The 57,671-nt window shown below is 43.9% G+C and carries 49 protein-coding genes (1 of these 49 only partly in view); 16 read left to right on the forward strand and 33 right to left on the reverse strand.

Going from position 1 to position 57,671, the window contains the following annotated elements; genetic code table 11:
* Positions 1–69: 69 nt before the first annotated feature.
* The 18 genes from R2J37_RS14245 to R2J37_RS14330 all read right to left on the reverse strand — a co-directional run bounded on the left by R2J37_RS14245 (position 70) and on the right by R2J37_RS14330 (position 19,931).
* Positions 70–1,116, reverse strand: a complete 1,047-nt coding sequence (locus R2J37_RS14245; protein ID WP_256192975.1) for a 2,5-dihydroxypyridine 5,6-dioxygenase NicX family protein — start codon at positions 1,114–1,116, stop codon at positions 70–72.
* A 66-nt stretch (positions 1,117–1,182) separates the two neighbouring features.
* Positions 1,183–2,508 carry a cytosine permease gene (locus R2J37_RS14250; RefSeq protein WP_316265692.1) on the reverse strand — a complete coding sequence of 442 codons (1,326 nt, stop codon included), beginning with the start codon at positions 2,506–2,508 and terminating at the stop codon, positions 1,183–1,185.
* Between the two features lie 168 nt (positions 2,509–2,676).
* A complete protein-coding gene (locus R2J37_RS14255; RefSeq protein ID WP_256192973.1) occupies positions 2,677–4,311 on the reverse strand; it encodes a PucR family transcriptional regulator in 1,635 nt (544 codons plus the stop codon).
* Positions 4,312–4,419: 108 nt separating this feature from the next.
* Positions 4,420–4,866 (reverse strand): NifB/NifX family molybdenum-iron cluster-binding protein, encoded by a 447-nt coding sequence (locus R2J37_RS14260; RefSeq protein ID WP_316265694.1) that lies wholly within the window; start codon positions 4,864–4,866, stop codon positions 4,420–4,422.
* Positions 4,778–5,662 carry a radical SAM protein gene (locus R2J37_RS14265; protein WP_256192971.1) on the reverse strand — a complete coding sequence of 295 codons (885 nt, stop codon included), beginning with the start codon at positions 5,660–5,662 and terminating at the stop codon, positions 4,778–4,780. The genes R2J37_RS14260 and R2J37_RS14265 overlap by 89 nt, the downstream gene beginning before the upstream one ends.
* 13 nt (positions 5,663–5,675) lie before the next feature.
* Positions 5,676–6,521 (reverse strand): nitrogenase iron protein, encoded by an 846-nt coding sequence (gene nifH, locus R2J37_RS14270; RefSeq protein ID WP_256192970.1) that lies wholly within the window; start codon positions 6,519–6,521, stop codon positions 5,676–5,678.
* A gap of 19 nt (positions 6,522–6,540) precedes the next feature.
* On the reverse strand, positions 6,541–8,013 hold the full coding sequence (locus tag R2J37_RS14275; protein WP_316265697.1) for a nitrogenase component 1: 1,473 nt from the start codon (positions 8,011–8,013) through the stop codon (positions 6,541–6,543).
* A gap of 12 nt (positions 8,014–8,025) precedes the next feature.
* Positions 8,026–9,372: a nitrogenase component 1 gene (locus R2J37_RS14280; RefSeq protein WP_316265699.1), complete on the reverse strand. Its 1,347-nt coding sequence runs from the start codon at positions 9,370–9,372 to the stop codon at positions 8,026–8,028.
* Positions 9,373–9,396: 24 nt separating this feature from the next.
* Positions 9,397–10,062 carry a methionine ABC transporter permease gene (locus R2J37_RS14285; protein ID WP_316265701.1) on the reverse strand — a complete coding sequence of 222 codons (666 nt, stop codon included), beginning with the start codon at positions 10,060–10,062 and terminating at the stop codon, positions 9,397–9,399.
* A 1-nt stretch (position 10,063) separates the two neighbouring features.
* Positions 10,064–11,029: a methionine ABC transporter ATP-binding protein gene (locus R2J37_RS14290; protein ID WP_316265703.1), complete on the reverse strand. Its 966-nt coding sequence runs from the start codon at positions 11,027–11,029 to the stop codon at positions 10,064–10,066.
* 87 nt (positions 11,030–11,116) lie between these two features.
* Complete coding sequence (locus R2J37_RS14295; RefSeq protein ID WP_316265705.1) at positions 11,117–11,974, reverse strand: MetQ/NlpA family ABC transporter substrate-binding protein; 858 nt, start codon at positions 11,972–11,974, stop codon at positions 11,117–11,119.
* 177 nt (positions 11,975–12,151) lie between these two features.
* A complete protein-coding gene (locus R2J37_RS14300) occupies positions 12,152–12,487 on the reverse strand; it encodes a helix-turn-helix domain-containing protein (RefSeq protein WP_256192963.1) in 336 nt (111 codons plus the stop codon).
* A gap of 312 nt (positions 12,488–12,799) precedes the next feature.
* On the reverse strand, positions 12,800–13,261 hold the full coding sequence (gene tnpA, locus R2J37_RS14305) for an IS200/IS605 family transposase (RefSeq protein ID WP_316265707.1): 462 nt from the start codon (positions 13,259–13,261) through the stop codon (positions 12,800–12,802).
* Positions 13,262–13,677: 416 nt separating this feature from the next.
* The gene (xylB, locus tag R2J37_RS14310) at positions 13,678–15,135 is read right to left on the reverse strand and encodes a xylulokinase (protein ID WP_316265709.1); all 1,458 of its coding nucleotides are present in this window, start codon (positions 15,133–15,135) and stop codon (positions 13,678–13,680) included.
* A 10-nt stretch (positions 15,136–15,145) separates the two neighbouring features.
* Complete coding sequence (locus R2J37_RS14315; protein WP_256192959.1) at positions 15,146–16,192, reverse strand: NAD(P)-dependent alcohol dehydrogenase; 1,047 nt, start codon at positions 16,190–16,192, stop codon at positions 15,146–15,148.
* 108 nt (positions 16,193–16,300) lie between these two features.
* A complete protein-coding gene (locus R2J37_RS14320; protein WP_316265711.1) occupies positions 16,301–17,368 on the reverse strand; it encodes a sugar ABC transporter substrate-binding protein in 1,068 nt (355 codons plus the stop codon).
* A gap of 63 nt (positions 17,369–17,431) precedes the next feature.
* Positions 17,432–18,415: an ABC transporter permease gene (locus R2J37_RS14325; protein ID WP_230105067.1), complete on the reverse strand. Its 984-nt coding sequence runs from the start codon at positions 18,413–18,415 to the stop codon at positions 17,432–17,434.
* Positions 18,416–18,437: 22 nt separating this feature from the next.
* Positions 18,438–19,931, reverse strand: a complete 1,494-nt coding sequence (locus R2J37_RS14330) for a sugar ABC transporter ATP-binding protein (RefSeq protein ID WP_256192957.1) — start codon at positions 19,929–19,931, stop codon at positions 18,438–18,440.
* A gap of 342 nt (positions 19,932–20,273) precedes the next feature.
* Between R2J37_RS14330 and R2J37_RS14335 the strand changes: the two genes are divergently transcribed.
* The 3 genes from R2J37_RS14335 to R2J37_RS14345 all read left to right on the forward strand — a co-directional run bounded on the left by R2J37_RS14335 (position 20,274) and on the right by R2J37_RS14345 (position 23,140).
* The gene (locus R2J37_RS14335; protein WP_230105065.1) at positions 20,274–21,389 is read left to right on the forward strand and encodes an ROK family transcriptional regulator; all 1,116 of its coding nucleotides are present in this window, start codon (positions 20,274–20,276) and stop codon (positions 21,387–21,389) included.
* Between the two features lie 130 nt (positions 21,390–21,519).
* On the forward strand, positions 21,520–22,449 hold the full coding sequence (locus R2J37_RS14340; RefSeq protein WP_230106683.1) for a DDE-type integrase/transposase/recombinase: 930 nt from the start codon (positions 21,520–21,522) through the stop codon (positions 22,447–22,449).
* Between the two features lie 232 nt (positions 22,450–22,681).
* The gene (locus R2J37_RS14345; RefSeq protein WP_316265716.1) at positions 22,682–23,140 is read left to right on the forward strand and encodes a MarR family winged helix-turn-helix transcriptional regulator; all 459 of its coding nucleotides are present in this window, start codon (positions 22,682–22,684) and stop codon (positions 23,138–23,140) included.
* A gap of 36 nt (positions 23,141–23,176) precedes the next feature.
* Here the strand turns inward: R2J37_RS14345 and R2J37_RS14350 are convergent, their stop codons facing one another.
* The 4 genes from R2J37_RS14350 to R2J37_RS14365 all read right to left on the reverse strand — a co-directional run bounded on the left by R2J37_RS14350 (position 23,177) and on the right by R2J37_RS14365 (position 28,450).
* A complete protein-coding gene (locus R2J37_RS14350) occupies positions 23,177–24,031 on the reverse strand; it encodes an AraC family transcriptional regulator (RefSeq protein WP_316265718.1) in 855 nt (284 codons plus the stop codon).
* A gap of 82 nt (positions 24,032–24,113) precedes the next feature.
* Positions 24,114–25,439 carry an MATE family efflux transporter gene (locus R2J37_RS14355; protein WP_316265720.1) on the reverse strand — a complete coding sequence of 442 codons (1,326 nt, stop codon included), beginning with the start codon at positions 25,437–25,439 and terminating at the stop codon, positions 24,114–24,116.
* Positions 25,440–25,656: 217 nt separating this feature from the next.
* Positions 25,657–28,092 carry an ATP-dependent Clp protease ATP-binding subunit gene (locus R2J37_RS14360; RefSeq protein WP_316265722.1) on the reverse strand — a complete coding sequence of 812 codons (2,436 nt, stop codon included), beginning with the start codon at positions 28,090–28,092 and terminating at the stop codon, positions 25,657–25,659.
* Positions 28,082–28,450 (reverse strand): UvrB/UvrC motif-containing protein, encoded by a 369-nt coding sequence (locus R2J37_RS14365; protein ID WP_316265724.1) that lies wholly within the window; start codon positions 28,448–28,450, stop codon positions 28,082–28,084. The genes R2J37_RS14360 and R2J37_RS14365 overlap by 11 nt, the downstream gene beginning before the upstream one ends.
* A 234-nt stretch (positions 28,451–28,684) precedes the next feature.
* Between R2J37_RS14365 and R2J37_RS14370 the strand changes: the two genes are divergently transcribed.
* From R2J37_RS14370 to R2J37_RS14385, 4 genes are all read left to right on the forward strand, one after another.
* Positions 28,685–29,434: an ABC transporter ATP-binding protein gene (locus R2J37_RS14370; protein WP_316265725.1), complete on the forward strand. Its 750-nt coding sequence runs from the start codon at positions 28,685–28,687 to the stop codon at positions 29,432–29,434.
* 11 nt (positions 29,435–29,445) lie between these two features.
* A complete protein-coding gene (locus R2J37_RS14375) occupies positions 29,446–31,467 on the forward strand; it encodes an FtsX-like permease family protein (RefSeq protein WP_316265726.1) in 2,022 nt (673 codons plus the stop codon).
* Between the two features lie 548 nt (positions 31,468–32,015).
* The gene (locus R2J37_RS14380) at positions 32,016–33,062 is read left to right on the forward strand and encodes a sensor histidine kinase (protein WP_316265727.1); all 1,047 of its coding nucleotides are present in this window, start codon (positions 32,016–32,018) and stop codon (positions 33,060–33,062) included.
* Positions 33,034–33,654 carry a response regulator transcription factor gene (locus R2J37_RS14385; RefSeq protein WP_316265728.1) on the forward strand — a complete coding sequence of 207 codons (621 nt, stop codon included), beginning with the start codon at positions 33,034–33,036 and terminating at the stop codon, positions 33,652–33,654. The genes R2J37_RS14380 and R2J37_RS14385 overlap by 29 nt, the downstream gene beginning before the upstream one ends.
* A 34-nt stretch (positions 33,655–33,688) precedes the next feature.
* On the opposite strand, the gene R2J37_RS14390 is transcribed toward R2J37_RS14385, so the two are convergent.
* From R2J37_RS14390 to R2J37_RS14405, 4 genes are all read right to left on the reverse strand, one after another.
* Complete coding sequence (locus R2J37_RS14390; RefSeq protein ID WP_316265730.1) at positions 33,689–34,780, reverse strand: Fic family protein; 1,092 nt, start codon at positions 34,778–34,780, stop codon at positions 33,689–33,691.
* A gap of 155 nt (positions 34,781–34,935) precedes the next feature.
* Entirely contained in the window at positions 34,936–36,315 is a 1,380-nt protein-coding gene (rlmD, locus tag R2J37_RS14395) for a 23S rRNA (uracil(1939)-C(5))-methyltransferase RlmD (protein ID WP_316265732.1), read from the reverse strand.
* 99 nt (positions 36,316–36,414) lie between these two features.
* The gene (locus R2J37_RS14400; protein ID WP_230105056.1) at positions 36,415–37,356 is read right to left on the reverse strand and encodes a 3'-5' exoribonuclease YhaM family protein; all 942 of its coding nucleotides are present in this window, start codon (positions 37,354–37,356) and stop codon (positions 36,415–36,417) included.
* A gap of 29 nt (positions 37,357–37,385) precedes the next feature.
* A complete protein-coding gene (locus R2J37_RS14405; RefSeq protein ID WP_316265735.1) occupies positions 37,386–38,636 on the reverse strand; it encodes a S1C family serine protease in 1,251 nt (416 codons plus the stop codon).
* Between the two features lie 668 nt (positions 38,637–39,304).
* On the opposite strand from R2J37_RS14405, the gene R2J37_RS14410 reads away from it, so the two are divergent.
* From R2J37_RS14410 to R2J37_RS14420, 3 genes are read left to right on the forward strand one after another with little or no spacing between them, the layout of a single operon-like run.
* Positions 39,305–41,683 (forward strand): endonuclease MutS2, encoded by a 2,379-nt coding sequence (locus R2J37_RS14410; RefSeq protein WP_316265737.1) that lies wholly within the window; start codon positions 39,305–39,307, stop codon positions 41,681–41,683.
* A gap of 14 nt (positions 41,684–41,697) precedes the next feature.
* Positions 41,698–42,399: a response regulator gene (locus tag R2J37_RS14415; protein ID WP_230105053.1), complete on the forward strand. Its 702-nt coding sequence runs from the start codon at positions 41,698–41,700 to the stop codon at positions 42,397–42,399.
* Positions 42,400–42,446: 47 nt separating this feature from the next.
* Positions 42,447–43,907, forward strand: coding sequence for a sensor histidine kinase (locus R2J37_RS14420; protein WP_316265739.1), 1,461 nt, complete (start codon positions 42,447–42,449; stop codon positions 43,905–43,907).
* On the opposite strand, the gene R2J37_RS14425 is transcribed toward R2J37_RS14420, so the two are convergent.
* Positions 43,904–45,103, reverse strand: a complete 1,200-nt coding sequence (locus R2J37_RS14425; protein WP_316265741.1) for a substrate-binding domain-containing protein — start codon at positions 45,101–45,103, stop codon at positions 43,904–43,906. The two genes, R2J37_RS14420 and R2J37_RS14425, sit on opposite strands and share 4 nt — an antisense overlap.
* A 252-nt stretch (positions 45,104–45,355) precedes the next feature.
* Between R2J37_RS14425 and pflB the strand changes: the two genes are divergently transcribed.
* The 5 genes from pflB (at position 45,356) to R2J37_RS14450 (ending at position 49,343) form a co-directional block, all read left to right on the forward strand.
* Entirely contained in the window at positions 45,356–47,473 is a 2,118-nt protein-coding gene (gene pflB, locus R2J37_RS14430; RefSeq protein WP_230105050.1) for a formate C-acetyltransferase, read from the forward strand.
* Positions 47,474–47,508: 35 nt separating this feature from the next.
* Entirely contained in the window at positions 47,509–47,751 is a 243-nt protein-coding gene (gene grcA3, locus R2J37_RS14435; protein ID WP_230105049.1) for an autonomous glycyl radical cofactor GrcA3, read from the forward strand.
* Positions 47,752–47,754: 3 nt separating this feature from the next.
* Positions 47,755–48,498 carry a pyruvate formate-lyase-activating protein gene (gene pflA, locus R2J37_RS14440; RefSeq protein WP_230105048.1) on the forward strand — a complete coding sequence of 248 codons (744 nt, stop codon included), beginning with the start codon at positions 47,755–47,757 and terminating at the stop codon, positions 48,496–48,498.
* 127 nt (positions 48,499–48,625) lie between these two features.
* The gene (locus R2J37_RS14445; RefSeq protein ID WP_022319077.1) at positions 48,626–48,796 is read left to right on the forward strand and encodes a 4Fe-4S ferredoxin; all 171 of its coding nucleotides are present in this window, start codon (positions 48,626–48,628) and stop codon (positions 48,794–48,796) included.
* 190 nt (positions 48,797–48,986) lie between these two features.
* Complete coding sequence (locus R2J37_RS14450; protein WP_230105047.1) at positions 48,987–49,343, forward strand: hypothetical protein; 357 nt, start codon at positions 48,987–48,989, stop codon at positions 49,341–49,343.
* On the opposite strand, the gene dnaB is transcribed toward R2J37_RS14450, so the two are convergent.
* The 5 genes from dnaB to R2J37_RS14475 all read right to left on the reverse strand — a co-directional run bounded on the left by dnaB (position 49,326) and on the right by R2J37_RS14475 (position 55,437).
* The gene (gene dnaB / locus R2J37_RS14455) at positions 49,326–50,666 is read right to left on the reverse strand and encodes a replicative DNA helicase (RefSeq protein ID WP_316267053.1); all 1,341 of its coding nucleotides are present in this window, start codon (positions 50,664–50,666) and stop codon (positions 49,326–49,328) included. The two genes, R2J37_RS14450 and dnaB, sit on opposite strands and share 18 nt — an antisense overlap.
* A gap of 13 nt (positions 50,667–50,679) precedes the next feature.
* Positions 50,680–51,129: a 50S ribosomal protein L9 gene (gene rplI / locus R2J37_RS14460; RefSeq protein WP_230105046.1), complete on the reverse strand. Its 450-nt coding sequence runs from the start codon at positions 51,127–51,129 to the stop codon at positions 50,680–50,682.
* A complete protein-coding gene (locus tag R2J37_RS14465) occupies positions 51,130–53,190 on the reverse strand; it encodes a DHH family phosphoesterase (RefSeq protein ID WP_230105045.1) in 2,061 nt (686 codons plus the stop codon).
* A 185-nt stretch (positions 53,191–53,375) separates the two neighbouring features.
* Positions 53,376–54,392: a UDP-glucose 4-epimerase GalE gene (gene galE / locus R2J37_RS14470; RefSeq protein WP_316265745.1), complete on the reverse strand. Its 1,017-nt coding sequence runs from the start codon at positions 54,390–54,392 to the stop codon at positions 53,376–53,378.
* A gap of 118 nt (positions 54,393–54,510) precedes the next feature.
* Positions 54,511–55,437 carry a sugar phosphate nucleotidyltransferase gene (locus tag R2J37_RS14475; protein ID WP_230105043.1) on the reverse strand — a complete coding sequence of 309 codons (927 nt, stop codon included), beginning with the start codon at positions 55,435–55,437 and terminating at the stop codon, positions 54,511–54,513.
* A gap of 390 nt (positions 55,438–55,827) precedes the next feature.
* Here R2J37_RS14475 and R2J37_RS14480 point away from each other — a divergent pair, with 390 nt between their 5' ends.
* Complete coding sequence (locus tag R2J37_RS14480) at positions 55,828–56,742, forward strand: AraC family transcriptional regulator (RefSeq protein WP_256195268.1); 915 nt, start codon at positions 55,828–55,830, stop codon at positions 56,740–56,742.
* Here the strand turns inward: R2J37_RS14480 and murD are convergent.
* Positions 56,739–57,671, reverse strand: the 3' portion of a protein-coding gene (gene murD / locus R2J37_RS14485; RefSeq protein ID WP_316265748.1) for a UDP-N-acetylmuramoyl-L-alanine--D-glutamate ligase. 465 nt of this gene lie beyond the right edge of the window; only the last 933 of its 1,398 coding nucleotides appear in the window; the start codon falls outside the window, past its right edge; the stop codon is at positions 56,739–56,741. The two genes, R2J37_RS14480 and murD, sit on opposite strands and share 4 nt — an antisense overlap.

Genomic DNA, 57,671 nt, shown 5'->3' on the forward strand with positions numbered 1-57,671 from the left:
AGCCAATCAACAGCTGCAGTGCCCAAAGCCAGTGGGGGCTTATGAGCTTTGGGCGCTGCATATACCCTGCTATTTCCCTAACTTTTTCGCTAACTCTGCCAGTTCAGGTTCAATAAATTTGCCATCTTCCAGAATCTTCTTGTCATCCAGATAAATTGTACAGTTCAGACAGATTCCGTCGATATGGCTCTTTGCTTCACGGGGAGCTCCTCCGGAATAGCAGGATCCCTGATGTCCGAATCCCCATTCTGTACTGCCCCATACACGTTCGTCCTCTGTCGTGCATCCTTCCAGTTTTGCATTTGGATTTACTCCGTAACATACATGTGCAGCTATGTACATATTCGGATCGTCCAGTTTCTTATAATAAGCGCGGAGAATATCTGCCTGCTCACCGCCTTTGATTTCCTGGATCCTTCCCTCTTTTACGATATAGGATACCGGCTCTGTAAGGTGGCCAAGCTCTGCATCGCCTCCTCCGGAAATTGTTCCGTCAAATGCGATCACTCCTTCGATCGTCTCTTCCTTCGGAGCCCATCCGATCTGTCCGATGAGGAAATGTCCTCCTGCAAAACTGTAATCGCATTCATTTCCGATCGGGCGGTTCGGATCATTTTCAAACGTTACATCCGTGCCTGCCGCATTGGTAATCCTCATACGTTTTGTCGCTCTTGTCATTTCAGTTAATCTGTTCTGGAATGCCTGCTGTGCCTCAAGATCCACTTCTCCGATACAACGTACAATTCTCTCAATGCTAAGTCCGCCAAGCATAACCTGTCTTGTTCTTCCATTATTTACTGCCTTATCCCATATTGGAGAATACAGAAGCCACTGATCATTCATTTCTACCCAGACATCTGTCTTATCCACACAGGCAATCAAAGGATCCGGAAGATAAGGCATTGTCAATGCGCCATATCCCTTCGGGGTGGAATGCCAGGCAACCATTGTTTTTGCTCCCAGCACTTCAGCAGCCTTTGCCATTTCTTCTACTACCCGGAAATCCGGTTTGGAATCTGCTGTAATCAGTACGCTTTCCCCTTTCTTTACCTGAATCAGATCATGCATCAATTTGTAACATGCATTTGCCAGTTCCAGTTCCATATAACTTGCCATAGTATTGTCCTCCTTATATATAAAATTTTATTTTTTACATTTTGCTTTTATTTTTAATTTCCAATACTATTCTCTAATCTCTTCTTCTTCGATCTCTTCCCCTATGATTCCCTGTCCGCTCTTACTGAATATTTTCATAAGGATCAGGTAAGCCACTACACTGACTACAAGAGAGTTGATAGAAGCAATTCCTGCATTTACGGTAAATCCGACTATCATACCTATGATCATTCCTGCAAAAGCCCAAATATTTACTTTGCAGTACTTTGTTCCCGGCCCATACTCATAATGGCGATGCCGGATCAGATAGTAATCACATATGATAACTCCGGCAACAGGCGGAAGCGCTACTCCCAGGACATTCAGCCATGTTGAAAAGTAATCTGCCAGCCCCAGGGTACCGGTAAGTGTTGCCAGAAGACCTGTCACAATAACAATCTTCTTCTTTGGGAATGGCAGACAGTTGGATAATCCAAGACTTGCTGTATAAAGGTTATTGTCATTTGTCGTCCACTGTGCCAGGATCAGAATCAGAAGAGCTGCTACGCCAAGTCCCATTGCCAGGAACGCAACCGGGAGATCACTTTCTCCTGTTGTCGCTGTAATCAGATATCCTGACATAATAATAAATGTATTGGCAATCAGATATCCGAAAATAGTACCGCCCCAGGAGGCTTTCCAGTCTTTGGCATAACGGGTAATATCCGACTGTGCCGCTGCTCCTCCTGCAAAGGATCCTACAATAGTAACAATTGCCGTTCCTATCGTCATTGGTTCTGTAGGAACCACATTCTGTACAGCTGCCCAGCCGCCTGCTCCTTTGATCGCCAATCCGACACCGACTACAGAAAGAATGAAAATCAATGGAACAGCTATATAACTTAAAATATTTAATCCTTTATATCCGAAATAAGCGGTCAGCATCATCAAAATACCGCCCCAGGCTGCTGCTACATATTGAGATGTAATGAATCCTCCTTCCGGGAAAAGAGCTGACATTGTAGATCCAAAGAACCCTACCTGCACAGCATACCATCCTGCCATAACAACTGCTAATAAGATACCGATCACTTTGGATCCTTCTCTTCCGAAACTGTGGCGGGCCAGAATAGAAGATGACACTCCTTCTCTTGCACCTGCTGCCCCGATCAATCCTCCATAAACACTCAAAATAATATTTCCTACTAAAGTCGCAATGATCGCATCCCGGAAATTCATCCCAAATGCAATGGCTGAACCGGTATATAATCCGGACATACAGATACAAAATCCGGCACAGACAAACGCCACACTCCAAAAGCCTTTCTGTTCGGCTTCCGGCACTCGCTGCGTCGCATTATCATTTGACGAATGTACTGTTTTCTTTTCTGATACGTTGTTCACACTACCCATCTTCATTCCTCCTTACGTTGACTTTCCTTGTTAGTATACGCTGATGCCAGCACCGGTACTCTCTTTTGTTTATATCTTAACAAAACCGTCCGCCCTTTGTCTCCGTGTAGCCATACACAAAAAAAGGGCTGCTGTGTGCAGTCGCACACAACAACCCAATATCCATTTCTATTTTCCCTTCAAAATATCAAAAACGATCAGGAAATTTAAAAGGTGAGGCATCTCAAAAGGTGAGTAGCCCAATAATTCTATAATTTTATTCCTTCGCTGCAGAACTGTATTTTTGTGGACATACATCTGCGAAGCAGCTGTGTGAGTATTTCCATTATTTTCCAAAAGAATACGCAGTGTGTCAACCAGCTCCGTCCCATGTTCCTCATCATAGGACGCCACCGGGCCGATAAAACGCTGACATACCTCGTATGTCTCATCCTGAGCGCCCATTTTTCGCAGCTTCTGAAAGAAATAGACGGCATCATAAAAAATGACCTTATTCTCACCGTAATGCTCTCTTCCGATGACAGCAGCTTCAAAAGCCTGAAAATAAGCATCCGGCATTTTCGTCACCTCTGTGAATGAATTGCTGACACCAACGGAAACCGACAGATTTGGCTTCCCCTGGAAAAGCCCCAGGAGCCTTCCGCAGAATTTTTTCATATCAATCTTGCTGTCCCGGTTATCCATAAACAGAATAATTGTATCGCTCCGAAGGGCGAGCCAGTTATCTGTATTATAAGATTTCATGAACTCTTCAATTTTGCCCAGCAGAACCCGTTTCACATAGTCCTGTATTTCCTGCTGTACTTTAGGGCTTGTCATCTGTTGGATAGAATTAATATTGATCAAAACAATACAATTCTTGTCCAGAATGGTAAGCCCCAACTCATATCCCCGTTCCACCGCTCTTTCATTGGAAGGGAAATTCCATACAAGAAGGTCCGCCGCATATTCCTGCACTGCCTTTTCTCTTAAATCTGCCATCCTGTTCTTTCGTCTGAGAATAAGAGAGCCCGATACCACCAAAGGATGGATCAGCTTTTCCTCCATTTCTTCAGAAAAGGTTTCATCATAATCTGTAATAAAAAGCCCGAACAAATTTTTCTGGGAACGGATCAGAACGATCAGACATTCCTTTCCTTCTATAGACTGCACTGTATAGCCTTTTTTACTGCATGCATAAAGAACATGATTGAAGTTGTATTTCAGGTACTCTTCTTCTTTTTGGATATCAGCATCATCCCTGTCGGAAAAAATAATTTTCCCATAGGTATCATAATAGGAAATGCGTTTTTCCAGGCGTTGATTCATCTGCTGGAAGACCACATTCATATTCTCCTCGTTAATGATCAGGTTAAGAAAATCATTTCTGATTCCCGTCTCATTGTTTGGCTCAAGTGCAGGTGCATTCTCCTTATAGAGAAGATTCTGGATCGGGTTCATGATCTCAATATAGGACACATCCTGGCGAGCCTGAATGAGAGGGAACCCTGCCTCATTACACAGATCGATAATTTCCTGATCTATCTGCTGGACCCATGTCCCCACATAACAGAGCACCAGTCCACAGCCCCCGTAATCGATCAAAGTCTGAATTACAACTTTCTGCTGTTCTACGTTGTCACAAATGGCATAAAATGCGGTAATGTAAAGCTGCTTTTTCAAAACCCAGTGTGAAATATTCCTGTCTGCTATTTCCAGAACACTTACACTCTCAATGGGAATATCCAATCCCTCTTCTCCCGCAACGACAGTTGCCCCGAATAAGCCGCCGAATTTCAGGGCTTCTCTGATCGTCAGAGACATATTGACCTCCTCCTGTTCTTATCTAATCTGTCTCACTTAATCTAGCTCCCCCTTTATTATAATCACTATTTTCGAAGGTCACAAGTTAAGAAATCACCCATTTTTTTCCTATCTTTCTTGTCTGGTCAATAACAGATACTTTCGCAGTTTTTCCAACACAGTTTTAATATCGCCCTGATATTCAATGACACTTACACCATGAACTTCTATGACTCTTTGAAATTTGGTCCCTATCTTTGTGCACACGATATAATCACAGTCTTTTATTTTCTGTACTTTTTCATCTTCTACAAAGTCATGTCTCCCTTGCCTGATACCATTGGAAGATAAGATTCTTTTTTCTAGCAAATCTGTCTCTTTTCTTCTCTCTACTTTATAGATAAGTCCAACATCTGTTTTCCCAAAAGGAAGATTCACATTTTTCATATCACTTGTACATATACAAACCTTCCAAATATCCTTTTTCCTATCCATGTGAAAAATTGCTGTCATCACCTTCCAACAACTCATAAAGTTCTTGTCTATACTCACTGATCCCAGGTATACCAACTGCATCAGCCCGACAATGCTGACAGTGACGGAAAACTTTGATATGCTTTTCCGCCTCTTTTCTCGCATCAGCCAATTGCTCACACCCGGGTGCATCATAATCTTTCAGCTGATACTGTGGAATCAGAGGAATGATATTAATCATATGAGCTCCCCAGCTTTTCACAGCTTCAGCCACTTCTGCAATGTGTTTATCATTAATTCCGGGAATCAATACAATATTTACTTTTATAATCAATCCCAGCAAAGCCGCCTTTTGTATGCCCTCTTTTTGTTTGTTAATTAATATCTGCGCTGCTTCTTCTTCCAAATAACGTCTTCCTTGGTAACGAATCCCTCCACATATTTGTCTTACTATTTCAGGATAAATGCCATTGACTGTAACTGTTAATGTATTAAGTCCAATCTGCGCCAATTCTTCTGCCCGCTCTTCCAATAGTAGTCCATTAGTACTTAAACATAATAATAAATTCGGAAAATCCTTTTTCACCAGTCGGAACGTTTCAATCGCATGATCGGTAGCCAACGTATCACCAGGTCCGGCAATTCCCACCACCCGAAGATTGTCACAAATTTTTACAGCTTTATGTACAATATCCAGCGCCTGTTTCGGAGATAAAATGCGCTTGGCAACGCCTGGTCTTTCGTCATTATCATTAATTGATCTGATACAATATTTACATATTATATTACAGCTTGGACAGACAGGCAGATGTATTCTTGCCAAATTAGGACGCTTATAAAGTGCAAAGCATGGATGATTTTGAGACAAATATTCCAGCTGTCTTTCTCTCTCCTTCATGTCTGTCATCTCCTTATTCCTGCCGATCTATCAATATTTTTCCCCAGTGTTCCGACCACTCCCTCAGTTCTGCCTGTTCAAGTGCCTGCGGTACCTTTGACTCCGTATGTGCCTCTATCCTTTTTGCTAATTCCATATAAATACCTGCTTGTTTCGACTCTGGCAGGGCTTCAATAGTTGTCTTCCCCTGCAGCTCGCTTTTAGTAACCTCAACAGAACGCGGAATATACTGAAGAATTTTGGTATCTGTCCTTTTTGCAAAATCATCCACAATTTCTTTCTGGTATTCCTCATTAATAGAATTTGCAATAATTCCTCCCAGAAGAGCTCCTCCTGTGTTGGCATACTTTTCGATTCCTTTAAACAGATTATTTGCCGCATATACAGACATAAAATCCGCCGATGACACCGTGAAAACATGATCTGCTATGCCTGCACGAATAGGCATAGCAAAGCCGCCGCATACTACATCTCCCAAGACATCATATATTACATAATCAATCTCTAATTCTTCAAAAGTTCTCTGCTGCTTAAATAAATCGACTGCGCTGATAATTCCTCTTCCGGCGCATCCTACTCCTGGCTGCGGTCCTCCAGACTCTACACAATAAATTCCGTTAAACCCTTTATAGACAACATCCATCGCCTTCACCTTGGGCTTTTCCCTCATCATATCCAGAACGGTAGGAATATATTTTCCTCCACGCAATGTATTGGTAGAATCACTTTTCGGATCACAACCAAATTGCATGACTTTATATCCCATCTTTGACAAAGCAGCGCTTAGATTTGATGTCGTTGTAGATTTTCCAATTCCGCCTTTTCCATAAATTGCAATTTGTTTTATCTTATGACTCATCTTTCTGTATTCCTTCCCACTAAATAGTTTCTCCTGATTTTATATAAGAAAACGGCTCTTTCTCATACCAACTTTCCTGATACGGCAACCGAAGATTCTCCCTCAGATTTTTATAGAACTGGATATTTCTTGTCATTCTTGCCAGACCTCTGGCTATTTCAAATACTCCCGTAAATCCAAAATAGTTATTGGGTTTGTAAAACAACGGATATACCGGTATTCCCTGTTTTGCCGGCTGTACACATTGTCCGTTATGCCCTACATAGATATCTGGCTTCATCCGTTCCAGAAGATTTGCTTTTTCGAAAGGCTGTCCTATAGCTACGCTGTAAGTCATTTTTTCGTTGTTTTTTCTTTTTTCCAGCAATTCATTAGAAAATCTGTCGTGATGTCTTGTCTCAATTCCTAAAACTTCTACTCCCAGCCTCTCTAATGTATCTGCTGTCGCTAAAGATCGTGGTTCTCCCCCATGAATAAAAGCTGTTTTTCCTGAAAGTATCTTTCGATACGGTGCAAGGGCTCTTTCCAATTTTCCTACTTCCTGTTCAATGACTTTCTCTGCTTCTTTTTCTTTCCCAAAAAATTTTGCAACCTCTCGCAGCCATAAGCTGGTATTCCCAATACCTACTGGAATATTTTTCATTACATATGGTATTCCATAAACTTCTTCCATATATTGAAATAAATATTCATCATGAGTTGTACAGATACTTACATTTAAAGATGCATCTACCATTTCTGTTAAATACTTTGTAGGTGAATCATATGGAAGTATCCTCACTTCTAATCCCAATAGCTCTAATAGCCTTTTTAACTCATCCTGATCGGCATGACTGGTTGATGATGTATTAAAAAGGTTGACTTTTTTCCCGTTATTTTTTCTTAAATTAGCTTCTACTTCCTCTTCCTTTTCCCGTAAATAAGTTTTTATAATTCCATGATAAAGTGCATCATATGCTGACGCTGGTATCTTGGACTTAAATCCAGCACAGTATACTGGCATAATATTGGCTTTCACTTCACTTTTTACGGAGTCTATTACTGCATCAGCATCATCTCCTGTCAAAGTAGGGACACATGTCATCATTACAAAAATATTTTCTGGATGAAATTTCTCTTCCGCATACAAAATTGCTTCTCTTAATTTATCTTCTCCACCGCTGATAACATCTGTTTCACTTAAATTTGTATTAATTGTTCGTACATATCTCAATTTATCCGGTTCATCAAAAAACAATTCTCTCATGAACATATTCATTCCACCACAGCCCACCGGGGAATGCATAATGACAACCGGATCCGAAACAGTATCTACCCACGACAAACTCAGACTTGACTGACACAACTGAGTCTGATGAAATCTGCGGCAGGCCAAATTCATACATCCTCCCTGTGCACATTCCAATAAATCTTTTACATTTCCCCCATAACTATTACAGGATCCCAGACGATTTTCTCTGACAGCAGGTTCCTTAGAATCATAGTATTCCATAATTTTCCTCCTTTATCTGCAGGCAACTAATTGAGTAAATAAATCTTCCAGCATATTCAGGCCACCTTCCCAGCCTGCATAGCCTTTGTTGATAATCACACGATTTGCAATCGGATAAGATACACTTAAATGTAATGCGCCTATTCTTTCAGCGAACTCTCTGTCCATGGAACTTCCAATCACGAAAGCCGGATCAAAACTGTCATGATACTCGCCATCTTCCTCTTCCACAGGCCATATCTCTCTCAAATGACCCTCCACGTTTCCAGTATCCGTATCAAAAAAAACATGAGGTGCTATTCCGGACTTGTAATTTTCAAACCTTTTTCTTACCTTCTCTTTTTCTCCTTCATCCAACTGGTCTGTTATCACAATCACATCTGGTATCCATCCTATATCGTCTGACAGATATCTGCTGACAGCCGGTGCATAGTTTGCATCGCTTATTACTGCAGCATACCTCTGAAAATCACAGTCTGTATACAGATCAACCACTTTCTCTACATAGCGATAGTACTCTTTGCGATGCTTTTCTATTACTCGGTTAATCGTTTTTTCTGAAATTCCGGCAGCAGTCCCGACTTCATAGAGGAAATCTGCTGTTGCTCCGTCACCTATCGGAAAAGCTGTGGTAATATAGGGAACACGGTGGATATCCTCATAACATTTCGCTGTTTGAATCCCATATGTATCTGATACAACAATATTCAATGCTGCCTTGGAAGAATATTTCAGGTTTTCCAGAGTTTCAAATTCTCCGAAAAATGTGTTAACCTCAAGCCCTATCTCTTGAAGAAGTTCCTTTAAAATTGACAGATCTCTTTTCCAGAAAATATCCATAATAGGAACGACTCCCAATAAGTTGACCATCTTTTTATTCTTTTCCTGTGACGGTTCCACATAATCCTTCACCAACGTTTCCATAAGCAGATCATACCCATCATAGGAATCCCCTCTGAATCCTCCCGTTTCAAGAGCGAATACCGGTTTATCATTTGTAGAGAATCTGGAAACAACACTTTTTACATCATCACCTACGATTTCCACCATACAGGCAGTCATTACAACAAACAAATCCCCATCCATAATCTCCAGCGTACTTTCAATTTGTTCTTCAAGTCTGTCTTCTCCACCGAAAATCAAATCTTTTTCTGTTACACAGGTACTGGACACAGCTTGATTTGAAGCATACCCGCTTCCTGCATAGGCAGCAGATAAAGAAATTGTATATCCCAGATTTCCTCCGCATCCTGGTGCTGCATGAATAATAGGTACTACTTTTCCAGGCAATGCTTTCAATGTTCCAAGCGCCCCACCCAAAGTACATGTAAATCTGGGACGATCAATAATATTACTCATTTTTTTCTCCTTTTCTTGTATTCATTAATGTTTTTTCATCCAGTGATAAATCCGCACACCGCTAACCTGTAAAATTTCCACCAATATGACTAAAATAATGACTGTACCGTACATAATCACTCTGTTAAATCCCTGATAACCGTATGTAATGGCAATAGCACCCAAGCCACCGCCTCCAATCGTTCCGGCCATAGCCGTCATTCCCAAAATATTGATAATTAAAATCGTACTTCCATAAATCATAATAGGCATAGAATCCTTTAATACGATTTTATATATAATCTGCCAATTGGAAGCCCCAAAGGACTGTGCCGCTCTTATCAGACTTTTATCTACCTCATTCAAATTCCCTTCTATCAGTCTTGTGGCGGATGCGGCTCCCGCTATACTAAGAGGAAAAATCGCAGCTACATTTCCTATTGGAGTTCCAACTACCGCTCTCGTCACTGGAATCAATGCAACCACTAAAATGATGAATGGGAAGGAACAAATAACATTAATAATTGTATTGATGACTCCATAAATAATTCTATTCTCCTTCAAGCCATCTTTATTGGTAACAAACAAAATAATAGCGAGAATAAATCCAACTATAATAGAAATAATTGTCGCCCAAAACAGCATGAATGCAGTCTCCGCAACTGCTGATGGAACAATCTGTTTAAATAATTCCCATTGTCTTAAATCCATCCTATACCACCTCCGCCTTGATCGATTTCATATGCAAATATTCGATAACCTTATCTACGTCTTCCACATCTACATTAATATAAACAGACCCCATCAGCTTGTCCCTGTATCTGTCCATAGAACCGTATACCAGAGTATAATTGATACCAAGATCTCTGCTCAGCTGTGAGAAAATCTTCTCCGGATGAGAATCCTTTGTATATACAATCCGAATATTTTTTCCTTCAGTCGGCAAAATTTTTGTCTCATCTTCTCCTGTAAATGCGGCAAACACCTGGGGAGAATGAAGTAAAATGTCCTCTACTGTCCCTTCCACAGCGACCTTTCCTTCATCCAGTACAGCCACTCTGTTACAAATTTGCTTTACAACTGACATCTCATGAGTGACCACTACAATCGTCACTCCCAATGTTTCATTCACTTTTCTTAACAGAGCCAAAATATCCTTCGTGATTTTAGGATCAAGAGCGGAAGTTGCCTCATCGCACAATAAAATTTTAGAATCCAACGCCAGTGCTCTTGCAATAGCTACGCGCTGCTTCTGACCGCCACTGAGATTTTTTGCCTTCTCTTTTATTTTTTCTTCCAACCCAACCAGTCTTACCAGCTCTTTTACCTTTTTATCAATTTCACTCTTCTTATATTTCCAACACTCTAACGGAATTGCTATGTTTTTATAAACTGTTTCTCTGTCTATGATGGCAAACTGCTGAAAAATCATTCCTATGTTTCGTCTAAACTCTCGTATTTCAAAATTTTTTTTAAGGTCTTTCACCTCTATTCCATCAACTTTCAAACTTCCACTTTCATATTTCTGCAGTCCGTTAATGCAGCCTAATAATGTCGACTTTCCAGCTCCGCTTTGTCCTATGATTCCGTATATATCGCCATCATAAATATTTAAATTAATTCCATTTAGTACTTCCAACTCTCCATAGGACAACTGTAAATCTGATATTTCAATCATGCCTTACACCTCACAATAGTTATAAAAATAGGTGCACAAGTCCGAAAACCTGAGCACCTGTTTCTCTAAGACAGTTTTGTTTTAATTCTAAAAAACGATGATAAAGCTTCCGTCATTTGCTTCTTCCAGATTTTTTCTTGCTGTTTCCGAAGTAAACGCCGTCATCAGGTCTTCTACCCATGGTTCATCTTCATTATCTCCATTAATTACCACACCCTGTGCCAATGATGACAGTTCATCAGTATATTCTTCCGTATACAGCAATCCGCTCGTATCATAATCGCCTGCATACATAGTTGGATTATAAGCAACTATCATATCTACATCATTTAACGTAGTTGGAACATTTGGTTCTTCTGCTTCTATAAATTCAATGTTCTTTGAATTATCTACAATATCTTCCGCAACATAATAGTCCCCATACTGTGGTGATTCAGCTAACTTGATCAATCCCATATCTTCCAATAGTTTTAAAGAACGATCTTTATTGGAAGCATCACTACATATAGTCACCTGCGCACCATCTGACAAATCATCAATGCTTTCGTATTTACTAGAATAGCAACAAAATGGTCCGAAAATAATTGGTCCCATAAATTTCAAATTATATCCTTGTTCGTCATTGAATGTCTGCATATATGCCTCATGCTCATTAAATGATGCATCAATCTCACCAGCATCTAATGCAGTATTTGGCTGAACCGGATCCTGGAACATTACAATTTCCATTTCATATCCTTCTTCTTCCAGGGCATCTCTAATCGCTTCTGTTACCTGTTCATTTGTTGCAGTTGTCCCGATTTTTAGGACATCTTTTTCACTTCCTGTCTCTTCTTCTGATGCATCACTTTGAGTTTCCTCTGATTCATTTGTACTTCCGCAGCCTGCCATTAAGGAAACAGCCATAGCAGCGCATAAGAATGCACTTACAACTCTCTTCTTCATTTTTTCCTCCTGTCATCACTATTTTAGTTATTATAGTATATTTACTATAGTAACTATAAATAAAAATTTTCTAAAAGTAAAATTGCTTTTATCTATAATTTCAATCAATATATCGTCTTTTTCTATATATCTAGACAACAAAAAAACTGCATACCTTATGGTATACAGTTTCGCTCCCTATCTTTTCTTTAGTTTCAGAGCCTGCTTAATCAGCTGCAGGATAATCACTTTATCCTCTTCTTCCTGATCACGCAATTGATTTAAAATTTGAATCGTGACCGCATCAACCTTTTGTTCAGGAAGTGTCTCTTCAGCAAAAAATTCCGATAATCCCATTCCCAATGCGTCACAAATTTTTGATATAACCAGTATTGTGGGATTTTTTTCATTTCTTTCTATTTGTCCTAAATATGCTGTAGTAATTTCTGCTGCAAAAGCCAGCTGCTCCTGACTTAGATGATTCTTCTTCCTCAGTTTTCTGACTCGTTCACCTGTACTAAAGTTATTACTCATAATACGCTCCTTTAGTTAATATTACATGAATAAGCCGTCTCACTCAACGTACTATAATTATGCAAACAACATCAACTATAATTTCCATTTTCTGGCATATTTCGACAAACATATTTAATCCCTCAGTCGCCCCCACCCGTAAAACGGGTGGCTCGGGACGCAGGCTCTAAGCCCGCCCTACTTGGCTGCGCCTCAAGGCGCTGGCTTTCTCTTTAAATGCTATGGGAAGTCTGCTGCGCATTCTTCCCACAGCTCCGTTCAAGCCACATTGCTATTGACTCGTCGCTGCCCCTAAAGGGGCGTTGATACTACTCAGCCCTGACCCTTAAAAGGGTCTTCATATTCTTTCACGCTGAGTTTGTCTTGCATCATATCTGCTTTTTCCTGATCTTGTATATACTTCTTTATGGTGGCTTCGTTTAATCCAACTGTGCTTACATAATATCCTTCTGACCAGAAATGACGGTTCCCAAACTTGTACTTTAAATTTGCGTGCCTGTCAAACATCATCAGGGCACTTTTCCCTTTCAGGTATCCCATAAACGAAGATACGCTGATTTTCGGCGGTATGCTTACCAGCATATGCACATGATCCGGCATCAGATGTCCTTCCAATATCTCCACCCCTTTATAGCTGCATAACTGTTTTAATATGTCTCGCAGGTCAGCTTTGTATTGATTATATACAATTTTTCTCCTATACTTAGGGGTGAAGATGATGTGATATTTACACATCCACTTCGTATGTGCGAGCGAATTCGTTTGCTTTGCCATAAAATCACCTTTCCTTTCTTTAATAGTGGCCTGAACAACCCTATTATAACGGAAAGGTGATTTTTTGTATAACAAACGTCGCGCACCCGCATAGCAGGTGGTTTCTATTTCGCACGTTTCCGTTTCTCTGTTGAGAAACTCCAACATACTCAACAGGGTCTATCCGACCCGTAAAAAAATACTCTTTGAATCATAACACCATGACTCAAAGAGTATTTTCTCTTAATTTATGGAATTAAATTTTCACACTGTCTCCTTCCCACATTCCCTGCTCAGAGTGTCTGCAAAACTTCTTCGAAGCTCCTTTCTTTCAGAATAAGAAAATCTCTTCCCACTATCATAATTATAAATAGGATAAATATAAAAGCCTCTGAAAGCGAGTATTTAAACTCTATTTCCAGAGACTTTTATTAATATTAGTAAAGATTTTTCACCGCCGGATAAATCTCTCTGAAACGCCGGTACTGACGTTCATATTTTTCTACTAATTCGGGTTCCGGCTCCACGGTCCGTACCACCTTTACAATCTTTTCTACCGCCGCTTCTACAGTGGGATATTCTCCGCATCCTACTGCAGCCAGCATAGCGCCGCCAAGCGCCGGTCCTTCTTCACTTTCCGTCTCGTCCACTTTCAGATTCATGACATTAGCAATGATCTTCTTCCACAGGGAGCTTCTGGCTCCTCCTCCGCATATTTTCGTCCGGCTGACTGTAATGCCTAAGTTTCTTGCCGCTTCAAGAGAATCTCTCAAACCGAAAGCAACTCCTTCCAGAACAGCCTGGGTCATATCCTGCCGTGTAGTATCCATGGACATTCCGATAAACAAAGCTCTTGCCTTCGGATCATTATGAGGGGATCTTTCTCCCATCAGATAGGGAAGATAAAATACGGAGTTTTCTCCAAGATGCTCAATCTTGCTCTGTTCTGCTTCATAATCTTTTGTATTTAAGATTTCATCCATCCACCATTTATTGCAAGATGCCGCGCTCAGCATACATCCCATCAAATGATAGTAGCCGTCTGCATGTGCAAAGGAATGGATGCTGTTATATTGATCAACTCCGAAATTTTTACTTGATATGAAAACAGTTCCTGATGTTCCAAGGGAAATATTACAGCGTCCCTCTCCTACCGTTCCTGTTCCCACTGCTGCTGCCGCATTATCCCCGGCACCTGCCACAACTTTGACCTTCTCGGTCAGTCCGGCTTTTTCCGCCATTTGAGGGCGGAGCGTGCCTGCTACTTCATAGCTCTCGCAAAGCTTCGGAAGCATCTGTTCTGTGATTTGGCATATCTCGATCATCTCCTGGGACCAGCACCGGTTTTTTACATCCATGAGCAGCATTCCTGATGCATCCGACATATCTGTACAGAACATTCCTGTCAGTTTATAGACCACATAATCTTTCGGCAGCATGATCTTAGCTATACGTTTGAAATTTTCCGGCTCATTCTTTTTCATCCAAAGTATTTTTGGGGCTGTAAAGCCGGCAAATGCAATGTTTGCCGTATATTCTGAGAGTTTCTTTTTTCCCACTTCTTCATTGAGATAGCGGGTCTCCTCTTCCGATCTTCCATCATTCCACAGTATGGCGGGGCGTATCGGACGATCCTGGTCATCCAACGTAACCAGTCCATGCATCTGCCCTCCCACACCTATTCCTGCAATCTGCTGCGAATCGTATCCCCTGGTAAGTTCCTGAAGCCCTTCCAGTGTCTTCTCCAGCCAGTCCTCCGGATTTTGTTCTGACCATCCCGGATGCGGCAAGAACAATGGATATTCTTTTGACACAATATTTCTTATAGTTCCATCCGCCTCCATTAAGAGGAGCTTCACTGCAGATGTTCCTAAATCCACGCCCACATACAACATAATTTTTCTCCTAAATTTTAATAACTGCTTTTACAAGATCTGTCTTATTGTTGACAGCCTCATCAAAGGCCTCCTGTATATTGTCCAGCTCAAATCTGTGTGTAACGATTTTCTTCACATCAATCGCGCCGCTTGCCACTGCTGCGATTGCTTTCGGATAAATATTGCGGTAACGGAATACACTCTTGATCTGTGCTTCCTTATCCATGATCTGTGCAAAATTGAAAGAAATCTCTTCCTGTGAAGAAATACCTACGAGAGTGATGGTACCACCTCTTCTTACAATAAACGGTGTCTGCGCGATGGTTACCGGAGAACCTGCTGTCTCAAATACCACATCTGCTCCTCTGCCATTTGTAAGTTTTTCTATCTCTTTTAAGACGTCTCCATTTCCGCCGTTTACTACATAGTCTGCACCAAGCTCTTTTGCCTTTTCAAGCCGGGCATTTACAACATCAGATACGATAACAGTTCCTGCTCCGTGAGCCTTGCATGCAAGGAGAGTCACTAGGCCGATGCACCCTGCTCCAAGGATAACTACCGTATCTCCCGTCTGAACTTCACCCTGATTTGCTGCATAAAATCCAACGGAAAGAGGCTCGATCAGCGCGCCTTCTTCTGTGCTCATATTATCCGGAAGCTTAAAGCACATATCTTCAGGGAAAGCGATATACTCTTCATAGCATCCCTGTACAGGCGGTGTCGCAAGGAACACTACATCCGGGCAGAGATTATAGTGCCCGGTTTTGCAAAATTCACATTTTCCGCATGTGATTCCCGGTTCCAGAGCAACTTTATCCCCTTCTTTCAGGCTCTTGACATTTGCTCCTACTTTTTCTACAATTCCTGCACATTCATGTCCAAGCATAAAATCTTTTTCCAGATCCACTTTGTAGGCTCCGCAGCTGCCGCTGTGGAAATAATGTACGTCCGACCCGCATATCCCCACATATTCCAAATGGACAAGAACTTCGTTATCCCCGATTTCAGGAACCGGTATCTCTTTGATCACCATTTTGTCAATGCCTCTCATGTAGGCCGCTTTCTGCATCTTCATACTCATTCTCCCTTCGTTCTTTTATAAAATATGCCTGACAAGCCGAGACTTGTCAGGCAACCATTACACATTTTATACGCCTGCTAAAGTCAGGACTTCTTTTCTGTTTTATGACAAAGTTCCGTCTTCTGAAATCTCGCCGTTGTCAATGTAGATCTGGATATATTCTTCTACATTATCTGCATTGATCTCCGGAGCGTCAACGTAATCGTTTACCTCTGTCACTTCCATTTCTCCTGTTACAACCTTATGAGCATAATCCATGTTCATTTCTGCCAGCTCTGCTGCATTCTGGAGTGCTGTGGATGTAAGAAGGCCTTCCTGGATCAGAAGACATCCCTGTGCAGTTCCGTCTACTCCATATGCGAAGAAACTTGTTGTTCCATCTGCATTTACATAGTCTGTATCTTTTCTGATTGCTTCGATAGCGCCGGCTGCCATATTATCATTCATAGAAATGATCGCATCAATATGTGTTCCGGACTGTACCCATGATTCCATGAGTGCCAGTGCTTCATCACTATTCCAGTTTGCATAGTCTTCATAAAGAATTGTTACATCTGGTCTTTCTTTGAAGAAGTATGTATCCCATGCTTCTCTTCTCTTTTCTGCATGGTAGTTTCCGGATGGTCCTCTAAGTACGACTACATTTGCATTCTCCGGTACTTCTTCTACTGCTCTTTCTGCACTTACTTTTGCCTGCTCGATCGGATCAGCGTCTACTGTTCCTGTTCCTTCCATTACGGAATCGTCATCGCTTCCGTCAAGGTCACTCTGATGTGTTGTCGGGTTTGTTGTAATAACCGGGATGCCTGCATCTACCAGCTGTTTTACATACGGAGCCTGTGCTGCATTGTTGTTGGACTGAACAATAACAAGATCATATTCCTGTGTGATACAGTCTTCAAGAAGACCGTTCTCTGTATTGTCATCTCCCTCACCGCTGACACAAGTCAATTCAATATCATCATACTGTTCAGCTGCTGCCTGCATCTCTGTTGTCATCCATGCAGCAAATGTATCGGCGCTTGCCCTTGCTACAAAACATACTCTGTACTTGTCCCCACTGCCCTCGCCGGAATCAGAAGATCCGCTGTCGCTGGAACTGCTGCACGCTCCAAGGGTCACTACCATGGCTGCGCTCAATAATACTGCACTGATTTTTCTCCATTTCATAATAATTCCTCCTCTTTGTTGTTGATTGGTGATTTTAAAATAAAATGTGTAATGTATAATACGTTATTTTGAGGTTTCTTTCTTCTCTTCTTTTACAACGATTACCTTTTGCGTCTTTTTCGATTTGCTCATTACGTCGAAAGCTACTGCCAGAACAATGATAGCTCCCTGTACGATCTGCTGGATGTAGGAGTTGACACCCATCAGGTTCATAACGTTTTCCAGGAATCCGATGATGAATGCACCGGCGATAGTTCCGCTGACTGTTCCGATTCCTCCTGTAAATGAAGTTCCGCCGACGATCGCTGCTGTAAGTCCTGTCATTTCATAACCTACTGCTCCGTTTGGAAGTCCGGCATTATTTCTTGCCATGAAGATCATTCCTGCCAAACCTACCAGAAGTCCGTTTATGATATAGGACTTATAAATGCTTCTCTTGGAATTGATTCCGCTGGCCTCCGCAGCGCTTCTGTTTCCTCCGATCGCGTAGATCCCGCGTCCGTAACGGGTCTGGTTTACTACATACCAGATAACCACCGTTATGACAATAACGAGGATGACAGGTACAGGTATCGGTCCTACCATTCCCTGTCCGATCTCTACAAAATCTCCAAGCTGGAGGATATTCTGTCCGTTCGTATAATAGAGGGCAATACCTCTGGCAGCCTGCTGCATTCCCAATGTTGCGATAAATGCAGGCACGTTGCAGTTTGCTACGAAAAATGCATTTACAATATTACAGGATACCGCTACCACCAGGGCAACCAGCACAGCTGCTGTCATGGACTGTGTCTGCTGATAAGTAGATACAGATAACACTCCTGCAAGAGCAAGAACAGAACCTACTGACAGATCCAGAAAACCACTGATGATCAGGAGCATTTCTCCGTAAGCAATCAAAATACCTACACTTAACTGCCTCGACACATTGATCAGGTTATTGCTGTTCAGGAAGTATGGGCTGAGCATACTACAGACAATGAACAGGGCAACCAGTACAATGTAAATACTGAATTTTTGTGAATAATGTGAAACTTTTGTTTTCATTTCCTTCTTCCTCTCCTTTCTCTCATTCGCCCAGACCTGCCGCATACTTCATGATCGTTTCCTGTGAAAATTCATTTCTTTCCACACATCCCGTGATCCGGCCCTGGCACATGATATAGATGCGGTCACACATTCCAAGAAGTTCCGGAAGTTCTGAAGATACCATGACAACTGCTCTTTGCTCTTTCACGATATCTGTCATGAGCTTATATATTTCAAATTTGGCGCCTACGTCAATTCCGCGGGTAGGCTCATCCAGTATCATTACTTCCGGATCACAGAGCATCCATCTTGTAAGGAGAACCTTCTGCTGATTACCACCGGACAGCTTGGATATTTCCGTGCTCATCGAAGGAGTTTTTACGTTCATCTTCTCAAACATTTCCGTGACAGCTTCCCGCTCCTTTTTCTTGTGGGCAAATCCGCTGAAAAAGAAATTTTTCAAAGAAGCCAGACTTGCATTTTCAAGCACGCTTCTTGGCGGAATGATTCCGTCCTCCCGCCGGTTTTCGGAAAGCATGATCAGTTTCTTCCCGATTGCGTCCTGAGGTGATTTTATCTTCACTTCTTCGCCGTCAATCTTTATCGTACCGGAATCATGGGGATCCAGACCAAATATGGCTCTCATAGTCTCTGTACGTCCGGCGCCTACAAGTCCGGCAAATCCCACGATCTCTCCTTTTTTAACATGAAAACTGATATCCTCGAAAAGTCCGTCCTTCGTCAGGTGCTCTACCTCCAGCGCCATCGATCCCACAGGAATATCTTCTTTTGGATAGACATTCTCGATCTTACGTCCTACCATCCGGGCGATCACGGTATCCATATCGATATCCTCTGCCCGGTCTGTTGATACTACGCTTCCGTCTCTTAAAACTGTGATATCATCTGCGATCTGGAACACCTCATCCATCTTATGAGAAATATAGATGATGGCTACTCCCTTCTTTTTCAGTTCTGCAATTTTTTCAAAAAGCAGCCCGACCTCCCTCTCTGTAATGGATGATGTAGGCTCATCCATGATAATAATCTGGGCGTTATTGGTGATCGCTTTAATGATCTCAAGCATCTGGATATCCGATACTGTCAGCGTTTTCAACTTCTGGTCCGGGGCATAGGAAAGACCCTCGTCTGCCAAAAACTGCTTTGCCTCTCTTCGAACCTTTTTCCAGTCCACCTTTCCATACTTTGTGACCGGAAGCCTGCCAAGAAACAGATTTTCTTCTACCGATAATTCAGAAACATAATTCAACTCCTGGGCGATCATCGAAATCCCCATTTCCATTGCCTGGATAGGACTTCTGATCACTACAGGCTCTTCATCTATATATATCTGTCCCTTATCAGCCTTGTAAAGTCCCATAATGATCTTCATCAATGTAGATTTCCCTGCACCATTCTCTCCGCAAAGTGCATGAACCGTTCCTTTTCGGACAGAAAAATCTATATTACTGAGCGCCTTTACACCGGGAAAAGATTTTTCAATTCCGGATACCCGCATTTTAATGTCGCTCATCTGTATTTTCCTCCCTTCTTCCTTTTTTCTTTACCTCTTAAATACATGATAGTTTTTGACTTATATTTTGTCAATTACTTTATTTATCTTCTCTCTATTATATAACTAAACAGCTCATTTTTTGTGCATTTTGTATATTTATTTGTTAAATTTTTATCTTTTTTATAAAAATAATCACTAACTTAAATAAAACACTTAATTTATTCAAGCCTGAAATTTCTAATTTCATTGACTATCAGGCCGTATTACCGTATATTTAAGATATATTGGAAACTAAAATATATCAGGAGTAAGAGACACGTACTTTTAATCATATTAATTAAAATGGAACGGGAGACTTTTATGACAGGTGAAAGGTTTAAAACAAGAGATTTTGGAAATGTATTTCGGCTCATTTATTCCGAAAAACAGTGTACACGTCAGCAGATTTCTGCAAAACTCGGGATTAGCCTGCCTACAGTTACACATAATCTGAATTTACTCGAAGAAAGCGGCTTAATCTATAACGCAGGCGCACAGCAGGCAACCGGCGGCCGAAAGGCCCATATGTTCCAGTGCATTGCCAACGCCCGCCTTGCTTTGGGTATTGATATTACAAGGCATCACTTGTCCCTTGTTTTGATCAATATGAATCTGGATATTCTCTGCAAAAAGAGATTTCGCTGTACATTTGAAGACTCTCACGCATATTTTGAAAATCTGCGAAATGAGATCGAGCAGCTTCTGTCAGAGAGTCAGACAGATCCCGGAAAACTTTTGGGGATCGGCATATCTATGCCTGTTATCATCAACAGAGATCAGAAATCTATTTCTTATGCAACAGTCATCAATCTATCAGGCAACATATATGAACGCATGGCTTCCCACATTCCTTATCCATTCCTGCTATTTAATGACGCCAATTCCGCCGGACTTGCAGAAAGCTGGTTTTCCGATTCCAGCGAGACCATAACTTACCTTTTTCTCGGCAGTTCGGTGGGCGGAGCCTATATGACCGGAAGACAGATCCAAAACGGCGCCAATCGAAGAGCGGGAGAATTTGGCCATATGTGCATCGTTCCAGGCGGCGCACCTTGCTACTGCGGGCAGAAAGGATGTCTGGACGCTTACTGTTCCGCAAAGGTTCTGTCTGATTTTACAGACGAAAATCTCAGCGTTTTTTTTGAAGAATTGAAAAAAGGAGAAAATCCCGGATACCTCAAGATCTTTAACCAATATATGGATCATCTTGCCATCGCCGTCAAAAACCTCCGCATGTGTTATGACTCTGACATCGTATTGGGAGGATCTGTCGGACCATATATGGCTGATTATATAAATGAATTCCGAAAAAAAGTATCTTCTCTCAATCCCTTTGAGCAAAACGGAGATTATGTACGAGTCTGCCACTACCAGACAGAAGCTGCCGCCGTAGGAGCCGCCATATACTACATCAACGAATTTATCGAAGACTTATAATGCAGCATACTCAAAGCTTCCTTGTTGGGGTACAATAGATAGGTAACAAAATAAGAACAAGGATTCACCTTGATGTGATATATTGGAATTGTCGAGAAACCAATAGTCAGATCGAAAGGAGAATCCTTGTATGTCGAGTTTATCACACCCGAAATATCAGCGTCAACGTATTGTTAAATATGCGCAAAAACATTCTGTAACAGAAACGGCAATCCGATATAAAGTGAGCCGAAAAACAGTATATAAATGGCTTTCCCGATATGATGGGACGGCATCCAGTCTGGAGGATCGTAGCCACAGACCTAAAACATCGCCAAGAAGTCATACAGAACAGGAACTCCGTCAGATCCGTCGACGATTAAAGAAATATAAATGGTCGGACTTACTCCTGGCGTATCAGGAACTGGTAGAAATAGACGGTTATACACGCAGCTATGGAGGATTTAAACGAATCGCAGCCCGGTTAAAGGATTTGAAACCACCGAAAAAGAAGAAAAAGAAACGAAAGTTGAAGCCGTATCGGCGGGCAGATTATCCAGGACAGAAAATACAGATTGATGTGAAATATGTGCCTTCGTATTGCATAGCAGACGGGAGAAAATATTATCAATATACTGCAGTGGATGAATGCAGCAGATGGACATACAGAGAGTTGTATGATGAACATAGCACCTATAGTTCCAGAGATTTTCTGGAAAAACTGATTCGTCATGCGCCGTTTCCGGTCAGGGAGGTGCAGACGGATAACGGGACAGAGTTTACCAACCGCCTGCTAGTGATCAAGAGTAAACATCTGACTCTGTTTGAAAAGGCCCTGGAGGAGCTGGGGATCGTGTATCACCGGATACAGATAGCAACGCCGAGACATAACGGGAAAGTAGAACGCCAGCACCGGACAGATGAAGCGAGATTTTATAAGCAGATGCGGATGTATAGCCTGGAAGACGGCCGGAAACAGCTGGAAGTGTACCAGAGGAGATCGAATAACTACATCAAGACGTGTCTGGGGATGAAAAGTCCGAATACGATCGTAAAAATGTATCAAGGAGTCATGTTTTAAAGTAGATAAGGACGGCAGGATTATATCACAAAGAGAATGTCAGAGTCAGGTGGTATTCCCCCAAGGGGCCTCCATCTCCCTTGACATTTCTTTCAGGGTGAAGTGTTACCAATCATTGACACCTATACAATAATGCAGCATACTCAAAGCTTCCTTCTCTTGAAATCCCTCCAAAACTGCGCTATACTTGACTCATATATTTTGTTAAGGCTTTACTAATTAAGGAGTTAAGATGAACGACAAATTGAGAGAAGAATTTTTCTGCTCTATGGCATGCTTTAAAAAACTGGAATCACTTTTTTCTCTGGAATGCGAAATGCAGATCAATGAGATGGCGATCCTTCATGATATTTCCGGCGGATGCAGCTGCAGCGAAGAGTCCTGCACTAATTTGAATGTACCAAAAATGCAGGAACGTCTGCGCATCTCCAAACCAGCCGTTTCCTATATTCTCAATACACTGGAGAAAAAGAACTATATCACGCGGACTATCGATCCAAAAGACAGGCGGAAAATTTCCATCAGCACAACTGCTGAAGGACAGGCTGCCGCACAGCACTCTATGGAGAAATGTGAAGAAGCCTGGGAAAAACTTCTTCTGGAATTTGGCGAAGATAATATGGAGCAATTAGTTCATCTTTTAAATCGTCTGAACGAACTTTTCTATACATTTGAAAAACCGGAAAAATAAAAATGCTGCCGCATTTTAAGCGGCAGCATTTTTACGTTATGACTGCTTTTTCTTTACAGGTATCCACACTTCATAGGTTGTCTTTTGCGGATCGGGATTAAAGTAAACCTCTATGTCCGGCCCTTCCGTAAACTCAAACCCGGAAGTGGGAAGCCACTCTGTTACAATACGTTTCTCTAATTCCTGAATGGATTTCCCCGTGCCGGCGCCGGGAAAAATTGCCCACATACTTTCCGGGATGATATATTCTTCCAAAGAATCATCAATATCCGCCGAAGACGAAACTGCTATATAGTATCTCCACTGCTCATCATCACTGCAGGCGCTTATGCCTAAGACTCCCTGAGGCTGCGCATTCATCAGTGAAATGATTTTTTTGATCGTACCATCCTCAACGGCCTCATCCCACATCTGCGGCACTTCTAAAAAGTTCTGTTCGATTTCCCGGCTTAATGGATATGACTTTCCAACGATACGAAACGCCCCTTTTGTTTCTATGCGATAATTCATTTCTTCCACTCCTTTGACCATGATCTTGAATGTAATAGGAGGAAATGATTTTATTGCTGTCCCCTCATTCTTTACCGAGGACGGGGTGATCCCATGGACCGACTGAAACGCTCTGTTAAATGCAGTAGGCGAGGCATAACCATATTTTGCCGCTATATCAATGACTTTCGCTCCGTCTTCCTGCAAATCAACAGCCGCTAACGACATCTTCCTTTTGCGGATATATTCTGATAACGGCATGCCGGCCATATAAGTAAACATTCTCTGAAAATGGTAAGCAGAGCAGCAGGCAATTTGTCCCAGTTTTTCGTATTCTATTTTGCCTGTGAGATTTTCTTCTATATAGCGAATCGCCTCATTTAACCGTTCAATCCAATCCATTTTTCATTTCTCCTTTTACAATTTCATTTTATCAGTCTGCAAAGGATCCGTCCTCGCTTTTCCTGCACGAAAAAGAGAGCCCTTATCCCGCCAGCTTCCGAGTATAATTTCTCATCATCACAACTGCATAAACTGCCGTAAACAGTTCTGTAATCGGCATTGCAAACCACAGGGCGTCTGCTCCGGCCAAAGCCGGAAGAAGCAGGATCAGAATTCCGCTGATAACAAGTCCTCGTGATACTGATACCACAAATGCTGCCTGGGGCTTCATAACAGCCTGGAAATAATAAGTTGAAAAAATATTCAGCGGCAGCAGCAAAAACGAGATCCCGTAGCTTCGTATAATAGAAGGCGCAATCTGCAGTACTGCCTCTGTAGGATCCATGAAAATACGGATAAACTGATTGGGAATCACCATACAAAGCACTACCCAGACAATGCCGAAAAACGTGGTAGTTCCCAGGGAATATTTCAATGTCTCCCGAATCCTGCTTCCCTTTCCTGCCCCGAAATTTGCGGACAGAATCGGCTGGGATGCCTGTCCCACACTATAAGCACAGCACTGTACAAATGTACTGATATTGACGATCACGCCATAAACCGAAAGCGCGTTTGTTCCCAGATAAGCCATGATCTGACGGTTAAACAGGATCGTTAATATTCCCATTGCAATATCAATGAAAAAGGTAGCAAATCCGGTCACAATAACCTCGCGGAATTTCTTCATTATTCCGGAAGGCCGTACCAGACGCAGTGTGTTTTTCTTTGTAAAGAAATGGGACAGCATCGCCAATATAGAAATAACAGAGCCGATCGCCGTTGCAAGGCCGGCACCAAACGCTCCCATATCACATATAAACACAAAGAAATAATCTCCGAATATATTAAAAATTCCTCCTGCCAGCACTGCCCCGGTAGCCAGGCCCGGATTTTTGTCATTTCTAAGATAGGCTGCCAGCATCTGTGTAAAGAGGAAGCAAGGCACAACAAATTTAATCGGTTTTACATATTGCAGTGCCAGCGGAAGCGTTTCTTCTCCCGCTCCAAAAAGCAAGAGCAGTTCCCGATCCAGGAAAATAATAACCGCCCATGCGATCAGAGCCAGAATCACCGAACCGATCACTGAAATAGTAAAATATTCGTTAGATCGTCGGATCTCATTTCCCTCTCTTCCTCTGATCGTACTGAAAAGGACGGACCCGCCGATTCCCATTAAAAGTCCCATGCTGTAAATAATGTTCCAGACGGGAGCCACAACCGCCAGGGCCGCCGCACCTTCCGGGCCATGATACTGCCCCACCATGGCCATATCTACAATAGAATAAATAGAAGTAATCAAGGCGCTGCCAAACGCCGCTGCCAGATATTTAAAGTAAAGTGTCTTGATTTTTCCATTTAGGAAGTCCATTTCCAATCTCTCCTTTCACAAATAACGGAGCGTTTTACTTAATCAAGAATTTCGTTCCCGCTTAAATAAAAAAGCCGGATAAAGAGACAGGCGTTTCAGCCTGTGCCCTTATCCAGCTCGTCATTTCCAACGAATGATCTGCCCTCCGTGCACTTCATAATGATATGGACTTTTTTTGCTTTTGTCAAGAAAAATAACGGAAAATTTCAGAAAGTTTCTACCGCTGCACCGCCAGCCTGATTTCTTTTTCTTCTGCCTCTGCCAACAGTGTCTTGTCCGGGTCAAAACCCTCTTCCAGCATCTTATCCGCTACAAGGTTCTGCAACGTAGACTGCAGAGTCCGACGAAGAGGTCTTGCTCCATAGCGGGGATCATATCCTTTTTCTGCCAGCACATCCACCGCCGCCTCGGAGATATGAAGATGGATTCCCTGTCTTTCCATTCTTTCTACAAATTTTTCTGCCATGTGTGCAGCGATCTTTTTCACGTCTTCCTCTTCAAGCTGCCTGAATACGATAATTTCATCCAGACGGTTCAGAAATTCCGGCTGGAATGTCCGTTTTACTTCATCCATGACCCGGCCTTCTATTTCATCGTTTTTCAGGCTGCTGCCCCGGCTGCGGTCTGTCACAAATCCAAGGGACGTTTTTCCTGTAATATCTCTTGCTCCCACATTTGATGTCATGACAATGATGGTATTTTTAAAGCTTACCAGTCTTCCCTGGGCATCTGTCATCCTTCCGTCATCCATGATCTGAAGCAGCGCATTCCAGACATCGGGATGCGCTTTTTCGATCTCATCAAAAAGAAGAATGCTGTAGGGATGTTTTCTCACCTGTTCTGTCAGCTGACCGCCCTCATCGTGACCTACATATCCCGGAGGTGAACCGATCAGTTTCGACACCGTATACTGCTCCATATATTCTGACATATCCAGACGGATCATGGCATTTTCATCCTGGAACAGCACTTCGGCAAGAGCCTTGCAAAGTTCTGTTTTTCCTACTCCGGTAGGTCCGAGGAAGAGGAAAGAACCGATGGGCCTTCCGGGATCTGCCACACCCGTCCGGCCGCGCCGGATCGCACGGGCCACTGCCTTTACCGCCTCATCCTGCCCTATCACTCTTTGGTGCAGGGATTCTTCCAATGTACGCAGTCTCTCCTTTTCTTTCATCGTCAACATTGTGACCGGGATTCCTGTCCACGCTGATACGACTGCTGCGATATCTTCTCCTGTGACAACTCTTCTTTGCTGTTCCTGCCACCGCCTTATCTCATCTTCCCGCTGTTTTTTCCATTCATTCTCCCTGTCTCTTAAGACAGCTGCCTTTTCATACTCCTGACGCTTTGCAGCTTCCTTTTTCTCCTTCTCCGCCCGGCTGATGGCATCTTCCAGCTCCTTAAGTCCGGCAGGTTCTGTCATACACCTGGTACGGATACGGGACGCCGCTTCATCCAGAAGATCTATCGCCTTGTCCGGCAGGAAACGGTCCTGAATATAGCGGCTCGATAGATGAACCGCTTCCTGAAGCGCTTCTTCTGTAATCGTCAGACCATGAAACTTCTCATACCGTTCCTTCAGTCCTCTCATGATCAGCAGAGCGTCTTCTTCTTTTGGCTCCTCCACCGAAACAGGCTGGAAACGCCGCTCCAGAGCAGCATCCTTCTCAATATGCTTCCGATATTCCTCACGGGTCGTCGCCCCTATAATGCGCAGGTTTCCTCTGGCAAGAACCGGCTTCAGCATATTGGCCGCATCCATGGCGTCACTGGTTCCGGCTCCCGCTCCCATGATCATATGAAGCTCATCCAGGAAAAGGATAATGCTGTCATCTCTTTGCGCTTCTTCCAGAAACTTCTGCATACGCTCTTCAAAATCTCCCCGAAATCTGGTTCCTGATATCATTCCCACCAGATCCACAGAGACAATTTTCTTATTTTTCAAATGAACCGGAACATTGCCGGCGGCAATTCTCTGGGCAAGCCCTTCCACCACTGCCGTCTTGCCGACTCCGGGTTCCCCTGTCAAAACCGGATTATTCTTTGTCCGTCGCGACAGTACCTGAATGAGGCGATCCACCACATCCTCCCGGCCGATCACCGGATCATACTCATCCTGCGACGCTTTTTCCGTCATATTTTTTCCAAACTTCCAAAGCAGGGAATCTCCTTCTTCCTCTGTTTCTTCCATTTCTTCTTCCCAAAAAAGCTTCTGGTTCTGATTTTCCTCCAGGTCTTTTTTCAAGTCTTCCAAAGAAATATCAAAGGACGCAAGAAGCTGCGCGGCAGCGCTTTCTTTTGCCCCTGCAATTCCATAGAGAAGATCTTCCGGTTCTGTTTTCTCATGTCCGGCTTCTTTTGCCCGATCCTGTGCAAGTCCCAGAACCGTATCCGCCTCCCCCGACATCTGGATCGCACGGGCCCCGATTCCGGAAGCCGCGCCATTGTCGTAACGGCTGATATATTCCCCGATCAGATTTGCATCAAGTCCATATTTCCCCAAAATCTCTGTGATAAATCCCGTCTCCTTTGCAAGGCCCCATAGAAGGTGCTCACTTCCAAGGAAACGATGTCCTTTCTCTTTCGCACACCTTAAAGCTTTCTGAAAAACGTTCAGCATTTGGGGACTGTACAGTTCCAAATTAACCTTCATGGGCGCACACCTCCTTCTCCATCCGGGCAATATGATCCCGAAGCTGCGCCGCTTCCTCATATCTTTCCTGGGCCGCCGCTTCTTTCAGCTGAATTTTCAGGATCGAGAGCTGTCTCTTTTTCTTCAGTTCTGTATCAGCCTTCTCCGGAAATACTTTTTCCCCGAATTTTCTCGGCTCGGGCTGTCCCGGCCACCATCCGGAATAGTTCTGAAAGGCTTCTGTATATCTGGACGCCAGCGACTGCTGCCACATTTTCTGCAGGCAGCTTTCACAGACGGAAAACTGGTACTCTGTATTCATATGATCTACATAAAAAATTCTGTCCGCTTCATTTTTATGACAAAATTGACATTTCATATCAACTTTCACCTCTTTACATTTGTAACAAACATTTAATAGTTAAGTTTTTAATAATATAGTTCATAACAATATGAAAGTCAATATTCTGTCATTGTTTTTATATTTTTTTAATATTCTTGACAAATTCAGTATACAATTTCTCCTCCCCTTCCATCTTTGCGCGATTTACTCATGCGCTTACAAAAAAAGGCTTATATAATGCCATCATACGATAACGAGAGGAGTGATATCATGCGTACGATCTTAAAAGCAGAACATGTAACAAAAGTCTATAACAAAGGGCAAAAGCCCAGCCTCCACAATGTGTCTTTCGACGTCTTCAAGGGAGAGTTTATCGGGATCATGGGCGCGTCCGGCTCCGGAAAGACAACGCTCTTAAATGTCCTTTCCACGATTGATAAGCCGACAGACGGAGAAATATTCATCAACAATGTCAATCTGAAGTCCCTGAATGATCTAAAGGCAGCAGATTTTCGACGGGACAATCTGGGATTTATTTTTCAGGACTATTTCTTACTGGACAGCCTGACTGTCTTTGAAAACATTGCAGTTCCCCTTACTTTACAGAAAGTACCTCCGAAAAAGATCGAAAAAACGGTAAACAGCCTGGCGCAGCGTTTTGGAATCGCTTCACAACTGGACAAATACCCCGGTGAGTTATCCGGAGGACAGCGGCAGAGAACATCAGCCGCAAGGGCCATCGTCAAAAATCCCGGTATTCTATTTGCAGATGAACCTACGGGAGCATTGGATTCCAATTCCGCAACAGAGCTTCTAAATACTCTGCAGGAAGCCAACAGGGATCTGCAGACGACTATCTTAATGGTGACCCATGATCCTTACGCCGCAAGTTTTGCAAACCGCATTTTCATCTTCAAAGACGGAGGCATTGTGAAGGAACTGCAGAAAAGGGAAACTTCCAGGCAAGCCTTTTATGAACGGATCATAGAAGAAACCGCAAAACTGGACACCAACAGATAGGAGGAATGGACATGAATACGTTTTCTATGGCTGTAAAAAATCTTAAGAAGAACCTTTCTTTCTATTCTTTATATCTGGTGTCCGCCGCTTTTGTCATCACCGTATTTTTTGCCTTCACTTCTTTTTCCGTCAATACGGTAATGCTGGAAAAAATTTCTACAGACGGCAGGGTAGAAACCATGTGTCATACCATCTCTCTTTTCCTGATGGTATTTGTGGTTTTTTATATGGCTTATTCCAACCGATTCTTTTTGCGGCGCCGGACAAAGGAGCTGGGCATTTATGCTCTGTTGGGATATCGAAAGGCCGATATTTTATCCCTGCTGACTTTTGAAAATCTTTTGATCTGTTTTGGCGCATATATTTTAGGAATGTCAGCCGGCGGTCTCGTGCATAAAGGAATTGTCTGTTTCATCAATCATCTGCTCCATTTAGGAATTGATACTTCCCGGATTCCCTTTTGGAATTTTTCCGCCGTATCCAGAACAACGCTCTTTGTATCTGCAGTCGTTTTGGTATTGAGCCTTTCTAACGCACGTTTCCTGTACAAAACAACATTGATGAATTTAGTACGTTTTGAAAAAAGCGCGGAAAAAAAGATGCGCCTCCGCAGATTTCCTGCACTTCTGGGATTTCTTATGATCACAGGCGGATATATCCTTGCCCTGAATATCCTTCGGGGAAATTGTTCTCTGTGGATCCGGGCAGGATTCTATCAGACAGGTCTTCTGACCTTGTTCCTTGTAGTCTGCGGAACCGTATTATTTATTGCTTCTTTCCTTCCCTATATGATGGAACGGAGCAAAAAGCAAAAGCGGAGGTTTTACACCGGCACAAACATCATCACGACACCGAATTTTATTTACCGGATCCGCTCCAATGCCAGGACATTGATCATGCTCACTTTGCTGTCCGCGGCCGTCCTGACAATCTCCAGCGTCATGGCACTGACGCTGTACTATCCGGCAGCTGCCGTGTCCCGCATTGCTCCGTCAGAAATTGAATTTAGAATAGAAAAGGACGGTCAGATAAAGGCTATAGAGCAGATACTGAAAAAATACGTTCCCGATACCCAGGACATTACTCTGACGAGAACAGATATATACAACGTCACCTCTGATTCCGAAAATCTTCCGGCGGAATATTATTTAGGGTCTGCCCAAAACGAGGCGGATCAAAAAACGCTTCTCAGAGAAGCCGGATTTGAATGTATTTCCTATTCTCAATATGCAGAATTACTGGAAGCCCAAGGAAAAAAATCTGCACCGGATCAGCCTGGCGCCCTGTCAGATGATGAATGTATCTTGATAAAATATCTTCCGGATGAAGATAACCAAAGCGAAAAAGGAGACCAATATGTTTTACAGACAGGCAATCGAGAAAAAACAGTCACTGTAAAAGCAGTATCCCTGGATAATGCCATCTCTTTTGCAAACAGTATCGGAACACTCGTAATCAGCGACAGCCTGTATTCGGAAATAAGCCAACACCAGACGCCGTCCGCAAGTATTGTGAGTTTAAACGGAAGGCCACTGGAAAACAACGAAGAATTGTATCAGGCATTATCGGATTACCTGGATGGCAGCCCCTATCTGCAGGGAAATTCTCACAGGGTAAACGAACTGATGTATCTGAACAGCTCCACTTTTCTTTTGATCGGTTTCCTTGTTGCCCTTTTCTTTATCGCAGTTGGGAGCATTTTATATTTCAATAATCTCTCGGCCGTAATAGATTCCAGAGCAGACTATGAGATCCTGGGAAAAATGGGATACAGAACGAGTCAGATCAGACGGATCATCAGAAAACAGACCTTAACCTTTTTCGGCATACCTTTTATTCTGGGGCTCTTAGACTGTATCTTTGCAACGATCGTTTACAAGATCGGACTGATGCAGAATATTTTAGGAAATTCTCCAAGCCAATACGTTCCTGTCATAATCGCAGTTTTACTGACAGCTTTGATATACGGCATATATTACTTCCTGACTGTCCGATCATGTTACAAAGCAGCTAAAATCTGCTATAATACATAACCAAAGAACCATCAGGGGAGGGAAAATGATTGAAAAGCCCGGCTATTAAAATTTTACTGTTTATAAATCACATTTTCATCATCTTACTTTTAGGCGTCACAGCAACCGACGCACCGCCTTTATCTGTTCAAAACACTGTGCCTCTTCTGCTTGCCACATTACTGCTTGCCGACATCACTTATATTGCCTCCTGCAATGTGAAGGAAAACTCTGTTCTTTTTCTATTCTGCGGTCTATTGGCGGCGGATAGCTGGTACCTGCTTTTTGATTCAGGGACGCAGCCGGCAGACAGTATATTCTTCCGGGTCCTTGGTCCCGTTATCATGTACCTTTCCCTTAAATTCTGCTTTTTATTTTTATTTCAGGGATATAACTATAAGCTCAAAAAGATCACCGACATTTTAATTCTCCTTTTCTGTATCAGTGCTGCCGCCGGCGCTTTTCTTTCTGATACCATATACGCCTGGGCTTATGGGATTCAATTTACGGGAAGCATCCTTTGCTTTGCCATGATTCTTTTACATCATCGAAAAAGAGTGAGTTTCGTTTTGCGGAGTGAAAAACGCCCCATTCTTTTCTCACTCTTTATTACAGCGGCTACTTTTGGAATCTACTATGTGATGACCAGAAATATCGAAAATCATATCGGAAATTTCGGCGTTTATATTGTGGTGCTGATCTTTTCACTGAGCGTTCACGGCATTATTCTGAAAGAGAAAAACAGCATTCCCTTATCCGCCGTATTCAGCCTGAAACAGCGGCTGCTCCTCGGCGCTGTCAGCCTAAGCGTTTTATGTATGGTCTGCCTTGCATTTAACAGCTCCTTCACTTTGTTTCTTCTTTTGAATTTGCTGCTGGCATTGATTTTCTTCTGCAATATTTTATTAGGGGAAAATCTGAAACACAAAAAGAACATTGCCGCCGCCCCCGGCAGATATGCCCTGGCATTAGACAGATTAAAACAGGAAGAAAACCTGAAAGCAGAATTTGCAAATTTCCTCCACGATGAAGTGTTGCAGGATCTATTGTCCGTAAAAAATATGACCCCCAAAAGTTACCGTCCGGAAATACAGGACATTATGATCGAGACTCTTGACAACTTAAACGTCCGCATCCGCAATCAAATGCAGGATTATCACCCGGTCATCCTGAAAACACTTACGCTGAAAGAAAACTTAATAAGTCTCATCGAAAATGTTTCCGCCGCATTTCCCCAGCGGAGTCTGAAAGTGTCCTTTGATTGCCCTGATACCCTGTTCATTGCAGAGCCGTACGATCTATTAGTGTACAGACTGATAAAAGAACTTTTAACTAATATCTACAAGCATTCCGACGGAACTCACGCATGGATCACCGTTTCTTCGAAAAAAGATACGGTAAATCTCAGCGTCTGTGATAACGGGAGCGAAAATCCTCTGAACGAGAAATTCGAAACCAACAGCCCACTTTGGCATAAAGGAATTTTTTCCATAAAAGAACAGATTTCGGACTTAAACGGAACCATGTCTATTTCCGACAATATCCCTCATGGGGTCCGGATCGAGATTTCATTTTTGATGAAAGGAGATGTTTCTTATCAATATTTTGTTAGTTGACGATCATGCCCTTTTCGCCAAAAGTCTGGCGATCGCATTAGAAGAATATTCCGAGATCGAGCATTTCATCATCACACAGGAAACAGAAGGCCTGTCAGATCTTGTGCTCCGGGAACATATTGACATTGCCCTGATGGACATTAACCTGGGAAAATTAAGCGAAAACGACGGACTGACGCTGGCCCGGCGCTTATTGAAAGTCATTCCGGATTTAAAAATTATCATCCTTACCGGCTACGACCTGCCCGTTTACCGGCACGAAGCAAAAAAATCCGGCATATCCGGATTTCTCAATAAAAATATAAATCCTGATAAACTACTGGATTCTATCCTCTCAGTTTATCATGGCCGCTCCTGTTTTCCGCCGGACGAAAACGAACCGGTTATCGAAGAACTGACCAACACGGAAAAACAGATCCTGCAGTTAATTTCCTCCGGGAAAAAGCGTAAAGACATCGCAAAAGAACTCTATATCAGCGAACGGACACTTTCCAATCATTTACAGCATATTTATGAAAAACTGGGCGTGACTTCTTCCATCGAAGCAGTTGCCAAGGCGTTTCAAATGGGGTATATTGCGCCTTTGGGGTGAGGGGCGGAATAAGCCCATTGCCTCAACTCTGCCATTATCTGAATCTGTATTTTCCTTTTCCATGACCGGATACTGGCACAATGACTTCATGCTTTACCAGTTCCTTCAAAAATTCTGATGCTCTGGAGGCCTTAATGTCAATTACCTTCATCACATCCGAACGTCCGAAGATCTCCTGACCAGGAAATGCCTCGCGAAGCTTTAAGATATGTCTTGCCGTTTTGGGGTGAAATAACTCTCCAATGTCCGGTTTCAATTCTCCAATGTCCGGTTTCAATTCTCCAATGTCCGGTTTTTTTACTTTTTTGAAAGTACCACTGATATGCAATGTCCGATTATGAAGCGGATGATTTTCATCCAACAAAAGATTTCTTAAAAACACCTCCAGAAATTCTGTCGTCTCGTGTGTACCATTTTTCAGGTCATTATAGTTAGCTCGAACAAGAGCATTACGAAAGTACCACGCATTCTCTGCAAAAATATCATTTGTTACGTCAAAACCAAGGGTCTTCAAATATTTGATGAAGAACACTGCCGTAGTTCTGGTATTCCCCTCTTCGAACACGTGAATCTGCCATAATTTTGAAATAAATACCGCAAGATGACGAATGATCTCATCCATGGAAAGATTTTGATAAGAGAACTTTCTTTCTTCTGAAAAATCATAATCCAAAGTCGCCCTCAACTCTGTGGCACTTCCATAGAGTACAGTTGCTCCATCAAGCACCCACTCTTTCTTTGTGATATTGTAATCCCGGATACACCCTGCATGAGGATAGATGCCATTAAACAGCTTTCTGTGAATAGAAAGATATTGGTTTGGCGTGAAGCTGAACGCTTTCTCTGAAAGAAGCTCCGCAATTCTGACAGAGACCTTATCCGCCTCCTCTGTGCGATCTGACGCATTGCGAGCAGGATTCTCTTCATAATAGTCATACAGAAGCGCATTTGCCTCTTCAAAGGATATCTCCCCCTCAATATTACGGACAGCTGTATGCACCAGATATTCAGATGTTTTCAAACCATCAACAGCCTGAAGGCCAATGGCAGTATGCCATGCATACCCCTTATCCCGTTTATCCGGTTCTGACTCTCTGATATATTCTTTAAAAGGATCTTGGTTCACTCCATCTCACCTCCATTTTCTGCCCAACAATATGAAAAAAGTATACCACCTGTTCTCCAAGGTCTATCCCCTTGGGTAAAGCAATTTCCACATACCCATTCTGCGGAAACAGAAACATACAGTCATTTTACCCAGAATCGGAAGAAGTCCTTGATTTACTGGGCTTTTCTCGTCAGCCGAACAACCGTCTCCACATGCACCGTCTGCGGAAACATATCCACCGCCCGAACTCTCTCCAGTTCATATCCTCTTTCCCTTAAATACTTCACATCCCTTGCAAGTGTCGCTGAATCACAGCTTACATATACAATTCGGTCAGGCTGCATTTTTACCATAGTGTTTAATACTGCTTCCTCGCATCCTTTTCTTGGAGGATCCACTACAATTACATCTGCGTAGATTCCCTCTTTTTCATATTTTTCAGGAAGAACGTCTTCTGCTTTTCCAACATAAAAGTCTGCATTATCAATGCTATTTATCCTGGCATTATTTTTCGCATCATCAATGGCCTGCGGTACAATCTCAACTCCATATACCTGCTTTGCCTTTTGTGCAAGGAACAAAGAAATTGTCCCGATTCCGCAGTATAGATCCCATACCGTTTCTTTTCCGGTAAGGCCCGCATACTCCAAGGCTGTCCCATAGAGCTTTTCTGTCTGTATTGGATTCACCTGATAAAAAGACAGGGGAGAAATCTGATATTTTACATTTCCAATGTAATCCGTAATATAGTCTTTGCCCCAGATTGTTTTTATACAGCTTCCCATAATGACATTTGTTTTTTCCTCATTCACACTATATGAAATACTCGTCATTCCCTCAATATGGGTAAGCTGTCGGACCAGTTCATCACTGTGCGGCAGCGTTTTTCCATTAATCACAAGACAGACCATCATTTCTTTTGTTGTAAAGCCTTTTCGGATCAGGATATGACGCACCAATCCCGTATGCGTTTCTTCATTGTAGGCTTCCACTTTGTACTTTTCCATGAAAGTCAAAATTATCTGAAGTACTTCTCGATTCTCTTCCGCTCCAAGCGCACAGTCACCGTCAGGTACCGGTATGATCGAATGGGTTCGCCCTGCATAGAATCCTACTGTCAGTTTCCCGTCCCTCGTTCTTCCAATGGGGAACTGAGCCTTGTTTCGGTACCGAAACGGCTGCTCCATGCCGCATATGGGCTCCATCACTTTGTCCAGCATTTCCGGACTGATATCGCCAAGGCGAATCAGATTGTTGCGGACTTTTTCATGTTTAAAGGCAAGCTGGCTGTCATAGCTCATTTCCTGGATCTGACATCCTCCACATTGACGTGCGGCCGGACACCTTGCCGAAATTCGTTCATCAGATGATTGAATAATATTCATTAATTTTGCATATCCATAATTTTTCTTAGCTTTCATAATTTTGGCTTCCACCACATCGCCAACTATGGCGTCTTTAATGAACAGAGTATATCCATCTACCTTTCCGATTCCCTCTCCTCCGATGCCAATATCCTTGATTTCTACTGTAACAATATCATTTTTCTGCATAAAAATACTCCATTTTTACAAAAATACCCACCATTAATATCAATTTGGGACGTAGTACTTTTGAAGTTTACTACGTCCCCGTTAACAGTTTATTCACATTTATATCGATGTTTTCCGCAGGTTTGTCTCGAACAGGCGATTATATCCCAGCCAGTCTTTGCTGTTTTTGTCTTTGAAGATTTCTGTCAGTGTCTGCATTTTTGCGTCTGTGCAGTCTGCGAAGTGAAGCGCCATCGCCTCTGCCAGAGCCGGCTTTTTCGGTGAACCGTATTCCAATTCGCCGTGATGAGCGATAACGCAGTGTTTCAGTTCATTTGCCAGTTTTTCCGGAAAGTCCGGTATTTCTCTGATTGCGTCGCTGATCATTTCCACGCCGATCACAATATGTCCGAGAAGCTGACCATCGTCGGTATAATCGTTTGTCGGAAAGGGGGAAAGTTCTTTCATTTTCCCGATATCGTGGCACATTGCTGCCGTATAGAGCAGATCCCGGTTGAGGATCGGATATGCACCTGCCATGTACTCGCAGAATTTCACGACACTTAATGTATGTTCCAAAAGGCCTCCGGAAAATCCGTGATGTACGCTTTTGGCTGCCGAATGTGCTTTAAACTTTTTAATAAATTTTTCGTCTTTTTCAAAATAATATTCTATCACCTGACGAAGATATGGATTTTTAATCTGTTTGCCGTACGCCAGTAGTTCCTGATACATACTCTCCGGATTTTTCTCGGTTGTCGGCATATAATCAGCGGCGTTGTATTCGTCTTCATATGCCTTCCGTATCTGTTTAATATTCATCTGAAGCGCATTGTTATAGCTGATGATCTCTCCATACACTTCAATAAAATCCATTTCATCATAATCTGCGATTCCTCCGGAATTTGGATCCCAGACCTTCCCGTCCAGTGTTCCTGTCTTGTCCTGTAGGATCAGATTGTCATATGGTTTCCCGTTTCTTGTTTCTGCAGAACGTTTTCCTTTGCAAAGATAAATGTTCCGAATTGTCTCTCCCTCGCAGAGAGTATTGATATATCTCATATAGCTGCCTCTTTCTAGTCTGATTTTTGTTATTCTTTACTTCCTATGGCCACTGTAAAATCAATGTCCACGTAACCGCCGTTTCCCTGTCTTTTTCCTTCTACTTTAATTTCTTTTCCAGCATCCAGTTCCATCAGGGCATTCGTATATCCACTCAGCGTGGAAATACTGGTTTTTCCAATGCGGGTGATCACATCCCCGCTTTGAATCCCTGCCTTCATGGCCGGAGAATCCGCTGCAACTTCCTGCACATAAATTCCTTCCGGAAGCCCCTGCTGTTCTGCAAGATCCTCTGTTACTGTCACGCTTAAGATTCCAAGATAAGGAACGGCTTTATTATTCGACAGAAATTCAACGGCTTTTTTCAAATCAGAAATGCCATAGGCGATGACCTGCCCCTGCCCTTCTTCACCCAAAAGCGTCTGATCTATGATTCCAACGATCTGTCCGTCCGTATCAGCCAAAATACCTGTCCCTGCCTGTGAAGACGGGATGTCTGTGCAAATGAGATCATATTGCCCATCATACTTCATTACTCTATTTGCAGTAGAAGCCGCAATGCCGATCCCCATTCCTCCGTAATAACCGAATGGACTTCCCAAAGCAAGGATTACCTCACCTTTCAAAATACTATTGGAACTTCCCAATGTAGCAATCTGAATCTGATTCCATGCAGATTCCGACACTGTATTTTTGGCTACAGCCAGAACCGCAATACCCAGATTATCGTCTCTCTTTTTCAGGCTTGCCGGATAAGTCTTCCCGTCCGCCAGTTTGACCGTGATATTTGCACTGCCGCTTAATACTCTGCTGCTTCCCAAAATAAGAAGTTCTGTCCCATTATCTTCAAAGAGTACTCCTGCTGCACTGGATACCGCCGGTTCCTCATCCGACTCTTTACCGCTCCCTTCTGCCCTGATCTCCACGATGCTGCGGTTTACAGTATTTCCTATATTTATAAGAGCCCGATTCATTTCCTCATAGTCTTCAACTGTCAGAGTCTGCGCCTCCTGCGTTTCTCCCTGCCCTTCTGCTTCTGTCTCTTCTTCTTCCTCTTCAGGAATTGTAATTTTCTGCGGATTGCCGGCAAATTTTTCCTCTGCCCAGGGTTTGAGCGCACAAAATCCTATGCATGCCGCAAGGCCAAAAACAAGACCAAGGCCTGCATACTTTAAAACGATATTCCGGAGCTTGTTATGTCCGCCATTTTCATCCTTAATCGTTTCCTGAAGGAAAGCATAATCATCCTTCTTTTCTTCAGGTTCTTCCTGATATCCCATGACGCATCTTCTCCTCGTACAATCCTTTTTTTAGTATACAATATCGCCCCGCAATGTTCAACATTTATCCTTTCCTTTCCCCCTCAAATGGGGTATAATGTCCACGTAAGCAAAGAGCCATGCAGAAATACAAGAGATCAGCAGGGGCTGCTTGCAGACACTGCTGGTATCTTGTATTTCTATAGGGCGAATGCCCGTGAGCGAGAGACTTTTGTCTCGAGCTCGCATGGCTCTTTGCGGGAGCTTGTCTTTCATAGGGCGAATGCCCGTGAGCGAGAGACTTCTGTCTCGAGCTCACATGGCTCTTTGCGGGGGCTTGTCTTTCTTAGGGCGAATGCCCGTGAGCGAGAGACTTCTGTCTCGAGCTCGCATGGCTCTTTGCGGGGGCTTGTCTTTCTTAGGGCGAATGCCCGTGAGCGAGAGACTTCTGTCTCGAACTTGCATGGCTCTTTGCGGGGACTTGTCTTTCTCAGGGCGAATGCCCGTGAGCGAGAGACTTCTGTCTTGAGCTCACATGGCTCTTTGCGGAGACTTGTCTTTCTTAGGGCGAATGCCCGTGAGCGAGAGACTTCTGTCTCGAGCTCGCATGGCTCTTTGCGGAGACTTGTCTTTCACAAAGCCACCGGGCACACTACACAAACAACAATCCAACAACCAGGTGAATATATATGAATCAAAAAACACTGAATAAACTTGAATACAACAAAATCATCGAACTTCTGGCACAGCAGGCCACCTGTCCCGGAGGCGAACGCGCCTGCCGGGCTTTAAAACCGTCTGCCGACTTAACTGCCATCGAAACAGCACAGGCGGAAACAGAAGCCGCTTTTTCAAGGATCGTCCGCAAAGGAAAACTTTCTCTTAGCGGCTGTTATCCTGTATCCGACTCTCTGAAACGCCTGGAAATCGGCGGAACTTTAGGAGCCGGAGAACTGCTGCGCATCTGCAAGCTTCTCTCGGCTGCAAACCGTGCGAAATCCTACGGACGCCACGAGACAACGGACGATCTTGCAGATTGTCTGGACCCGTATTTTGAACAGATCGAACCCCTTACCGTTCTGTCGTCCGAGATCGAACGGTGCATCATCAGCGAGGAGGAGATCAGCGACGATGCAAGCCCTGCCCTGAAGCAGATACGCCGGCAGATCGGCCTTGCAAATGACCGGATCCATTCCACCCTCACCTCCCTTGTAAATGGTTCCATGCGCAGTTATCTTCAGGACGCATTGATCACCATGCGGGGAGACCGTTACTGCATCCCTGTCAAAGCAGAATACAGAAGCCAGGTTCCCGGTATGATCCACGACCAGTCGGCCACCGGATCCACTCTTTTCATCGAACCAATGTCTGTTGTAAAGCTGAATAACGACCTAAAGGAGCTGTACGGCAAGGAACAGGAGGAAATCCAGGTGATCCTGGCCTCTCTTAGCGCCGCTGCCGCCGAGCACATCGATGCCATACGCGCCGATTACCAGATCATGACTACCCTTGATTTTATTTTCGCAAAGGGGAGTCTTGCACTGTCCATGAACGCAAGCCGTCCGGTCTTCAATCAGGACCGGCGCATCCATATACGTGAGGGCCGCCATCCTCTCCTTGACCGGAAAAAGGTAGTTCCCATCACCGTGACGCTGGGGGATACCTTTGATCTTCTGATCATTACCGGTCCCAACACCGGGGGAAAAACTGTCTCCCTGAAGACAGTGGGACTTTTCACCCTCATGGGACAGGCCGGACTTCATATTCCCGCCCTGGACCGCTCTGAACTGGGTGTTTTTGAAAATGTCTATGCAGATATCGGAGATGAGCAGAGTATTGAGCAGAGCTTAAGTACCTTCTCGTCTCATATGACAAATATTGTCTCCTTCCTGAAAATGGTCACTCCGTCTTCTCTCGTCCTCTTCGACGAGCTGGGCGCCGGAACAGACCCTACAGAAGGTGCAGCTCTTGCCATTGCGATCCTAAGTCATCTTCATCGGCAGGGAATCCGCACCATGGCAACCACCCATTACAGTGAGCTGAAGGTATTTGCCCTTTCGGAGAAGGGCGTGGAAAATGCCTCCTGTGAGTTTGATGTGGAAACTCTCCGTCCCACTTATCGTCTTTTGATCGGTATTCCCGGCAAGAGCAACGCCTTTGCCATTTCCAGCAAACTGGGGCTTCCCGACTACATTATTGAGGACGCCCGCCGTCAGCTTTCCTCCCAGGATGAATCCTTTGAGGACATTTTAAGCAATCTGGAACAGAGCCGGCGCACCATTGCCCGGGAGCAGGAGGAGATTGCCGCTTACAAGCGGGAGCTGGAAAAACTGAAATCCGAAGCGAAACAAAAACAGGAAAAACTGGATGCGCAGCGGGAACGCATCATCAATGAAGCCAACGAAAAGGCCCGCACTATCCTGCAGGAAGCCAAGGATGTGGCCGATGAAACAATGAAAAATTTCCGGCGTTTCGGCAAGGAAAACATTTCCGCCTCCGAGATGGAGAAAGAAAGGGAACGCCTCCGCCGCAAGATCGCCGCATCAGAGTCCGGAAATTCCCTGCAGACAAGGAAGCCTGCCAAGGTTCACAAACCAGGCGATTTCAAATTAGGGGAATCTGTCCGTGTCCTCAGCATGAACTTAAACGGTACTGTTACCTCTCTTCCCGATTCCCGCGGAAATGTAACAGTGCAAATGGGAATACTCCGCTCGCAGGTTAATATTTCCGATCTGGAGATCATTGAGGAAAAGCCGGTATATACTGCTGCCAAGAACAGACGTAATACATCCCAGGGCAAAATGAAGATGGGCAAATCCCTTTCTGTCAGCCCGGAGATCAATCTTCTGGGAAATACAGTGGATGAGGCGATTGCCAAACTGGATAAATATCTGGATGACGCTTACCTTGCGCATATTAACCAGGTGCGGATCGTTCACGGCAAAGGAACCGGAGCGCTCCGCAATGGAATCCATAATTATCTTCGCCGTCAAAAACATGTGAAAAATTATCACCTTGCCGCTTTCGGCGAGGGAGATGCCGGCGTAACTATTGTAGAATTTAAGTAACCAGGGGGAGAACTATGGTAACGAAACAGAAAATCTTAATTGTAGACGATGACGAAAATATTGCTGAACTGATTTCGCTGTATCTGACAAAGGAATGTTTTGACACAATGATGGTCCACGACGGAGAAGAAGCATTAAAAACCTTTGATCTTTATCAGCCTAATCTGATTCTCCTTGATCTGATGCTGCCCGGTATTGACGGCTATCAGGTGTGCCGGGAAATCCGCAGCCGTTCTCAGACGCCTATCATCATGCTTTCCGCAAAAGGTGAGGTTTTTGACAAGGTTCTGGGGCTGGAACTGGGTGCCGATGACTATATTCTGAAACCATTCGACTCCAAAGAACTGGTGGCTCGTGTGAAGGCTGTCCTTCGGCGGTATCATCCTGTCAAGACAGAGGAACCGGAAAAAGATCGCGGGAAATACGTGGAATACCCCGGTATCGCGATCAATCTTACAAACTATTCTGTTCTTGTAGACGGCAAAAATGTGGATATGCCTCCCAAAGAGCTGGAGCTTCTCTATTTCCTTGCCTCCTCGCCCAATCAGGTATTTACAAGAGAACAGCTTCTGGATCAGATCTGGGGCTATGAATACATCGGCGACACAAGAACAGTAGATGTCCATATCAAACGGCTCCGTGAAAAGATCAAGGATCATCCATCCTGGAGTCTTAGCACAGTATGGGGAATCGGCTATAAATTTGAAGTAAAGTAACGGCTAAGTAAATCTTTTATGAAATAAATCTTCTATGGAGAACAGTCATGATCTTTCACCGTTCTAAACAAAATCAGCGGAAGGCTACCCTTCCGCTTAACAGCACACTATATCTGAAATTTATTGTTATTTATATTGTGTTTGGCTTTCTGGCCCTTTTCACTGCTGCCACATTGACTTCCAGTCTGACTTACACAAGTCTCAAGGAATCTGCTGCCAGCAGACTCTATTCCGAAGCTACTGTCTTTGCCAATGATTATCTTCCGGATTATTTCAACGAATTCTTATCTTCTTCTGAAGTTCGTATGCAGCTGGAGGGAATGAGTTCTTACACAGACGCTTCTGTCTGGCTGGTAGACCGGGAAGGTACTCTTTTGTTTTCTGCCCATCCGGATATCTATCCATCCGCCCCCTCTGCGATTGAAAATTTCAACCCGGCCGAAAACGGAAGTTCTACTTATCAGGAGGGAAATTATCATGGCTACTTTTCAGAATCCGTTCTTACCGTCATGGTCCCGGTGATCCGCGGTTTTTCCACAGACGGATATCTTCTGATCCACAAATTCGTATCAGATATCACCCAGTCGAGAGACATGCTGATGCAGTTTGTATACATTACTGTCATCATCATTTACCTTCTCTCTTTTATTGTACTGCTGGCCTTTCAGGTTCTCGTATACCGTCCCTTGCGCAAGATCACAGAGGCGGCGACTCAGTATGCCTCGGGAAATCTGGACTACGAGATTCCTGTCACCACGGAAGATGAAATGGGATACCTGTCCGCCTCTTTAAACTATATGTCATCACAACTCAAAGATATGGAAGATTATCAGAAAAAGTTTGTCGCTAATGTATCCCATGATTTCCGATCTCCGCTTACATCCATTAAAGGTTATGTGGAAGCCATGACAGATGGAACGATTCCGCCCGAAATGCAGGAAAAGTACCTGAAGATCATTCTCTTTGAAACAGAACGTCTGACGGATCTGACACAGGATCTCCTCACATTGAATGAATTTGACACAAATAACCTTCTTTTAAACAGGGAAAATTTTGATATTCACGAAGTCATTAAAAATACGGCCGCCTCTTTCGAGGGAACATGCACCCACAAAAAAATTTCTATCGAGCTTGTTCTCGCCACAAAACATGTGAATGTCTATGCAGATAAACGTAAGATCCAGCAGGTTCTCTATAATCTGATCGACAACGCCATTAAATTCAGCGAGCCGGAGTCCACCGTCATTGTAGAGACAACCGATCGCGGCGACCGGATCCACATTTCTGTAAAAGATTACGGGATAGGGATTCCAAGAGATGCCCTGAATAAAATCTGGGAGCGCTTCTATAAAACCGACAACTCCCGCGGAAAGGACAAAAAAGGCACAGGCCTGGGGCTCGCCATTGTTAAGGAAGCTCTCCAGGCCCATGGTGAAAATATTAATGTCATCAGTACTGAAGGTGTGGGAACCGAGTTTATCTTCTCTCTTCCCAAGAAAGGGAATTAATAGAGCATAGCTGCTATTTCGCCTTCTTGTATATTATCTGCGTCTACCCAGACGTATCCGGAATCGATTTCCGCTTCATTTCCCATATCCAGAATAGAACGGGCGCTTGCCACAATGGCTGCATATCCCATTCCGTAAGGATTCTGAGCTACAAGTCCGTATATACTGCCGTCCTGCAAAGCCTGAACCTCTTCTTCGGTAGCGTCAAAGCCTACAATCTTCACGTCTTTTTCCAGACGGGCGGACTGCTCTGCCGCTGTCATGACTGCATTTCCGCTCGTACCATATATCCCTTTTACATCCGGATTCTTTGCAAAAATATAATCCATCAGTTCGTCATCTGTGATATCAGCTGCCTGAACCTGCGTTTCCGGATCCTCATTCACTCTGGCCTCTTCCCCTGCCTTTGCATAAGTTCCTCCATTTATCTCATCTGCCATAGTCTGCTTCAGACTATCCAGATCTTCCAGATAATAAATGTTTTTCACTTCCATCTCCGGATAATCATTCTTTATCTTATTGACAAAAGCTTCTTCTCTCTCTTTTGCGGTAATAGATCTGGAATCATGGACAAAGACCATGACTTCTCCTTTGTTCTCCAGCGCTTCTGCCATATGTACGGCCGCCTCCTCTGCTGCCGCTGTATTGTTTGTGCTGATTCTTGCCATGATATTCTGATAGTTGCTGCCTGAATCAAAGGTTACAACAGGAATCCCGTTCTCTGCCGCCAGGTCAAACTGGACATCACATGACTGTGAATCAATGATCGAAATCGCTACTGCGGCAGGATATCTTGCCAGCTCTTCATCCAGGATGTTCACCTGTTCATCTACGTTTCCATTCTCACTGGGGCCGCTGTATACCATACGTACCTTATCGTCCCCTTTATATCCAAGCGCTTCATTTATATCATCCACGGCCTGCTGTGCCCCTTCTTGTACATTATCCCAATAATCTCCCGAGGCAGCCTTGCCGAGCAGGGAAAAATACGTTCCTGGCTCCAGATTCAGCCCTTCTACATTTCCATAGGCTGTCGGATTCAGGGCATCCAGTCTGATCTTTTCTTTGTCCACTTTTTCTTCTGTTTTATTAACGGTTGTTTCCCGCTCTTCTCCGTCATTGGACTGAACAGCGCAGCTGCAAAAAAGTAAAGCTGTGCTTAATACGATTGCTGATAATTTCCACTTTTTACACATTACTTTCCTCTCCCTGCATCATATTTTTTTACGTAACTACAAACACTATACACCAAAACAGCGGGAAAATGTAAAAAATTTTTCTTAAATTTTACTGAGAACTTTCTATTATTTTTGTATACTGTATTCAATTTAGTACAATATTCTTATTGACTAAATGATATTCGTTCTCATATAATAATCTTAACCGGTCTGTATCAGGTTTGACCGGTTGGTAATTGATCAAACAGCTCATTTAAGGAGGAACCTTTTATGGAAAAACATTGGATCTCTGAAAGCTGGGACGGCTTCCGCCCCGGCAGATGGAACCGTACATCCGTCAATGTGCGCGACTTCATTCAGAATAATTATACTCCCTATGAGGGAGATGAAGCTTTTCTTGCAGGCCCCACAGAGGCCACCAGAAAACTTTGGGAACAGGTTATGGATCTGTCTAAAAAGGAGCGTGAGGCAGGAGGCGTCCTTGATATGGATACGAAGATCATCTCCAGCATTACTTCACACGGACCGGGCTATCTCAACAAAGACCTGGAACAGATCGTAGGCTTCCAGACAGACAAACCTTTCAAGCGTTCCCTGCAGCCTTTCGGAGGAATCCGTATGGCACAGAATGCATGCCACGAGAATGGATACGAAGTAGATCCTGAAGTGGTGGATATCTTTACCAAATACAGGAAAACTCACAATCAAGGGGTATTTGACGTCTACACGCCGGAGATGCGCCTTGCCAGAAAGTCAGCGATCATCACAGGTCTTCCGGACGCTTACGGACGCGGACGCATCATCGGCGATTACCGCCGCGTAGCTCTGTACGGAACTGACTGGCTGATCGAGGACAAAAAGCAGCAGCTTGCCACCTCCCTTGTCCGTATGACCGGAGATAACATCCGTTTAAGAGAAGAACTGGCCGAACAGATCCGGGCCCTCGGCGAATTGAAAGAATTGGGTGAGATTTACGGATTCGATATCAGTAAGCCGGCCAAAAATGCCAAAGAGGCAATTCAGTGGCTCTACTTCGGCTACCTGGCAGCCGTCAAAGAGCAGAACGGCGCTGCCATGAGTCTGGGCCGCACCTCTACCTTCCTCGACATCTATATTCAAAGAGATCTTGACCGCGGGCTTATCACGGAAGAACAGGCGCAGGAGTATATCGATCACTTTATTATGAAGCTTCGCCTGGTAAAATTTGCCCGTACTCCGGAATACAATTCCCTTTTCTCCGGAGACCCGACCTGGGTGACTGAATCCATCGGAGGAGTGGGCATCGACGGACGGCCGCTCGTGACGCGTACTTCCTTCCGGTATCTCCATACACTGGACAACCTGGGAACCGCTCCGGAACCGAACCTGACCGTATTATGGTCTACGAGGCTGCCACGGGCTTTTAAAGAATACTGTGCGAAGATGTCTATCAAATCTTCTTCCATTCAATATGAAAATGATGATCTGATGCGTGCTACCCATGGAGATGACTATGCGATCGCATGCTGTGTATCTTCTATGCGTGTCGGAAAGGAAATGCAGTTCTTCGGAGCCAGAGCCAACCTGGCTAAATGCCTCCTGTACGCTATCAACGGCGGTATGGACGAACGGCTGAAGGTACAGGTGGGTCCGAGATACCGCCCGGTAGAAACAGAATATCTGGATTACGATGATGTCATGCAGAAGTTTGACGATATGATGGAATGGCTGGCAGGCCTGTATGTCAACACACTGAACGTCATTCACTATATGCATGACAAATACTGCTATGAAAGGCTTCAGATGGCCCTTCACGACAGAGAAGTGAAACGTTACTTTGCAACCGGTATCGCCGGCCTTTCTGTTGTGGCCGATTCCCTGTCCGCCATCAAATATGCCAAAGTAAAGGCTGTACGTGATGAGGATGGTCTGGTGGTTGATTACGAAGTAGAAGGTGATTTCCCGAAATACGGAAACAATGACGACCGCGTAGATGAAATCGCAGTAGAGCTTGTCCGAAACTTCATGGATAAGATCCGCAAGCATCACACCTACCGTCATTCCATTCCTACTATGTCTATCCTCACCATCACATCCAATGTTGTTTACGGTAAAAAGACCGGAAATACACCGGATGGCAGAAAACAGGGCGAGCCTCTTGCGCCGGGTGCAAACCCGATGCATCAAAGAGACACTCACGGGGCTTTGGCTTCTCTTGCCTCTGTTGCAAAGATCCCATTCCGCCATGCACAGGATGGTATCTCAAATACCTTCTCCATCATTCCGGGAGCGCTCGGAAAGGACGACATGATCTTTGCCGGGGATCTGGATCTTGACAGGCTGGAGGCAGAGTGCGGAAATATGGCGTGCAATATTCCAAATATCGAAGAGAGCATTGACCGCGAGTAATTTAACTGGTATTGTAAATAGAAAGGAGAATCATTATGACAGTAAATAAACAGCAGGTAGATAATCTTGTATCCATGTTAGACGGCTATGTTGAACAGGGCGGACACCATCTGAATGTAAATGTATTCACAAAGGAAACTCTTCTGGATGCCCAGAAGCACCCCGAAAAATATCCGCAGCTCACTGTCCGTGTATCGGGATATGCCGTAAACTTCATCAAACTGACGAAAGAGCAGCAGGATGACGTTATTGCCAGGACATTCCACGAAAATCTTTAAGCTATGAAAGGTTTTGTGCATTCGATAGAAAGCTGCGGCACTGTGGACGGTCCCGGGATCCGTTATGTGATCTTCCTTCAGGGCTGTCCCATGCGGTGTCAGTACTGTCATAATCCGGATACATGGGAGTATGGAAAAGGAACGGAAATGACTGTCCAGGAAGTTCTGGAAGGTTTTTATTCCAATCTTCCTTTCTACAGAAATGGAGGAGTGACTGTCACCGGAGGGGAGCCCATGATGCAGATGGATTTTCTGATCGAGGTTTTCCGTGATCTAAAGAAACACGGCATCCACACCTGCATCGATTCTTCGGGAATCATGTTTAATCCTCACAATGATGCCTTTATGAAACGGCTGGATGAACTTTTATCCATGACTGATCTCATCCTTCTGGATATCAAGCATATAGATGACAGACAGCATCAGATTCTGACCGGACATTCCAACCGCCAGATTTTGGCTTTTGCCAAATATCTGGATGAACGGGGTGTCCCTGTATGGATCCGTCACGTTGTCGTCCCCGGCATTACACTGTTCCGGGAATATCTGGAACAGCTTGGAGCGTTTATGGGGACTTTAAATAACGTGAAAGCCCTGGATGTGCTTCCCTATCATTCCATGGGAAAAATAAAATATAAAACCCTACATCTTTCCTACCCATTGGAAAATACCAGGGAAGCCACCAGGGAAGAAGCGGCTATGGCAAAACACATTATTTTATCCGCCTACAAAAAGGCTAAAAGTTGAAAATGACATTCAATTTCTTGTCCTAAATTTAGAACATCTTTTTCTCTTGTATATTTGTTTTTTTTGTATTATGATATGTATAAACCAAGTAGACTTATGTTCTATAATGATAAAGGAGGATATACCAATGGCACATGTAATTAGTGATGAATGTGTAAGCTGTGGAGCTTGCGAAGCAGAATGTCCAGTAGGAGCTATTTCTCAGGGCGCTGACCACTATGAAATCGATGCAGACGCTTGTGTTGACTGCGGAGCTTGTGCAGCTCAGTGTCCAACAGGAGCAATTTCCCAGGGCTAATTCATCTCTGGAAACATAAAAACAAAAAAGAAATCAAAAAAGACAGGCTGGTTCGACAGACTGTCTTTTTTTCGTCTCTTTTTGTATTTTCCGGCGGAATATGTAACTAAGATTCCCCGGGCACATCCTCCTTTTGACAATATCTTCACTGTGTACATGCTATACTTGGAATTGCAAAGGGGGTATGAATATGGGAAACGCACTTAACACATTAAGCAGTGCAACAAAAGAAGATACCAAACTATACAATTGTATTAAAGAGCTATATGAACAGGGCGTTCCATTTGACGAGCTGAAAGCTCTCATTCCCGATATGAAACGCACCAGAGAACAGCTCCGCATGAAGCGTATGCTGGAAAATAATAACGAAGTGCTGACAGCTATGATCACAAAAGAACTGTCCTTCCTCCTGGATGCCAAAGAGCGGCAGGAAGAAGAACAGTTCAAACGGCTGGATCAATTGATCCGCCAGCAGCAGTCCTTTCGGAAAGAAGCTGCCAAAGCAGGACCGGCAGAACGGCTGAAACGCCTACTCCTGCCAGGATAAATTGGCAAACTTCGTGTAATCCGGCAGCCATGCCAGATGAACGGTCCCTATGGGGCCGTTTCTTTGTTTTGCGATAATGATCTCCGCCTGATTAGGCGTCTCTGTATCTTTATTATAATAATCGTCACGGTAAATAAACATTACCACATCGGCGTCCTGCTCAATGGCTCCCGACTCTCTAAGGTCGGAAAGCATCGGTCTGTGATCGGGCCTTTGCTCTACCGCACGGCTGAGCTGTGATAATGCGATCACGGGAACATTCAGCTCCCTTGCCACGCCCTTCAGGGATCTGGAAATATCAGAAATTTCCTGCTGACGCGACTCTGCACGCCCGCCTACTCTTCCGGTCATCAGCTGCAGGTAGTCAATAATGATCAGGTGAAGATCCTGCTCCAGCTTATACTTTCTGCATTTGCTTCTTAATTCGGAAATGGAAATTCCCGGCGTATCATCAATAATAAGGTTGGACTTTCCGATAATCCCCGCACTTTCTATCAATTTTTCCCAGTCATCGTCCTTTAAGTTTCCAGTACGAAGGGCCTGAGAATCCACCTGTGACTCCAGGGAAAACAATCGGTTTACCAGCTGCTCCTTGGACATCTCCAAACTGAAAATGGCTACGGTCTTATTGCCTTTAAAAGCCGCATGCTGTGCGATATTCAAAACAAAGGCTGTCTTTCCCATAGAAGGCCTTGCTGCCACAAGGATCAGGTCCGACGGCTGCAGTCCTGACAGCTTGTAATCCAGATCCAGGAATCCGGTAGGAATACCGGTGACAGTCCCCTTCGTCTTTGCCGCCTTCTCGATCCGGTCCAGGGCATTTAAGACAACCTGCTTGATGGGCACATAATCTCCTGTGCTTCTTTTCTGGGCCAGCTCGAAAATGCTCTTTTCCGCTGTCTCCAGGATCGCTTCCATTGAATCGCTTCCTGCATAACAGGAATTTGCAATCTCTTCATTTGTCTTTATAAGCCTGCGGAGCATAGATTTTTCAAACACAATATCCGCATAATATTTAACGTTCGCTGAAGTGGGAACTGCGGCAACCAGATCGCGGACAAATTCCAGACTGGAAATTTCATCCGGTACATCCTTTTCCTTCAGCCTCTCCTGAAGAGTGATCAGGTCCACCGGCTTCCCTTCATTGAAAAGCTCTGTCATAGAATCAAATATAACGCCGTATGAAGTTTGATAAAAATCTTTGCCGCTGATGATTTCAGAAGCGGTCATGATCGCATCCTTGTCCATCAGCATGGCGCCTACGACAGACTGTTCCGCCTCTATGCTGTGAGGCGGTACACGTTTAATGAGAGCTTCCTCCATCTCCGGCATCGTTCTATGCCTCCTCTGTTACATTTACTTTCAGCTCTACAGTCACTTTCGCGTGAAGTTTTACAGGAACCATGTGAGTTCCCAGGGTTTTCAGCTGTTCCTTAAGCTGGATCTTTTTCTTATCCACTTTCAGTCCCATCTGCTCTTCCACAGCCGACGCAATTTCCTTGGAAGATACAGATCCGAAAGCCTTGCCGCCGTCTCCGGTTTTAATGGAAATGGTCACCTTGCCTTCCTCCAGCTTCTTTCCAAGTTCTTTTGCCGCATCCAGCTGTTCCTGTGCAATCTTCTCCTGATTTGCTTTCTGCAGTTTCAGGTCATTCATATTACTTTTGTTTGCCTCTGCTCCCTTTTTTGTCTTCAGCAGAAAGTTTCTTGCATATCCGTCATTTACCTCCACAATCTCCCCTTTTTTCCCGAGAGACTTTACATCCTCCAATAAAATTACTTTCATCTATATATCTCCTTTTTCTTTCATTTCAGTAAGCACTTTCTTCAGATCCGCCACGGCTTCATCCAGATCCGTATGATCAAACTGGGCTCCTGACGCGTTCATATGACCTCCGCCGCCAAGCCGCTCCATGATCACCTGCACGTTTATCTCATCAATCGAGCGGGCGCTGACATAGATCCTGCCGTTATACACTGTGAGCACAAACGTCGCCTTAATTCCGTCAATGTCAAGCAGTTCGTTGGCTGCCTGAGCCCCAATAATTGTCGGACTTTCGATCTTAAGATTTTCTCCTGTTGCAATTGCAAAATCATCCATATATACTTCCGCTCCGCTGATGATCCGCGCTTTCGCCTGATAGGATTTCAGATCATCCCGAAGAATTTTCCGGATAAACGGGATATCAGCGCCGCACCTTCTTAAGAAGGCCGCCGCCTCAAAAGTACGGACTCCTGTCTTATTCAGGAAATTATTCGTATCGATCATAATTCCTGCATAGAGACTGTTGGCTTCCATGGCCGGTATTTTGACATCATCTACAATATACTGCAGAACTTCTGATACCATCTCACACGCCGACGATGCGTACGGCTCAATGTAGGACAACAATGCACTTTCAATATTATCACTGCTCTGCCTGTGATGATCAAAAACAACCACAGTCTTTGTCATAGTCAGAAGTTCCGGACATTCTGTCATCTTAGGACGGTTCGTATCCACTACGATCACCATGGAACTGTCATCGATCATCTCCTTGGCCTCACCGGAAGTCACAAACATATCATCAGGATAATTGGGATGATTGACAAACTCCTCATACATGACGCGGACAGAGGCGGAAATATTATCCACTACAATATGCGCTTTCTTTTCAAGAGCTGCCGCAGCGCGGTAGATGCCAATTGCCGCTCCCAGGCAGTCCATATCCATCATCTTATGCCCCATAACAAGGATCGTGTCATTGACAGTAATAAATTCGCGGAGTGCTTCTGCTTTTACTCTGGCCTTTACCCTCGTATTTTTGGAGGTCTGCTCCCGTTTGCCTCCGTAGTAAGTAATGCCGCTGCTGTCCTTAATAACCGCCTGATCTCCTCCTCTTGCCAGAGCCAGATCAATGGCTGCCCGGGCATAGGTATAGCTCTGCACGTAAGCAGTCTGGCTAAGTCCGAGACCGATACTTAATGTGGCCGGAATATTATTCCCGATATTTACGGATTTTACATCCTCAAGAAGAGAAAAACGATCCGCTTCCAGTTCCTTGAAGCACTGTTTTTTCATAACGATAAAATATTTATCTGTCTCCATCTTCTTTACGATTCCGTCAAGACGGGCAATATACTGGTTGATCTTCCTGTCGATCAGCGCTACCAGAAGACTCTGGCGCACTTCCTCTACACTGTCGATCACCTCGTCATAATTGTCGATGTAGATCAAACCTGCTACCAGCCGCTGTTCTTCATTTTGACGAAGAGCAGTATTCAGTTCTGTCACATCGGAGAGATAGACCGCAATAAAATATTCCTTCTCTTCCGGCATTTCCAGAAGCTGTTCTGAATTACTGAAGCCTTCCACAGGCACCTTCCTAAGTTCTGCCCGGTACTCTTTATCTTTATAATAGACTTCCATCTCTACCGTCTGATTTTCTTCTTTCGGGAAAATGCTGCGGTTCAGCTCCGGAATGTAACGACTGAGGACATTTTCTCCCTTCAGCTTGCCCCCCAGTATCTCACGGAACTGATCATTCATCCACATCAGCTTCCCATCTTCCAGAAGAAGAGCATATGGTACTGCCAGTTTCTTCAAAAGAGTATTCTGTACGATTCCATACTGGGCTGCAAATTCCACCAGGTCTTTCATAACAAGGGACTTATTATAAAAATACATTACGCCCACGATGACAATATAGATCACAACAAAAAGGCACATCAGCATCCCTGCCTTGCGATCAAGACGATAGATCCATATATTCATTGCGATCAGCAAAATGGACATAACAGCCGGCCATTGCATGTATACTCTTAGTTGTCCTTTTAATCGTACACTTTGTTTTTCTTTCTTCTTCATATTTATATCCCTCAAAAACAATACAACTGCACACTGTATTATACCACTTTTGCCAGTAAAAGGGAAGAATTTTAAATGCCGGCAGTTTTTTTTGCACGAAAGAAGGGGACAAAGATTTTCCGAAAATCTTCGTCCCCCTTTTCAGCCCGGTCTGCTTTTCTTGAAACAGCAGTCCTTCCTTGCTTTTATGATTCGTATCCGTTAGGATTCTGTGACTGCCATCTCCATGTGTCTTCGCACATTTCATCCAGTCCTCTTTCCGCTTTCCAGCCAAGCACCTTCGCCGCCTTTGCAGGATCTGCATAGCACATTGCAATATCCCCTGCACGGCGCGGTTTGATCTCATAGGGAATCCCTTTCCCGCATGCTTTGGAAAATGCTTTTACCATGTCAAGAACCGAATATCCCTGCCCTGTTCCAAGGTTGATCACATCAAGTCCCGGATTAGTGAAAATATAATTGATGGCTTTCACATGACCGATTGCCAGGTCAACTACATGAATATAATCACGCACTCCTGTTCCGTCCGGCGTGTCATAGTCATCTCCAAATACACCCAGTTTTTCCAGTTTTCCTACTGCCACCTGTGAAATATACGGCATAAGGTTGTTGGGGATTCCTTTCGGATCCTCTCCGATACGGCCGCTCTTGTGCGCTCCCACCGGATTGAAATAACGAAGAAGGATCACATTCCATTCCGGATCCGCTTTCTGCAAATCTGTCATGATCTGTTCCATCATGGATTTTGTCCATCCGTACGGATTCGTGCACTGTCCCTTCGGGCATGCCTCCGTGATCGGCATTTCTTCCGGGCTTCCGTATACAGTTGCAGAAGAACTGAATACGATATTCTTTACGCCGACTTCTCTCATTACGTTCATCAGTGTTAAAGTTCCGGTAATATTATTCTGATAATACTCCAGAGGCTTGCGCACAGATTCTCCTACTGCCTTAAGGGCCGCACAGTGGATCACTGCATCGATCTTCTCTGCCTCAAACATAGCTTTTAACGCTTCTGCGTCCAGAACATCTCCTTCATAAAACTGAACGCTTTTTCCTGTAAGCTCTTCCACACGCTTCAGGGATTCTTTAGAGGAATTACAGAGATTATCATACACAACAACCTCATAACCTTCATTCAGAAGTTCCAGGGCTGTGTGGCTTCCGATGTATCCTGCACCGCCTGTGATCAATATTTTCATTTTAATTACCTCCTCATATACGGACTATGTTTTGATGGATCAACTATACTTTGATTATAATCATCACATCTTATAAATACTATAAACATCATGGTGAAAACTATAAAAATATTGCGTTTTATGCTTCCTCCCAGAGATGCTGCGGATAAACTCCCTCATCCTTCATTCTCTGGATCGCTTCCATAACAACCGGCTTGTCCTCTTTATAAGTCACTCCATACCACTTGTCCCTGGATTTCAGGACTGCTGCCGTCGCTTTTCCCTCTCCGATCAGATCGCTGACAACAGTAGGAAGGAAATATTCGCACTTCATCGGATTGCTCTTCAGGCCTTCCTCTAAGAATGCCGGGAATCTTTCCTTGATCTCTTTCAAAATGCTGGCTGTAAATCCCCACATATTCATGGAAACTGTTGTGTCCGCCGGAACGAATGTCCAGGTTGCTCCTTCATCCTCGGAATAGGCAATTCCGCCTTCTCTCTTCTCGATCCTGGTTCTTTCATGAATACCTGTCAGCTCGCCCTTTTCATTCATGTCGCACAGACCTCTGGCCACATGTCCGTTATCTGTAACCGTATTTCCCAGTTCATACCCTACCATAGTATAACGATATTTCTCATCATCCTCATGAGATGCAAGATAATCATAGATCAGTTCAAATGCTTCCCGTCCGTAATAGTCGTCAGCATTGATCACCGCAAACGGTCCGTCGATCTCATCGATCGCACTTAATACCGCATGGGCAGTTCCCCATGGTTTCACTCTTCCTTCCGGCACTTCAAAGCCTTCCGGAATATTCTGAATATCCTGATATGCATAGGCAACATCCATATATTTACTGATGCGTTCTCCTACATTCTCCTTGAAATCCTTTTCTATCTCATGCTTAATAATAAAGACAACCTTTTCAAATCCGGCTCTTTTCGCATCATACATGGAAAAATCCATAATAATATGCCCTTCTTTGTCTACTGGATCGATCTGCTTTAAGCCGCCGTATCTGCTTCCCATTCCTGCTGCCATAATTACTAAAACTGGTTTTTTCATCACTTTCATTTCCTTTCCAAAATTACACAGCCTGTCCGCTGCTGTCCTTTGTACATTTACGCTTATTGTAGTATAAAGAGCCAAAAAAATCTTTATCCTATTTTTTAATTGATTTGTACAATCTGCACTTTCTTTTTGCTTTTTTTACAAAATCAGGGTATAATGTTCACGTAAGCAAAGAGCCATGCAGAAATACAAGAGATCAGCAGAGGCTGCTTGCAGACACTGCTGGTATCTTGTATTTCTATAGGTTCTATAGGGCGAATGCCCGTGAGCGAGAGGCTCTGCCTCGAGCTTGCATGGCTCTTTGAGAGAGCTCGTTTTTCGTATAGTGAATGCGCTATACGCCGCTGCACGGAAGCAAACAAAAAATCAGGAGAACAATATTCTATGGCATATGACGGTATCAGACTAAAAAATTCCATATCGATCGAAAAGCTCTACAGTATTCACTATTTTGAATATATGAGCGATTTTAAATTTCCGGGGGAAACCCATGATTTCTGGGAGTTTGTGTGTGTAGATAAAGGGGAGGTATCCGTCACGGGCGGAGATCGGCAGTTTGTCCTGAAACGGGGCGAAATCGCCTTCCATCAGCCCAATGAATTCCACAGCGTAGAGGCAACGCGGGGAATCGCACCCAATCTGGTCGTTATTTCTTTTGGATGCACGGATCCCGCCATGGATTTTTTCAGAAACCGTATCCTTCAGATCGATGAGAAAGAACGGATGATCCTGGCCGATATCGTCATTGAAGCAAGACGCTGCTTTGACTGCCGCCTGGATGATCCCTATCTGCAAAATATGCCTACAAAAGAGCCTGACGCTTTTGGCGCTCAGCAGATGATCCGCCTCTACCTGGAGCATTTTCTCATCCACATGCTCCGCCGGTACTCCAACCCTATGATACTGCCCAAAAGCTCCCTTCGTCCTCTTCCTCTCAAAGCGACCAAAAAGAGGAGTGATATCGAACTTTTCAATCGCGTGGTGGACTATCTGGAGGCTCATCTGGACAGTCATGTTACCATTGAGCAGATCTGCCGCGAAAACCTGATCGGCCGTTCACAGCTGCAGAAAATTTTCCGGGAACAGAGCAGCCTTGGTATCATTGAATATTTTTCCCTTATGAAAATCAATGCAGCCAAGCAGCTCATCCGCACAAATAAAATGAATTTCACGCAGATTTCCGAGCAGCTTGGCTACACGTCCATTCACTATTTTTCCAGACAGTTTAAAAAAGTAACCGGAATGACACCTTCCGAATATGCCTCTTCCATTAAGGCAATGGCAGACAGAAAGTTTTAACCGAAAACATATTTCTTAAAAACTTCTCCCCGCTCTTCAAAATTTTTGAAGATTCCATAACTTGCCGCCGCTGGTGAGAGTATGCAGGCGCTGCCCTCCTCTCCCAGCTTTCCCGCAAGTTCCACAGCATCTTTCAGGTGATCTACAAGACAAAGTTTTCCACTTCCGAAAAGCGTCGGATATCGCTCTTCTATTTCACTGTAGATCCGTTTCCCTGTTGCTTCCATCAGAATAATGTGTTTTACACTGCTGCCGGCAAGATATTCTTCCAGCTGATCATAATCCACACCTCTGTCCATACCGCCAATCAGTATGCTTCCTGCGTTTTTAATACTCTCAAGCGCCTGGATCGTCGTTTCCCCGATTGTGGAAATGGAATCGTCATAAAAGCGGATTCCGTCTTTTATCCCCAGATATTGAAGCCTGTGGGGAAGGGTTTGATAACTGCGAAGCCCTTTCAGGAACTGTTCATCCGTAAGAGAAAATTCCTTACATATTCCATAAACCATGGCAATATCAAAATAATTATGCTGACCGATGAGGGAAATCCCCTGTTCCGGAATGCGAAGACCGCTGCCTCTGTAGCGCACTGCATTTCCAGCCACTTCAATATCTCCTCTGCCGGAAGGATTTTCTCCCTCGGGGATCAAAACCGCCGAGATCACTTCGCCTTTACATGGCACGCCGGCGCTTTCCGGGCCTGCCCCCTCCACTTCATGTCCGGGAAGAAATTCCATATTGCAGAAAAGGAGATCCTCCTTTTCCTGCCATGCATAGATATTCTGTTTTGCCCGGACATACGCCGCCATCGTTCCATAATGATCGAGATGCTCCTCATAAAGATTCAGAAGCACCGCTATATGAGGAGAAACAGTGATATATTCCAGCTGATGGCAGGATAATTCCAGTACAATGACCTCTCCCACTGT

This window comes from Claveliimonas bilis (assembly GCF_030296775.1).
In the GTDB taxonomy this organism is placed as follows: Bacteria; Bacillota; Clostridia; order Lachnospirales; family Lachnospiraceae; genus Claveliimonas; species Claveliimonas bilis.

Coding starts and splice junctions, on each gene's coding strand:
- R2J37_RS14365 (WP_316265724.1), bottom strand. CDS start 28,450: ATGAAATGTCAATTTTGTCATAAAAATGAAGCGGACAGAATTTTTTAT.
- R2J37_RS14465 (WP_230105045.1), bottom strand. CDS start 53,190: ATGAAGAAGAAAGAAAAACAAAGTGTACGATTAAAAGGACAACTAAGA.
- R2J37_RS14480 (WP_256195268.1), top strand. CDS start 55,828: ATGGCATATGACGGTATCAGACTAAAAAATTCCATATCGATCGAAAAG.
- R2J37_RS14255 (WP_256192973.1), bottom strand. CDS start 4,311: ATGTCTCTGACGATCAGAGAAGCCCTGAAATTCGGCGGCTTATTCGGG.
- nifH (WP_256192970.1), bottom strand. CDS start 6,521: ATGAGTCATAAGATAAAACAAATTGCAATTTATGGAAAAGGCGGAATT.
- R2J37_RS14385 (WP_316265728.1), top strand. CDS start 33,034: ATGTTTCTTATCAATATTTTGTTAGTTGACGATCATGCCCTTTTCGCC.
- R2J37_RS14410 (WP_316265737.1), top strand. CDS start 39,305: ATGAATCAAAAAACACTGAATAAACTTGAATACAACAAAATCATCGAA.
- R2J37_RS14315 (WP_256192959.1), bottom strand. CDS start 16,192: ATGAAGATGCAGAAAGCGGCCTACATGAGAGGCATTGACAAAATGGTG.
- grcA3 (WP_230105049.1), top strand. CDS start 47,509: ATGACAGTAAATAAACAGCAGGTAGATAATCTTGTATCCATGTTAGAC.
- R2J37_RS14400 (WP_230105056.1), bottom strand. CDS start 37,356: ATGAGATATATCAATACTCTCTGCGAGGGAGAGACAATTCGGAACATT.
- rlmD (WP_316265732.1), bottom strand. CDS start 36,315: ATGCAGAAAAATGATATTGTTACAGTAGAAATCAAGGATATTGGCATC.
- dnaB (WP_316267053.1), bottom strand. CDS start 50,666: ATGGAGGAAGCTCTCATTAAACGTGTACCGCCTCACAGCATAGAGGCG.
- R2J37_RS14340 (WP_230106683.1), top strand. CDS start 21,520: ATGTCGAGTTTATCACACCCGAAATATCAGCGTCAACGTATTGTTAAA.
- rplI (WP_230105046.1), bottom strand. CDS start 51,129: ATGAAAGTAATTTTATTGGAGGATGTAAAGTCTCTCGGGAAAAAAGGG.
- R2J37_RS14420 (WP_316265739.1), top strand. CDS start 42,447: ATGATCTTTCACCGTTCTAAACAAAATCAGCGGAAGGCTACCCTTCCG.
- R2J37_RS14345 (WP_316265716.1), top strand. CDS start 22,682: ATGAACGACAAATTGAGAGAAGAATTTTTCTGCTCTATGGCATGCTTT.
- R2J37_RS14300 (WP_256192963.1), bottom strand. CDS start 12,487: ATGAGTAATAACTTTAGTACAGGTGAACGAGTCAGAAAACTGAGGAAG.
- R2J37_RS14370 (WP_316265725.1), top strand. CDS start 28,685: ATGCGTACGATCTTAAAAGCAGAACATGTAACAAAAGTCTATAACAAA.
- tnpA (WP_316265707.1), bottom strand. CDS start 13,261: ATGGCAAAGCAAACGAATTCGCTCGCACATACGAAGTGGATGTGTAAA.
- R2J37_RS14415 (WP_230105053.1), top strand. CDS start 41,698: ATGGTAACGAAACAGAAAATCTTAATTGTAGACGATGACGAAAATATT.
- R2J37_RS14335 (WP_230105065.1), top strand. CDS start 20,274: ATGACAGGTGAAAGGTTTAAAACAAGAGATTTTGGAAATGTATTTCGG.
- R2J37_RS14290 (WP_316265703.1), bottom strand. CDS start 11,029: ATGATTGAAATATCAGATTTACAGTTGTCCTATGGAGAGTTGGAAGTA.
- R2J37_RS14330 (WP_256192957.1), bottom strand. CDS start 19,931: ATGAGCGACATTAAAATGCGGGTATCCGGAATTGAAAAATCTTTTCCC.
- R2J37_RS14425 (WP_316265741.1), bottom strand. CDS start 45,103: ATGTGTAAAAAGTGGAAATTATCAGCAATCGTATTAAGCACAGCTTTA.
- pflB (WP_230105050.1), top strand. CDS start 45,356: ATGGAAAAACATTGGATCTCTGAAAGCTGGGACGGCTTCCGCCCCGGC.
- xylB (WP_316265709.1), bottom strand. CDS start 15,135: ATGTTGTATGTGGGCGTGGATTTAGGAACATCTGCAGTGAAGCTCCTC.
- pflA (WP_230105048.1), top strand. CDS start 47,755: ATGAAAGGTTTTGTGCATTCGATAGAAAGCTGCGGCACTGTGGACGGT.
- R2J37_RS14275 (WP_316265697.1), bottom strand. CDS start 8,013: ATGGAATACTATGATTCTAAGGAACCTGCTGTCAGAGAAAATCGTCTG.
- R2J37_RS14475 (WP_230105043.1), bottom strand. CDS start 55,437: ATGAAAAAACCAGTTTTAGTAATTATGGCAGCAGGAATGGGAAGCAGA.
- R2J37_RS14405 (WP_316265735.1), bottom strand. CDS start 38,636: ATGGGATATCAGGAAGAACCTGAAGAAAAGAAGGATGATTATGCTTTC.
- R2J37_RS14260 (WP_316265694.1), bottom strand. CDS start 4,866: ATGCAGTTGGTATACCTGGGATCAGTGAGTATAGACAAGAACTTTATG.
- R2J37_RS14250 (WP_316265692.1), bottom strand. CDS start 2,508: ATGGGTAGTGTGAACAACGTATCAGAAAAGAAAACAGTACATTCGTCA.
- R2J37_RS14320 (WP_316265711.1), bottom strand. CDS start 17,368: ATGAAATGGAGAAAAATCAGTGCAGTATTATTGAGCGCAGCCATGGTA.
- R2J37_RS14375 (WP_316265726.1), top strand. CDS start 29,446: ATGAATACGTTTTCTATGGCTGTAAAAAATCTTAAGAAGAACCTTTCT.
- R2J37_RS14265 (WP_256192971.1), bottom strand. CDS start 5,662: ATGAAGGAGAGAGAAAGACAGCTGGAATATTTGTCTCAAAATCATCCA.
- R2J37_RS14360 (WP_316265722.1), bottom strand. CDS start 28,092: ATGAAGGTTAATTTGGAACTGTACAGTCCCCAAATGCTGAACGTTTTT.
- R2J37_RS14355 (WP_316265720.1), bottom strand. CDS start 25,439: ATGGACTTCCTAAATGGAAAAATCAAGACACTTTACTTTAAATATCTG.
- R2J37_RS14245 (WP_256192975.1), bottom strand. CDS start 1,116: ATGGCAAGTTATATGGAACTGGAACTGGCAAATGCATGTTACAAATTG.
- R2J37_RS14350 (WP_316265718.1), bottom strand. CDS start 24,031: ATGGATTGGATTGAACGGTTAAATGAGGCGATTCGCTATATAGAAGAA.
- galE (WP_316265745.1), bottom strand. CDS start 54,392: ATGAAAATATTGATCACAGGCGGTGCAGGATACATCGGAAGCCACACA.
- R2J37_RS14295 (WP_316265705.1), bottom strand. CDS start 11,974: ATGAAGAAGAGAGTTGTAAGTGCATTCTTATGCGCTGCTATGGCTGTT.
- R2J37_RS14445 (WP_022319077.1), top strand. CDS start 48,626: ATGGCACATGTAATTAGTGATGAATGTGTAAGCTGTGGAGCTTGCGAA.
- R2J37_RS14450 (WP_230105047.1), top strand. CDS start 48,987: ATGGGAAACGCACTTAACACATTAAGCAGTGCAACAAAAGAAGATACC.
- R2J37_RS14325 (WP_230105067.1), bottom strand. CDS start 18,415: ATGAAAACAAAAGTTTCACATTATTCACAAAAATTCAGTATTTACATT.
- R2J37_RS14285 (WP_316265701.1), bottom strand. CDS start 10,062: ATGGATTTAAGACAATGGGAATTATTTAAACAGATTGTTCCATCAGCA.
- R2J37_RS14280 (WP_316265699.1), bottom strand. CDS start 9,372: ATGAGTAATATTATTGATCGTCCCAGATTTACATGTACTTTGGGTGGG.